General features: G+C 35.9%; 49 protein-coding genes, 1 tRNA gene, 1 pseudogene and 1 riboswitch (1 of these 52 running past the window's edge). Of the genes and pseudogenes, 25 read left to right on the top strand and 26 right to left on the bottom strand.

Going from position 1 to position 57,671, the window contains the following annotated elements; all coding sequences use genetic code 11:
• The 4 genes in view from GXW81_RS06285 to GXW81_RS06270 are tightly spaced (at most 48 nt apart) and all read right to left on the bottom strand, a layout consistent with a single transcriptional unit that may run on beyond the window.
• Nucleotides 1–341: the 5' end (the start) of a phosphatase PAP2 family protein gene (locus tag GXW81_RS06285; protein ID WP_185153015.1), read on the bottom strand. Its footprint begins 487 nt before the window's first position; the window shows 341 of its 828 coding nt (coding positions 1–341); the start codon lies at nt 339–341; the stop codon falls past the left edge of the window.
• 48 nt (nt 342–389) lie between these two features.
• A complete protein-coding gene (locus GXW81_RS06280; protein ID WP_161531637.1) occupies nt 390–1,010 on the bottom strand; it encodes a trimeric intracellular cation channel family protein in 621 nt (206 codons plus the stop codon).
• Between the two features lie 32 nt (nt 1,011–1,042).
• Nucleotides 1,043–1,501: a pantetheine-phosphate adenylyltransferase gene (coaD, locus tag GXW81_RS06275; protein ID WP_013447135.1), complete on the bottom strand. Its 459-nt coding sequence runs from the start codon at nt 1,499–1,501 to the stop codon at nt 1,043–1,045.
• A 6-nt stretch (nt 1,502–1,507) separates the two neighbouring features.
• Nucleotides 1,508–2,491 (bottom strand): D-alanine--D-alanine ligase, encoded by a 984-nt coding sequence (locus tag GXW81_RS06270; RefSeq protein ID WP_161531636.1) that lies wholly within the window; start codon nt 2,489–2,491, stop codon nt 1,508–1,510.
• A gap of 135 nt (nt 2,492–2,626) precedes the next feature.
• A riboswitch (SAM riboswitch) is annotated at nt 2,627–2,731 on the top strand.
• Nucleotides 2,732–2,792: 61 nt separating this feature from the next.
• Between GXW81_RS06270 and GXW81_RS10525 the strand changes: the two genes are divergently transcribed.
• The 5 genes from GXW81_RS10525 (at nt 2,793) to GXW81_RS06250 (ending at nt 9,714) form a co-directional block, all read left to right on the top strand.
• Nucleotides 2,793–3,731 carry an alpha/beta fold hydrolase gene (locus GXW81_RS10525; RefSeq protein ID WP_260393564.1) on the top strand — a complete coding sequence of 313 codons (939 nt, stop codon included), beginning with the start codon at nt 2,793–2,795 and terminating at the stop codon, nt 3,729–3,731.
• 21 nt (nt 3,732–3,752) lie between these two features.
• Nucleotides 3,753–5,291 (top strand): ACT domain-containing protein, encoded by a 1,539-nt coding sequence (locus GXW81_RS10520; RefSeq protein WP_260393563.1) that lies wholly within the window; start codon nt 3,753–3,755, stop codon nt 5,289–5,291.
• Between the two features lie 12 nt (nt 5,292–5,303).
• A complete protein-coding gene (locus GXW81_RS06260) occupies nt 5,304–6,461 on the top strand; it encodes a PLP-dependent aspartate aminotransferase family protein (protein WP_161531635.1) in 1,158 nt (385 codons plus the stop codon).
• Between the two features lie 601 nt (nt 6,462–7,062).
• Nucleotides 7,063–8,895, top strand: a complete 1,833-nt coding sequence (locus tag GXW81_RS06255; protein WP_161531634.1) for a hypothetical protein — start codon at nt 7,063–7,065, stop codon at nt 8,893–8,895.
• A 99-nt stretch (nt 8,896–8,994) separates the two neighbouring features.
• Entirely contained in the window at nt 8,995–9,714 is a 720-nt protein-coding gene (locus tag GXW81_RS06250) for a DNA-binding domain-containing protein (RefSeq protein WP_161531633.1), read from the top strand.
• Nucleotides 9,715–9,888: 174 nt separating this feature from the next.
• On the opposite strand, the gene GXW81_RS06245 is transcribed toward GXW81_RS06250, so the two are convergent.
• Nucleotides 9,889–10,650 (bottom strand): exodeoxyribonuclease III, encoded by a 762-nt coding sequence (locus GXW81_RS06245; protein ID WP_154137146.1) that lies wholly within the window; start codon nt 10,648–10,650, stop codon nt 9,889–9,891.
• A gap of 15 nt (nt 10,651–10,665) precedes the next feature.
• Nucleotides 10,666–11,643: a tRNA dihydrouridine synthase DusB gene (dusB, locus tag GXW81_RS06240; RefSeq protein ID WP_161531632.1), complete on the bottom strand. Its 978-nt coding sequence runs from the start codon at nt 11,641–11,643 to the stop codon at nt 10,666–10,668.
• A gap of 193 nt (nt 11,644–11,836) precedes the next feature.
• Here dusB and GXW81_RS06235 point away from each other — a divergent pair, with 193 nt between their 5' ends.
• Nucleotides 11,837–13,630 carry a hypothetical protein gene (locus GXW81_RS06235; protein WP_161531631.1) on the top strand — a complete coding sequence of 598 codons (1,794 nt, stop codon included), beginning with the start codon at nt 11,837–11,839 and terminating at the stop codon, nt 13,628–13,630.
• Nucleotides 13,631–13,704: 74 nt separating this feature from the next.
• Here the strand turns inward: GXW81_RS06235 and GXW81_RS06230 are convergent, their stop codons facing one another.
• Entirely contained in the window at nt 13,705–14,508 is an 804-nt protein-coding gene (locus tag GXW81_RS06230; protein WP_161531630.1) for a hypothetical protein, read from the bottom strand.
• Between the two features lie 332 nt (nt 14,509–14,840).
• On the opposite strand from GXW81_RS06230, the gene GXW81_RS06225 reads away from it, so the two are divergent.
• The 5 genes from GXW81_RS06225 to GXW81_RS06205 are packed head-to-tail and all read left to right on the top strand — an operon-like array spanning nt 14,841 to nt 17,188.
• Nucleotides 14,841–15,353: a hypothetical protein gene (locus GXW81_RS06225; protein WP_161531629.1), complete on the top strand. Its 513-nt coding sequence runs from the start codon at nt 14,841–14,843 to the stop codon at nt 15,351–15,353.
• Nucleotides 15,354–15,373: 20 nt separating this feature from the next.
• Complete coding sequence (locus GXW81_RS06220; RefSeq protein ID WP_161531628.1) at nt 15,374–15,886, top strand: hypothetical protein; 513 nt, start codon at nt 15,374–15,376, stop codon at nt 15,884–15,886.
• Between the two features lie 32 nt (nt 15,887–15,918).
• Nucleotides 15,919–16,386 (top strand): hypothetical protein, encoded by a 468-nt coding sequence (locus tag GXW81_RS06215; RefSeq protein WP_154137152.1) that lies wholly within the window; start codon nt 15,919–15,921, stop codon nt 16,384–16,386.
• A 4-nt stretch (nt 16,387–16,390) separates the two neighbouring features.
• Nucleotides 16,391–16,837, top strand: a complete 447-nt coding sequence (locus GXW81_RS06210) for a hypothetical protein (RefSeq protein WP_161531627.1) — start codon at nt 16,391–16,393, stop codon at nt 16,835–16,837.
• A 30-nt stretch (nt 16,838–16,867) separates the two neighbouring features.
• Complete coding sequence (locus GXW81_RS06205) at nt 16,868–17,188, top strand: DUF805 domain-containing protein (RefSeq protein WP_154137154.1); 321 nt, start codon at nt 16,868–16,870, stop codon at nt 17,186–17,188.
• Nucleotides 17,189–17,250: 62 nt separating this feature from the next.
• Here the strand turns inward: GXW81_RS06205 and GXW81_RS06200 are convergent, their stop codons facing one another.
• Nucleotides 17,251–20,436, bottom strand: a complete 3,186-nt coding sequence (locus tag GXW81_RS06200; protein ID WP_161531728.1) for a hypothetical protein — start codon at nt 20,434–20,436, stop codon at nt 17,251–17,253.
• A 187-nt stretch (nt 20,437–20,623) separates the two neighbouring features.
• Between GXW81_RS06200 and GXW81_RS06195 the strand changes: the two genes are divergently transcribed.
• The 3 genes from GXW81_RS06195 (at nt 20,624) to GXW81_RS06185 (ending at nt 24,850) form a co-directional block, all read left to right on the top strand.
• Entirely contained in the window at nt 20,624–21,388 is a 765-nt protein-coding gene (locus tag GXW81_RS06195) for a T9SS type A sorting domain-containing protein (protein WP_161531626.1), read from the top strand.
• Nucleotides 21,389–21,499: 111 nt separating this feature from the next.
• Nucleotides 21,500–22,294, top strand: a complete 795-nt coding sequence (locus GXW81_RS06190) for a thymidylate synthase (RefSeq protein ID WP_161531625.1) — start codon at nt 21,500–21,502, stop codon at nt 22,292–22,294.
• Nucleotides 22,295–22,339: 45 nt separating this feature from the next.
• A complete protein-coding gene (locus GXW81_RS06185) occupies nt 22,340–24,850 on the top strand; it encodes a M1 family metallopeptidase (RefSeq protein ID WP_161531624.1) in 2,511 nt (836 codons plus the stop codon).
• A 229-nt stretch (nt 24,851–25,079) separates the two neighbouring features.
• Here the strand turns inward: GXW81_RS06185 and GXW81_RS06180 are convergent, their stop codons facing one another.
• From GXW81_RS06180 to fbp, 12 genes are all read right to left on the bottom strand, one after another.
• Nucleotides 25,080–25,286 carry a hypothetical protein gene (locus tag GXW81_RS06180; protein ID WP_161531623.1) on the bottom strand — a complete coding sequence of 69 codons (207 nt, stop codon included), beginning with the start codon at nt 25,284–25,286 and terminating at the stop codon, nt 25,080–25,082.
• A gap of 92 nt (nt 25,287–25,378) precedes the next feature.
• On the bottom strand, nt 25,379–25,579 hold the full coding sequence (locus GXW81_RS06175; protein ID WP_221410758.1) for a hypothetical protein: 201 nt from the start codon (nt 25,577–25,579) through the stop codon (nt 25,379–25,381).
• A gap of 234 nt (nt 25,580–25,813) precedes the next feature.
• Nucleotides 25,814–26,482: a porin family protein gene (locus GXW81_RS06170; protein ID WP_161531621.1), complete on the bottom strand. Its 669-nt coding sequence runs from the start codon at nt 26,480–26,482 to the stop codon at nt 25,814–25,816.
• A 103-nt stretch (nt 26,483–26,585) separates the two neighbouring features.
• On the bottom strand, nt 26,586–27,458 hold the full coding sequence (gene sucD, locus GXW81_RS06165; protein WP_004918657.1) for a succinate--CoA ligase subunit alpha: 873 nt from the start codon (nt 27,456–27,458) through the stop codon (nt 26,586–26,588).
• Between the two features lie 103 nt (nt 27,459–27,561).
• Nucleotides 27,562–28,464, bottom strand: coding sequence for an LpxD N-terminal domain-containing protein (locus tag GXW81_RS06160; protein WP_161531620.1), 903 nt, complete (start codon nt 28,462–28,464; stop codon nt 27,562–27,564).
• Between the two features lie 63 nt (nt 28,465–28,527).
• Nucleotides 28,528–29,091 carry an elongation factor P gene (gene efp / locus GXW81_RS06155; protein WP_004918666.1) on the bottom strand — a complete coding sequence of 188 codons (564 nt, stop codon included), beginning with the start codon at nt 29,089–29,091 and terminating at the stop codon, nt 28,528–28,530.
• A gap of 27 nt (nt 29,092–29,118) precedes the next feature.
• Nucleotides 29,119–29,907, bottom strand: coding sequence for an acyl-ACP--UDP-N-acetylglucosamine O-acyltransferase (lpxA, locus tag GXW81_RS06150; RefSeq protein ID WP_161531619.1), 789 nt, complete (start codon nt 29,905–29,907; stop codon nt 29,119–29,121).
• Between the two features lie 7 nt (nt 29,908–29,914).
• On the bottom strand, nt 29,915–31,309 hold the full coding sequence (locus GXW81_RS06145; protein ID WP_161531618.1) for a bifunctional UDP-3-O-[3-hydroxymyristoyl] N-acetylglucosamine deacetylase/3-hydroxyacyl-ACP dehydratase: 1,395 nt from the start codon (nt 31,307–31,309) through the stop codon (nt 29,915–29,917).
• On the bottom strand, nt 31,302–32,336 hold the full coding sequence (gene lpxD, locus GXW81_RS06140; protein ID WP_161531617.1) for a UDP-3-O-(3-hydroxymyristoyl)glucosamine N-acyltransferase: 1,035 nt from the start codon (nt 32,334–32,336) through the stop codon (nt 31,302–31,304). Before lpxD ends, GXW81_RS06145 begins: the two co-directional genes overlap by 8 nt.
• 83 nt (nt 32,337–32,419) lie before the next feature.
• Nucleotides 32,420–33,631 carry an HD domain-containing protein gene (locus GXW81_RS06135; protein ID WP_161531616.1) on the bottom strand — a complete coding sequence of 404 codons (1,212 nt, stop codon included), beginning with the start codon at nt 33,629–33,631 and terminating at the stop codon, nt 32,420–32,422.
• A 53-nt stretch (nt 33,632–33,684) separates the two neighbouring features.
• Nucleotides 33,685–34,692 (bottom strand): o-succinylbenzoate synthase, encoded by a 1,008-nt coding sequence (locus GXW81_RS06130; RefSeq protein WP_161531615.1) that lies wholly within the window; start codon nt 34,690–34,692, stop codon nt 33,685–33,687.
• Nucleotides 34,692–35,708 carry a class 1 fructose-bisphosphatase gene (gene fbp / locus GXW81_RS06125; protein WP_064969495.1) on the bottom strand — a complete coding sequence of 339 codons (1,017 nt, stop codon included), beginning with the start codon at nt 35,706–35,708 and terminating at the stop codon, nt 34,692–34,694. Before fbp ends, GXW81_RS06130 begins: the two co-directional genes overlap by 1 nt.
• A gap of 189 nt (nt 35,709–35,897) precedes the next feature.
• Here fbp and GXW81_RS06120 point away from each other — a divergent pair, with 189 nt between their 5' ends.
• The 5 genes from GXW81_RS06120 (at nt 35,898) to GXW81_RS06100 (ending at nt 40,054) form a co-directional block, all read left to right on the top strand.
• A complete protein-coding gene (locus tag GXW81_RS06120; RefSeq protein ID WP_107046066.1) occupies nt 35,898–37,136 on the top strand; it encodes an aspartate kinase in 1,239 nt (412 codons plus the stop codon).
• Between the two features lie 24 nt (nt 37,137–37,160).
• Nucleotides 37,161–38,990 (top strand): lysophospholipid acyltransferase family protein, encoded by a 1,830-nt coding sequence (locus GXW81_RS06115; protein WP_161531614.1) that lies wholly within the window; start codon nt 37,161–37,163, stop codon nt 38,988–38,990.
• A 110-nt stretch (nt 38,991–39,100) separates the two neighbouring features.
• Nucleotides 39,101–39,176 (top strand) — tRNA-Phe (locus GXW81_RS06110).
• Nucleotides 39,177–39,234: 58 nt separating this feature from the next.
• A complete protein-coding gene (locus GXW81_RS06105; RefSeq protein ID WP_161531613.1) occupies nt 39,235–39,843 on the top strand; it encodes a DUF3575 domain-containing protein in 609 nt (202 codons plus the stop codon).
• 4 nt (nt 39,844–39,847) lie between these two features.
• Nucleotides 39,848–40,054, top strand: a complete 207-nt coding sequence (locus GXW81_RS06100; protein ID WP_161531612.1) for a hypothetical protein — start codon at nt 39,848–39,850, stop codon at nt 40,052–40,054.
• Between the two features lie 60 nt (nt 40,055–40,114).
• Here GXW81_RS06100 and dnaE read toward each other — a convergent pair whose 3' ends face one another.
• A complete protein-coding gene (dnaE, locus tag GXW81_RS06095) occupies nt 40,115–44,767 on the bottom strand; it encodes a DNA polymerase III subunit alpha (RefSeq protein WP_161531611.1) in 4,653 nt (1,550 codons plus the stop codon).
• 177 nt (nt 44,768–44,944) lie between these two features.
• Here dnaE and rpsO point away from each other — a divergent pair, with 177 nt between their 5' ends.
• The 6 genes from rpsO to fmt all read left to right on the top strand — a co-directional run bounded on the left by rpsO (nt 44,945) and on the right by fmt (nt 52,694).
• Nucleotides 44,945–45,214: a 30S ribosomal protein S15 gene (rpsO, locus tag GXW81_RS06090; RefSeq protein WP_004918697.1), complete on the top strand. Its 270-nt coding sequence runs from the start codon at nt 44,945–44,947 to the stop codon at nt 45,212–45,214.
• Between the two features lie 211 nt (nt 45,215–45,425).
• Nucleotides 45,426–47,561, top strand: a complete 2,136-nt coding sequence (locus tag GXW81_RS06085; RefSeq protein ID WP_161531610.1) for a polyribonucleotide nucleotidyltransferase — start codon at nt 45,426–45,428, stop codon at nt 47,559–47,561.
• A 134-nt stretch (nt 47,562–47,695) separates the two neighbouring features.
• Nucleotides 47,696–48,712 carry a nucleoid-associated protein gene (locus GXW81_RS06080; RefSeq protein ID WP_161531609.1) on the top strand — a complete coding sequence of 339 codons (1,017 nt, stop codon included), beginning with the start codon at nt 47,696–47,698 and terminating at the stop codon, nt 48,710–48,712.
• An 88-nt stretch (nt 48,713–48,800) separates the two neighbouring features.
• Nucleotides 48,801–49,727, top strand: a complete 927-nt coding sequence (locus tag GXW81_RS06075) for a malate dehydrogenase (RefSeq protein WP_064969596.1) — start codon at nt 48,801–48,803, stop codon at nt 49,725–49,727.
• 115 nt (nt 49,728–49,842) lie between these two features.
• On the top strand, nt 49,843–51,747 hold the full coding sequence (locus GXW81_RS06070) for an ATP-dependent DNA helicase RecQ (RefSeq protein WP_161531608.1): 1,905 nt from the start codon (nt 49,843–49,845) through the stop codon (nt 51,745–51,747).
• On the top strand, nt 51,744–52,694 hold the full coding sequence (gene fmt / locus GXW81_RS06065; RefSeq protein WP_161531607.1) for a methionyl-tRNA formyltransferase: 951 nt from the start codon (nt 51,744–51,746) through the stop codon (nt 52,692–52,694). The genes GXW81_RS06070 and fmt overlap by 4 nt, the downstream gene beginning before the upstream one ends.
• 58 nt (nt 52,695–52,752) lie before the next feature.
• Here fmt and fahA read toward each other — a convergent pair whose 3' ends face one another.
• The 5 genes and pseudogenes from fahA to GXW81_RS06040 form a co-directional block, all read right to left on the bottom strand.
• Nucleotides 52,753–54,003, bottom strand: a complete 1,251-nt coding sequence (gene fahA, locus GXW81_RS06060) for a fumarylacetoacetase (RefSeq protein ID WP_161531606.1) — start codon at nt 54,001–54,003, stop codon at nt 52,753–52,755.
• Nucleotides 54,004–54,006: 3 nt separating this feature from the next.
• Entirely contained in the window at nt 54,007–54,477 is a 471-nt protein-coding gene (locus tag GXW81_RS06055) for a hypothetical protein (protein ID WP_161531605.1), read from the bottom strand.
• Between the two features lie 61 nt (nt 54,478–54,538).
• On the bottom strand, nt 54,539–55,669 hold the full coding sequence (gene hppD / locus GXW81_RS06050) for a 4-hydroxyphenylpyruvate dioxygenase (RefSeq protein WP_161531604.1): 1,131 nt from the start codon (nt 55,667–55,669) through the stop codon (nt 54,539–54,541).
• 349 nt (nt 55,670–56,018) lie between these two features.
• Nucleotides 56,019–56,405 (bottom strand): HU family DNA-binding protein, encoded by a 387-nt coding sequence (locus tag GXW81_RS06045; RefSeq protein ID WP_153936827.1) that lies wholly within the window; start codon nt 56,403–56,405, stop codon nt 56,019–56,021.
• Nucleotides 56,406–56,455: 50 nt separating this feature from the next.
• Nucleotides 56,456–57,671: pseudogene (locus tag GXW81_RS06040) on the bottom strand (FISUMP domain-containing protein); the annotation flags it as partial.

Genomic DNA, 57,671 nt, shown 5'->3' with positions numbered 1-57,671 from the left:
ACCGAAAATAAGTTTTTAAGCGTACTTGAAAATAAAAGCGAAATAAGTGATGCCGAAATTATAGCCTCCCAAAATTTTGGAGCATAGATAATGAAAATACTTAAACACGACAAAAACACCAACGCATTTCCGAATTGTGTAAGATTTATCATCAAGCTAGGATATTGCCCCAACTGATGATTGATATAAAGAAATACTTCCTTCTGAATTCCTGTATAACCATTGATGGATAGTGCTTCTTTATTCCAAAGAAACAAGACTATCATCAATAACAACACTATTGGTGAATAAAGAAACGAAAAACCAACCCTAGATTGGTTTTTTATAACATTTGTATTCATTATCCCACTGTTAAACATACTTCTACAAAAATACAGATATATTTAATCTTACTTATCTTGAATATAAAATTTAGGCATCTGCCAATGGTATTTAACCGCTAAAGTTCTTATGGTTACAATAAGCAGAATAGTAAAAATCTGAACCACAGGATAAGACAAATGAGTGTAGGTTGCCAAAAGTATAAAGGTAGCACCGCCTAATATACATGCTGTTGCATAGATTTCTTTTCTAAATATCAACGGAATTCTATTCAGTAGAATATCTCTAATAATCCCTCCGAAGCACCCTGTAATAGTACCTAGAGTAATGCATATAATAGGATGAAGTTCAGCACTCATCCCCTTCTGTATACCTATAATTGTGAACAATCCCAATCCAAAACTATCAAATATAAAAAGTGTTACTCTAAAGTTCTGCTCAATAGATTTAAAAATCATTGAAATAACACAGGTAACAAAGATAACACCACATATCCACAAATCATGCATCCAAAATACAGGTTTAGCTAAAAGCAAATCCCTCACTGTACCACCTCCTACGGAAGTTACAAAAGCTATAATAAGAATCCCAAAAGGGTCTAATCGTCTTTGCATTGCGGCAAAACTACCAGACATAGCAAAAGATATGGTTCCTAGAAATTCTATTAAAAAATTGATATTTGCATGCATTAGTTTGTGCTAAAAATAATTTTAAATTCGTTTTATACTCTTACAGCATCAGGCACTAGCAATTCGTACTCACCACCGTGGCTTATAATTTCTCTCACAATACTACTACTAATAAACGACTTACCTGAAGAAGTCAAAAGGAAAACCGTTTCTAACTTTTTGTGTGCCAAAGTTCTATTTGTATGTGCGATGGCTTTTTCAAACTCAAAGTCGGCAGGGTTTCTCAATCCTCTTAGGATAAACTGAGCGTCTTTCTCCATGCAATAGTCCACCGTAAGCCCTTCAAATGAGTCCACCTCTACATTTCCAAAATGAGACACCGACTTCTCTATAAACTCTATCCTTTTTTCTAGTGGAAACATATAATGCTTTTGAGAGTTTTGCCCAATAGCAATAATAAGACGGTCAAAAAGTTTAGACGCTCGCTCTATAATATCATAATGCCCTAGAGTAATAGGGTCAAAAGACCCTGGAAATACAGCTACCTTCATATTTTATTATTTTGCTAGAGCTTTTTCTACCTCGTTTCCACACAAATCTTTAATGGAGATACCATAAATTCTCGCTTGTTGAGGAAGAATACTCGCAGGTGAAAACCCAGGGTTAGTATTCATTTCTAGCATATAAGGCACACCATCCATAATAATATATTCACTTCTAGAAAACCCTTTCATTCCTAAAGAGTTATAAGCTCTTTTTGCAATCTCCTCTACTCTTAATCTAGTAGCCTCATCTAGCCTTGCTGGTGTAATCTCTTGAGATGCTCCTTGATACTTTGCTTCATAATCAAAAAATTCTGTTTCTGGGATAATTTCTGTAATGCCTAAAACAATAGTCTCACCTTTGTAATCTAGCACGCCCACAGATACCTCCATACCGTCTAAGAAACTTTCTACTAAAATTTCATCATCTTCCAAAAATGCTTTTTCTAAAGCCGCTTCAAACTCCGAAACCTCTTTTACCTTAGAAATTCCTAAAGAAGAACCACTTTGGTTAGGCTTTACAAACAGTGGTAGCTTTAACTCGTTGATAATTTCATCTTTATCATAAGCCTCTCCTTTTTTTATGTAGAAACTTTTAGCAGACGGAATACCATACTTTGCTAATACAGCCAAAGTATCTTTTTTATTAAAGGTAAGTGCACTTTGGTAAAAATCACACCCTGTATATTTTTGACCTATGGCGTCCCAATATGCTTGTAACACGCCGTTTTCACCTGGTGTCCCATGAATGGTATTAAAGCAAACATCAAAACGCAGTACTTCTCCACTAGGTAGATTTACAGAGAAATCACCCTTTTGTATTGGTAGCTTAGCTTCATTTTCATCTAAATAAAACCAACCTTCTTTAAGAACTACCACTTTATAAACATTGTATAAATCACGGTCTAAAGAATCGTAAATTAGTTGTCCACTTTTTAGGGAAACTTTGTACTCATCAGAGTATCCACCCATGACTACGGCTATATTTTTTTTGCTCATCAGAATCTATAAATAAAAGTTGAATGCAAAGTTAGTTAATTTTAAACGCAAGGTTTTATTTTTTCGTTGAAAATATTGTTTAAAACAAAAAATAGTCTATCTTTGCTCTGTATTAGTTCATTGAAAAACTAGGAAATGTTATCAAGAAAGGTGGAGGGAATAGACCCTGCGAAACCTTGGCAACCCTTCCTCATGGAAGAAGGTGCTAAATTCTACCAAAGTTTTTTGGATAGATAACATCAAGAAAATACCTCTTATTTCTTGGCAACATTTCAGTTATTTAAAATTTATAATAAGAAGAATGTTGCATCACCTCAAAATTAAAGACTATTTAACAACTACTGGATATAGTACCGATATCTCGCTTAGCTATGAGCTATTTGGGCAGCCTTTACATACAGCTCCTATTGTACTCATCAATCATGCTCTAACGGGAAACTCTAATGTCGCAGGAACAAAAGGCTGGTGGCAAGATTTAGTAGGAGCAGGAAAAACCATTGATACCAACAAACTCACGGTCATCTGTTTTAATATTCCTGGTAATGGTTATAATGATTTCTTTATTGATAATCCACAAGACTTCACTACTCAAGATGTGGCTCAGCTATTCCTTTTAGGATTGGAACAACTTAAAATTAAACAGTTAGACTATCTTATAGGTGGCTCCATTGGTGGTGCTATAGGTTGGGAAATGCTCAATCTTAATAGAAACTTATCTAAAGTATTTGTGCCTGTGGCTTCGGATTTTAAAACAACCGATTGGCTGAATGCCCAATGTTTAGTCCAGAAATACCTCCTAGAAAATAGTGAAAAACCGCTACAAAAAGCGAGAACTCACGCCATGCTTTGTTATAGAACTCCATTTTCACTCAATAAAAGATTTAAAAGGCAAAAAGGAGACGATACTGACCTACTGCAATCTCACGAATGGCTCAATTTCCACGGAGAAAGCCTTAATGAAAGGTTTACTCTAAAGGCTTATTTACTAATGAACCATCTGCTAACCACCATTGCGGTTGATGAGTCTTCGTTAGACGAAATAAAAACAGAATTCCATTTGGTAGCAGTGGATAGTGATTTATTTTTCCCTGCTTTTGAGATTGAGGAAACCTATCAACTTTTAAAAACCAATAATGCTAATGCCCACTACCACGAAATAAAATCGGTACACGGACACGATGCCTTCCTTATGGAATATGAACAAATGAAACATATATTCAAATCAATTATTAAATATTAAATCAACTTTAAAAATTATATTATGCCTAATCAAGAAAACCTCAATATATATCCAAACAAAGCCATCATCAATTTTGAAGGCAAGGACTTTCTAGGTCAAATAGGGATAGACTCTCGTATATTTAACGCTCTTAATAGAGCCAACATTAGCGTTGGTGTTATCTCTCAACAAGCGATAGAAAATGGCATCTCTGTACTCGTGGACGAAAGTAATGCCGAAGATGCTGTACAATGCCTAAAAGAAGAGTTTAACAACGAAATTAGCCAAGGGATTGTAAGCCAAATTTACAGCGTAGATGGCATTACTGTGATTGGTTTGGTAACGCCTGATTTCAACAAAATACTTACCGAACTCCAGCGTAACAAAATTTTCCCGTTACTTCTTAACCAAGTGGCTTCAGCGGGGCGTGTAAACATTGTAGTAGCGACCAACCAAGCCGAAAAAACCAAAAACATTATAGAAACCGAACTTTATGGCAAACCTAAAGCCGTACATTTGGTATTGTTTGGGCACGGTAATGTGGGTGGTACTTTGATAGAGCAAATCTTAGATTCTGCTTACGATATTTTGCAACGAAAGAGAATAGACCTTAAAATTGTAGCGATAGCCAACTCTAAAAATATTGTGTTTAACAAAGGAGGCTTCGGAAGCGATTGGCGACAAAAGGTTAAGTTTGCCAATACCCAAAATACTTTGGAAGATTTATTTCAATTTGTGAAAGAGCATCAGTTTGAAAACCTAATTGCTGTGGACAATACCGCTAGCAAAGACTTTGTAAAAAACTATCTAGAGTTAGCTGAACAAGGCTTTGACTTGGTTTCTTCCAACAAAATCTACAACACTCTTCCGATTGGAGAATACAAAAAACTAAGGCGTATCCTAGAGAAAAACAAAAAGAAATACCTCTACGAAACCAATGTAGGGGCAGGGCTACCATTGATAGACACCATTAAGCTCCTCCATTTGTCTGGCGAAGACATTACACGCATTAAAGGCGTATTTTCGGGGTCGCTTAGCTATATATTTAATAATTTTTCGGTGAGAGGAGATGCCTTTTCTACTATTATTAAAGAAGCGATGGAGAAAGGCTTTACCGAACCTGACCCAAGGGAAGACCTTTCAGGAAATGATGTCGCGAGAAAACTACTAATCTTGGCGAGAGAACTAGATTTAGTCAATGAATTTGAGGACATCAATATCCAAAACCTCATTCCTGAAAACCTTTCTGATATTAGTAAAGAAGAATTTATTTCTAGACTTAATGAGCTAGATGCCTCCTATCAAAAGATTAAGGACAACCAAGAAACAGGCTATGTTCTGCGTTATGTAGGCGATTTGCACGGCAACCTAAGAGAAGACAAAGGTGTACTTGATGTAAAACTTGTTTCAGTACCTGCCCATTCGGCGTTAGGACAGCTTAAAGGCTCTGACTCTATCTTTGAAATCTATACCGAAAGCTACGGCGAAAACCCTATCGTTATTATGGGAGCTGGGGCTGGGGCTAAGGTAACTGCCAGAGGTGTCTTTGGTGATATTTTGAGACTAAGTGAAACTAAATAACAACTTTATAATATGAAAAACTTTGAAACCCAAGCCATCAGAAACCAAATCGCTAGAACTGATTTTCAGGAGCATTCGGTGCCGTTGTATCTTACCTCTAGCTTTGTTTTTGAAGATGCCGAACAGATGCGTGCCGCCTTTGCAGAAGAGGTAGAGCATAACATCTATAGCCGTTACGGTAACCCCAACACCAATGAGTTTACCGAAAAGATAGTACAAATGGAAGGTGCCGAAGCTGGATATGCCTTTGCTTCGGGTATGGCGGCTGTTTTTGCCTCGTTTAATGCTTTGCTTAAACCTAACGACCATATTTTGAGTTGCCAGTCGGTATTTGGTTCTACCCACTATTTATTTAAGACCCATTTCCCAAAATGGAATGTAGAAACCACTTACTTTAAAGCTGATGAAGTAGAGCTAGAAAAGTATCTAAAACCTAACACCCGCTTTCTCTATTTAGAAACACCTACTAACCCTGCTATTGAGATTTTAGACTTAGAGTTTTTTGGCAATTTTGCTAAAAAACACAATCTTATTTTTGTAGTAGATAACTGTTTTGCCACCCCATATTTACAGCAACCTATCACTTACGGAGCCGACCTAGTCATACACTCTGCTACCAAAATGATAGACGGACAAGGGCGTGTGTTAGGTGGTATTGTGGTTGGAAAAAAAGAACTCATTAGAGAAATCTATCTCTTCTCTAGAAATACAGGACCGTCTTTATCTCCGTTTAATGCGTGGGTGCTTAGTAAAAGTTTAGAAACTTTGGCTGTGCGTCTAGAGAAACATTGCGAAAACGCTCTAGCAGTAGCAGAATTCCTAGAACAACACCCTAAAGTTTCCTTAGTAAAATATCCCTTTCTACCCTCACACCCAAGCTACGAAATCGCTAAAAAACAAATGAAACACGGCGGCAATATTGTGGCATTTGAAGTTAAAGGGGGCATTGAAGGTGGCAGAAACTTCCTCAACAAGATAAAGTTATGCTCACTATCGCCTAACTTGGGAGATACTAGAACTATTGTAACCCACCCTGCCTCTACCACTCACTCTAAACTCACCGAAGAAGACCGTTTAGAAGTAGGCATTACCCCAGGATTGGTGCGTTGTAGTGTAGGTTTAGAAAATGTAGAAGACATTATTTCTGATTTAAAACAAGCCTTAGATTAAGCCCATATTTAACCTAAAAGCCTAAGAGTTTTTTTTAGGCTTTTTTGCACTAAATAGTGCTTATCTAAAAAATATAAGACTAAAAACTTGCATACTTCTACAAAAGGTTATAAGTTTGCTTCAGTTTTATGACACGCAATATCAGTAACATACAAATAAGTGTAAAAAAGTACTCCAATTATTTGGTACTTCCAAATAATTTCGTAAACACACACACACACAGATAGTTTCGTGGGTATGCGTCGTATTATCTAGAAAATTACTTCAACTTTTATCGTTAAAACAAAATATCGTTCCGCCAACTTTCGTTGGAGGCTTTTGGTGTTTATACTATTCTAATTTTAGCTTTCATCAATATTTACTAAAAGCACCATTGTTTTGTCTTAAAACATGGTCGTTCTTGTTGGGTGTTTTTAGCGTTCAGAGAGGGAGTTTTTACTTTCTTTCTGCTTTAGCCTTTCCTCTCGTTTTGTGTGTGTTTAGAGGGGGAAGGCGTTTTTTTATATCAGAGCTTAGAGGTGAGATATTAGAACCTAGTATCACCTCAACCCTTAAGTCTAAAATCTATAATCTAAATATTAACAATTTTAAATTAAATGTTATGAAAACAAAGACTACAAAATTAAGTGTGTTAGCCTTTTTAGGTTTAGGGCTAGTGGTTTATGGACAAAGTGGTAAAGTAGGGGTTAATGTTTCCTCGCCTAGAGCTACTTTAGACATTCAACCCAATGCAACTAATAGCCAAGGTGATGCCAAAACTAATGAGGGAATCTTAGCTCCTCAACTAAGTAAAACCCGTGTAGCAAGCATTGAGGCTCCCGTAGAGGGAACTTTAGTCTATGTAATAGATGATGCTACTAAAACCAATGGAGCTATAAGTAATTATACAGGTAATGATACCAAAGTAGCCAAAATAACAGAGAAAGGTTACTATTACTACAATGGCATAGAGTGGGTAAAATCTAGTGCGGAAACATCAGGGCAACTATGGAATAAAACAACAAGTTCTGCTGATACTTATACATATCTAATACCTGCTAACGAAACAAATGTGGATTTTGGATATAAAAAAACGAACCCAAATGTGAGGGCTTTACTTTTAAATATGAAAAACAATAATGGTACCGCAGTGGGAGGAGGTCTATGGTTGCCTAATCCTAATGGAGTAACACCTGAGTATGGTTTTAAAAAGAATTTTTCATCAGATATTCTTCCGCTCTCTTTACCTGCGTCTAATACTTTTTGGGCTCCAGGGTATACCTTTGAAGAAACAGGAATAATGATTAACGGGAGTCATACCAATACTATAGCTTCAAATATCAGAAATTATAGAGGGGTTAACTCATCAATTACAACAAACCCTGATGTTGTTGATTTAGGAGATGTTATGGGAGTGAGGGCAAGTGTGGATTTAGGTATGGAAACGAGTTCTCAGTCAAACAGCTCTAATGTTTCAACCGTTACAACTACAACAGCTAAGAGTATAATGGGAGGTGCCTTTGGAGCAACCTCATTTTCTGTAGGAAAAGTAAATACCATAAGAGGATCTGCTATTTATTCGAATAGCTACCAAGGTGGGGAAGTAGGAAGAATGAACGCTTTAAACACAACCACTAAAATGAAGCGAGGAGGAAAAGCTGATGTTATGGAAGGAATAACTAATGAGGTGTACACTCAGCTAGCTGATAACGGAAGTTATGCATCGTCATCAGTAAGAGCAGTAGCTGGATTAAGAAATATGGTATTTATTAATGATAATACAACCGTAACAGACGGAGGAGCTTCTGCTAGGTTTGATGTTACTTTTGGCAATAATACAACTGCCCCCTCTTTTGCAGGACTTTTTTATATGCTAAAGATGGATGGTAACGCAGAGGTTGGTAGATTGTATGGAAGCAGATTAAATACTGAGATTGCTACAACAGCTAAAGTAACAGATATGTACGGTATCTATTTGGATAATGTAAAGGCAGGAGCCGATAAGAATTATGCTATTTATACCAATGCAGGAAAAGTTCGTTTTGGGGATAATGTAGGTATAGGGGTAGATACTCCAGCAGAAAAACTAGAAGTTGCGGGTAATGTTAAGGCAACAGGCTTTATTGGCTCTAATGCCGCTATCTTCCCAGATTATGTTTTCCAAAAGTATTATACAGGTACTTCTAGTATTAAATCAGATTACAGCTTTAAAACCCTTAGTCAAGTAGAAGATTTTGTAAAAGCCAACGGACATTTGCCAGGGTATCAGTCTGCAGCAGAAATCAAAAAACAAGGTTATATAGACCTTATGGCAACTCAACTGACCAATGTGGAGAAGATAGAAGAACTTTATCTACACAGCATAGAGCAAGATAAGGCTCTAAAAGCTAAAGATGCCAAAATAGCAGAATTAGAAGCTCGTTTACAGAAGCTAGAAGCCTTATTAGTAAAATAGTTTAACTTTTCCCCATTGTGACGGTATCACAATGGGGCTTTTTATATTTCAAATCAGAACAAAGTAATACCAAATTTAACCTTAAAAAAATGATACATTATGAATACTTTAAAAGCATGGTTGCGCCCCAACCTATTAACGAAAGATGACCCTAACGATTTTGTAGCCGTGCCACTTTTAGGTGGTAGCCTTGGTATTACAGAAATTATAGAAGCCCTCAAAAAAGAGGGTATGGAGATACAAACTGAAACGGCGGTAGATATTATCACCCGCTTTAATCGCAAAGCCTCGGAGTTGGTACTCAACGGGTATGGTGTAAATACAGGGCTGGTGTATATGCGTCCTGCCATTAAGGGTGTATTTTACGATAAGACTTGGGATAAAGAGAAACACTCCGTTTATGTGAATGTGAACCAAGGCACTGACCTAAGAAAAGCCGCCAACGATACCAAAGTGGAAATCCTTGGTGAGCAATCCAGCCCAATGAGCGTGTTCAGCATCACTGATAAAGTTACTGGCAAAGCAGACGGCACCCTTACCAAAGGCAAAAACGCAGAAATCAAAGGTACTTACATTAAAATAGATGGCGATAATCCTAAAAATGGTATCGTCTTTAAAAACTTAGACAATCAAAATGAGGTCAAGTTGGCTAAAGATAATATCGTAATCAATGAGCCGTCAAGGGTGCTTATTCTTGTGCCTGCAGATTTGGAGGCAGGGAACTATGAACTCAGCATTACAACACAAAGCAGCACGGGTTCTGTCTTACTAAAAGAACCAAGAACGGAGAAACTACCTAATCCAGTGGTTATTGTCTAATAAGGTATTTTAATTTTAAAACTAAGGCTACTCATTTAACGAGTAGCCTATTTTATTACCTTTTACCGAATGCTACGGAACAGAGTCTCCGCACTTACCGTAACGGGGTGTCTGTCCTTAGGCTAACAGAGGGTCTGTTACGGTAAGGACAGCCTCTCTGTTGAGAAACACGCCCTATTTTAATTCCACTAAAACGGGACAATGATCCGAGTGGTAAGCCTCACTAAGAATAAGCCCTCTAGACAAACGACTTTCTAACGAGTCTGACACAAAATGATAGTCTAACCTCCAACCCTTATTATTAGCTCGTGCATTTTGTCTATAACTCCACCATGAGTATTGGTTGGGTTCGGTATTAAAATAACGGAAGCTATCTATTAACCCACATTCTTTTATAAACTCTGTCATCCATTCTCGCTCTATAGGAAGGAAGCCAGAGACATTTTTTAATCTTACAGGGTCGTGAATATCTATTGCTTGATGACAGATATTAAAATCTCCCGAAATAATTAAATTAGGAATGGTTTTTCTTAGCTCTTTTATATAAGCTAAAAAATCGTAACAAAACTGCATTTTGAAATCCAGTCTATCTATATTGGTAGCGGAAGGCACATATACAGATATTACCGAAAAATCTTCAAAATCAGCTCTTATTACTCGTCCTTCTTTATCGTATGGCTCCATATCACAACCATATTCTACATGCTTAGGCTGAATTTTAGTAGCGATACCTACCCCGCTATACCCTTTCTTTTCCGCAGAAAACCAATAGGTATGGTAGCCCTCTTTCTCAAAACTTGCTATATCTATTTGATCTTTTTGAGCCTTACTTTCTTGAAAACAAATAACATCGGGAGCAGCGTGTCCTAACCAACCAATTAAATCCTTATTAAAAGCTGCCCGAATACCATTGACATTGTAAGATATTATCTTCATTATTTTGTTTTAGCTTTAATTATTTGCCTCTATGATTTGACTGATGAGGCTATCCATTTCCTCCAAAGTAAGTATTTCTAAAAACCTTTTTCTATACTCCTTAAAATGTGGCACCCCACGGAAATAATTACTGTAATGTTGTCTCATTTCTATCAATCCAAGGCGTTCACCTTTCCATTCAGCACTCCATTCGGCGTGTTGTCTTACTGCGGTTAAACGGTCTTGTAAAGTAGGTTCTGAAAGTAGCTCTCCTGTTCGGAAAAAATGTTTCACTTCATTAAAAATCCAAGGATAACCAATAGCAGCTCTACCAATCATAACTCCATCACAAGCATATTTGCTTTTATAATCTAAGGCTTTTTGAGGCGAATCTATATCTCCGTTCCCAAAAATAGGAATCTCAATATTAGGGTTTTGTTTAATGCGAGAAATATGTTCCCAATCGGCTTCTCCTTTATACATTTGAGCCCTCGTTCTTGCGTGTATGGTAAGGGCTTTAATGCCTGCCTCTTGCAGTCGTTCCGCTACTTCATCTATATTGATGCTACTAGTATCCCAGCCCAACCTTGTCTTAACCGTTACAGGTAAATGGGTGGAATTTACTACGGCTTTGGTAAGCCTTACCATTAGGTCTATATCTTTTAAAACCCCTGCTCCTGCCCCTTTGCAAACCACTTTCTTCACAGGACATCCAAAGTTAATATCTACCAAATCAGGTTGTACCGTTTCCACTATTTTGGCAGACATTGCCATAGCTTCCTCATCTCCCCCAAAAATCTGAATACCAACAGGTCTTTCGTAATCAAAAATATCCAGCTTCTTTTTAGATTTTATAGCATCTCTAATAAGCCCTTCCGAAGAGATAAACTCCGAATACATTAAATCTGCACCGTGCATTTTACAAAGCCTACGAAACGGAGGGTCGCTCACATCTTCCATAGGAGCCAGCAATAAAGGAAAATCTGGCAATTCTATATTCCCTATTTTTACCATTCTGCAAAAGTAAGTGTTTTTAATTTAAGGCAAATCCTATGCGAACAATTTTTTAAACACTCTCTTACCTAGCTATAAGATCAAGATAGTTACTACAGATTGTAGATACTATGTAGACGAAAATAATTTATTTTAAAATATGGTTTTATTACCTTGCGCCATCCAAAATAATTAGTAAAAAAGATATAATAAGATGTTGAGAAGAGAAAAGTTAATTCTATTTTTTTGTTTATTTCCACTATTCTTATACACTCAGTCTGTAGATATTACACAGACACTTATTTTATTAGATAATCAAGACCAGCAAGGTAAACATCAAGAGGTACAAAAAAAATTAAAACAACTTATCACTGAAAATAAAGGTAACCCTAAAAATTTAACGCAACTCTATGCCCTACAAAGCAAAAGAATGACAAGGCTAGAGAACTATAAAGAAGCACAAAAATTTCTTACCCTCACAGAAAAGACAGCACAACAATCCAAGGATAAGTATGCCCAAGCCATCTCTTATTACGCTCAAGCCTTTTATTACAGATATTTAGGCATCAACGACCTCGCCATAGAATATGCCCACAAAACACTAGACACTTTACCACAAGACTCAGATTACTATTTGGAATCCTTAATCTATTATTATCTCTATGGTTTACATTCTGACTGGGACAATATAGACCAATGCAGAGAGTATATAAAAAGAAGCCTAGACGCTGCACAAAAAGCCCAAGAAGGTAAGTATGACCTTATGACGAATGCTTACTCTGCAAAGTCTACACTAATGAAGTTTCTTTTTAATAAAACTCAAAACCCAAAATATCAAGACAGTATTAGATACTATCTTAATCAATCGGAACAAGTCTGCAACCAACATCCTAATAAAGTTAATCCTAGAGCTTACGCCATTACCACAATCAATACCGCCAATTACTTTTTTGAAAAATGGAATAAAGCTCCATCACGTCAACTAAAAGACAGTATTCTAGTTCAGCTCAATAAAACAGAAAAAGCTTTATCTAAGGTCTATGATAAAGATGAAATTCTGGCAAATGCTATGGGTATACGCTCCCAAATAGCTCTAAAAGAAGGCAACCCCAACGAAGCCGAACGCCTATTAATCGAAGCCTACAATATTCTAAGCAAAAGAAATCCTATACAATACTATACCATTCAGAACATTTGCAATGCTCTAGTAGCCTTTTACACTTCACAAAACAAGTACGATAAAGCTCTCTTTTATAAGGATAAACAAATGGTATTTCAAGACTCTATCTATAAAAAAGAACAAATAGAGAACGCCTACAAAGCGGAAGCCATACACCAAAATAAAGAGATGAAAAAGGAGCTAGATGAAACCAAAGAAAATTCCAAAAATCAAAGACTAAAAAACTATTTTCTCATCGCATTTATTATTGTTTTAATAGGAATGCTTTATTTTATATATCAATTTTTACAACAAAAAGTAAAGTTACAGCAAGAGAAGACTCTTCGTCTAAAACAAGAAAAAACCGAAGCTGAAACAAAAATAAAACTCACCCAAGAGGAATATAAAAGACTAGAAACAGAAAAAGAGTTACTTGCACTCAAAAACCAACAAATAGAAAAAGAAAATCTTGCTAAATCTCTTAACATAGAAAGAAAAAATGAGTTATTAGAAAAACTTAATACCGAAAACATCAAAAAGTTAGAAACTATCCTCAAACAAGAAAAAAGGATTGACAAAAGTCTTGATAACTCTCTCAATGAGTTTAAAAACATCAATCCTCTATTTTTTGAAAAACTGCAAAGCCAAGCCAACGGGAAACTTACCCAACTAGACCAACGCTATTGTGGTTATATCTACCTTAATTTATCTACTAAAGAAATAGCCACCATATTTAATGTAGAAGCCAAAAGTGTAAGAATGACAAAATATCGCATCAAACAAAAACTCAACTTAACCGACCTCTCTTTAGAAGAGTTCTTACACACACTAGGGAAAACTTACAAATAATAATACAAAGTTTACAATACAAAAAATCGGAGAGCTTCCCCTCCGATTTTTTTGTATGATACTGTGCTAAAACACTACTTAGTAACGGTTTTGTATTCTATCTTAGAGGTCTTGTATTTCTTATCATCCAAACTATTCTCAAACTCTGTAGGAAAGTTTTTATCATTATAAGTATACTTATAGGCTTCTGTATGCGTGTAAACACTCATATTATCTACCTCTTTACTACTTGTAGTCAGTACATTATTGAAACTGCCCAATGAGGCACCTAACACAAATTGAGAATACCCCAACTTACCAAAACCGCTAATATTCTTAAAAATTGAATTTTTATCGTCGTAAGTATAACTTTCTTCCTTAGTCGTTTCATAAACATACGGCGAGGAGCCATAATAATTTGTTGAGGTTTTCTTTCCTACAACCTTCATTACCTGTTTATTAGGCGTAAGTGTGTAGGTATAAGTTCCCACATCCTCTAACCTTAGTTCACCCCCATTTACATTTTTCCTATTGTAGGTTACATTTACACTGCTCCCACTAAGTTCATAAGTATAGATATCTGTAGTAGTAGTACCACCATAACTTGACACTAGAGTTTCTTTAACTAAATTCCCCTTACTATCATATTCAAACAACCTTTCCTCTTCATCACTTTTTACCTTAACAAGAAGATTATCTTGGTAAGAAAAAGCAGTATTCCCCTCTCCATCACGACTAACCATTTCAGTAAGTTTAGTCCCATTATAAGTAAAATCATAAACTGATGTTCTCTGCGTGTTATCGTAATTGTTGTAATAGGTTTCTTCTACCTTAGAAGGCAATAGCAACTCCTCTTTAGGAGTAGTAGGTTCATCAATTTCGGTTACAAGACACCGCAAAAAATGCAGGCAAAACTGTCATAGATAATAAATAAAATACCTTTTTCATAGAAATAAACTTTAAATTATACGAAATTTTGATACTACAAAGATAACTATTTGTCACTTTTTAATATGCCATTATATCCCATAATTTTAAATATTTAGATGAAAACTTTAACCTTAATACATCAATCCACACAATCGAACCTTCTAAAAACTACTGTTTGTAGTTCTTTGTATTTACACTTTAAAACCAACCATTTAATAAACTTATAGACACTTTGTAGACGTTTATTTTCTCTTCATTTTCGCTTTAACACATAATTTTGCTCTATCGGAAATCAACTAAAATGAAACAATACCAAGATGTAAAACTATCGGGACTCTACGCTGTACTAATGTTTTGGGCAGGTGTCTTGTTTATATTTCCTATGCTTGGACTTTTGTTTTATGCTGTCTTTTCAAGAGAACCTATAACTATGAACGAAATTGGTTTTGGGGTACTTTTTACTATTATCACACTTATTTTCTTATGGGTTTGGGTGATTATGTCCAAGGCAGAAATCAAGAATAATAAACTGCATTTAACCAAGTTCTTCCGTCCAACTAAAGTGTATGATTTGTCCGAGGTTGTAGGGCTTAAGACTTTTGGGATTGGAAAAACAGATACCATTAAATTTGGAAAAAATGGTGTGCAAGCAGGGAAAGAAAGTTATAATTGGCTAACCGTCGAAAAACATGGTGTGAAAGAGCACTTTGTTATCATTGCTCAAAATATCCATATAGACAAAGAGCCAGTGGACACACAGCAAATGTTAAAAGATATTTTCGCAGAGAGTAAAAAGTTAAAAAATCAAGTATAAACTTTAAAAGAAAAATAACTATGAAACAATACCAAGATGTAAAACTATCAGGAAAATACACTGATTTAAGTTTTTGGGCAGGGCTTATCTTTATGCCACCTATCTTTGCCCTATTCTTTTATATTCTAATGGGAGGAGAACATGGTACACTCAAAACCATTATTTTCGGTTTAATTTTCGGGGGCATAGCTATACTTTTCCTATGGATATGGGCTATAATCTGCAAGGCAACCATCAAGAATAACCAGCTACATCTAAAAAAATATTTCCGTCCAACTAAAGTTTATGAACTTTCAGAAATAGTAGATGTAAAAACCATGAATTTCACTAATGCTAAACATATCCAAGTATCAGGAGAAGGCATAAAATTGAGAAAGGACACCTATAATCTAGTAACCATGGAAAAGAACGGTATCAAAGAAAAATTTATGATTGTAGGATACAACTTCTTTCTAGGTAGCGAACCTGTAGATAGTGAACAAATCCTTAAAGAGATTCTTACAGAAAATAAAAAAGCAAAAGGTCAGATATAAAAACTTTTAAACATTAACAAATATAAGCATTTATGAAAAATCTATTTTTAGGACTGTGTTTTGCAGTTATGGGGTTATTTTCTAACCAAGTACAAGCGGCTAAAGTTATTCCGATAGGAACAACAGAAAAACTAGAAATGGTAGCAGACCTACCCAATACGGAAGATTACCAAGACCGTCCTGGGGAATATGTAGATTTAGGGATAAAGTATAGGTATTTCCATATAGCGTGGATGCCTGTTTGGATAACAGAAGAGCCAACATTGGTAGGACTTAGCTCTATTAACAAAGAAATTTATTACGAATTAACCGACCAACAGATTAAAGACATCATCAAAGAAAACAAATTAGCTAGTGCAGAAGAGTTAGCAAAGTTAAGTTTTCTTGATAGACATTGGGGGAAACTAGTTATACTAGGAATTATTGTCTTGTATTTAGGATACAGTATGTTCTTTGGTTCTAATGAAGAAGAAGAGGAAGAGAAGAAAGAAGAAAATTAACTGAATGAAGCAATTATTTTTAGGATTGTGTTTGCTGATAACAGGTTATACACAAACATACGCTGCTAGAAAATCTGGCAATGTAGAAAGAATAAAAGTAGTAGCAGAACTTCCAAAAACTAATGATTATGCTATCGACGGAACAGATGATTACATCAATCTCGGCATACTGTATGGAGAGTTTGTAATAAAAGGCTCATCTTTTTGGATTACCAAAGAACCTGTTTTGGTTGGCGTAAGCTCCAAGTATAATGATGTTTACTACAACCTTTCTCCTCAGGACATCAACTGGATAATCAAAGAAAACCAATTACCGCCTGCTGAAGAGTTGAAAAAACTGAGTTTTTACGATAGATATTCAGGGCTTGTAATATTCATTTTGGTCATCATAGGGACTGTCATTTATGCTATCATCTATTATTCAAGAAACCCTAAAAATAAACAAGAGTAAAAAACAACAACAAATAAAAATATTCAAAAAATGGGCGAGAATTTAAACAATTATTTCATAGGCGTGATTAAAAATCATTACGCTGATTTTAAAGGGAGAAGTAGCAGAAAAGCTTATTGGACTTTTGTAGGAATCAATTTTTTATTTTCCTTTGCATCAAGTTTTGTAGAGATTTTAGGTATTTTATATTCATTGGCTTTACTACTACCTAGTTTAGCTATCGCTGTAAGAAGAATGCACGATGTAGGTAAAAGCGGTTGGTTTCTATTAATTCCTTTTTATAATATCTATTTACTCATTATAAAAGGGGAGGAAAGAGAAAACCAATATGGACCAGTTCCTATTGACTAATCAACAAAAAAGACTGCTAAAATTAGCAGTCTTTTTTTATAGGTTACATTTTATAAAGCACTCTAAAACCCTGCCCTCACTTGCACACTTCCTATGTGTATGGTTCTGTCTCCAGAGTTTCGTCCCTCATAGTTGAGGTTAAGTTTTATAAATGAATTTATAGACTGTTGCAAAAACACTGTCCATACCTGATTTTTACCCACTTTAAGTCCTTCCAGCATTTGGTTGCCCACCAAACTAAAACTATTGCCTTTAAAATCATTATTGATGAACGAAAAACTTCCCCTAACCGAAGTCTTAGAACGTTCCCATTGTAAACTTCCTGTAAGGTCAAAGGTTTTTAAATGCTCTTCTCCGTCCAGCCTTTGTTTTTGTTTTAGTGCAGAAGATAGCTCTGCTTGTATAGCCTCTGTAAGTTTATAGGTTAATTTTGGGCGTGTTTCTAGATGAATTAAATGATAATCTCTAGATTTAAACATCTCCGAAGCATTAGTTAAACTCTGATACTGATTTTCCCAATCCGCTCTAAGATTTTTATTGAACCAATAGCCAATATTCACAAAGTGAGAAGACTGCTTTTTAGACTCTAAACTGAAATTAGCATTTATTAAGTTATCGTTTAATATCAATCGGTAAGTGCCATTCCACCCCGAAACCTCATTAGGTAAAAATTGTGCCATTGCCAAGAAGTTTTGATTTTTTAGAATTTGATTTTGTTGTTTTTCAAACGGATTCCAAACCAAAACACGGTCTTTTTTATAAAAAGAATTTTGAGATAAAAGCGAAAGATTAAAGTTCCACCTTTTCACAAAACGATTTTGAGAGTTAAATATCTGTGCTGGACTGATGAATAACGACAGCTGAAGTTTGTTTTTATTAGAAGGTAAATATTTTATTGTATTGGTATAAACCCTTATATATCGAGCTAAATCAGCATATTCCGCTACTTCAAACTCGTCTAACTGTTGCACCCCATCGCCGTTGTAGTCTGTCCATTTGTAAATCCCCTGTCCATCGGTTACTTTTAGATACTGAAACTCCCTTTGTGCCTCTTGCCCATTGCCCAATTCATAAAAGGCTTGAAGCCTAGCTCCATTATTAAACAACTGCTGATGATATAAAATATTCCCCACTACAAAATCCTGATTTTGATTCTGAACCAACGATTCCGAAGTATGATAAAACTTACGATAATGAGCCAATGCCGTAAGAGTTGTTTTTTCATTTTTAATAATTTGGCTCTCCACCATTGCCCCCAAAATATGATTTACCTTTTCTAAACCTGCATTTCTCACAGAGTCATTCTCTCGTAGATAAAGTTTCGTTAGGAATAAAGTTCTGTTTTCATTACCTATTTTTTTCTGTATAAATAGCTCTCGCCACGCAAAACTCGTGGCATCTGTTTTTTGGATATTATTGAAGTTTTTAAGGTTATGTTCCATTTGCCCTCCCAATGTCCAACTTCCTTTTTCGCCTAAGTATGAAGTAGAAGCAAGACCTCTTACAAAACGAGTATCCTGAAAATCCGAATTGGTATTAAGGTAAGATACATTACCTTCTGTAAGCCATTTATTTTGTATCCATTTAAAATTCAAATCGTTTTTAATCCCTTGATAAGTACCAGCTTCGTTGAGGAAATTAAGCGTATAGTTGAGTGCAGAGCCTTGCTTCCATTCATTTAAAAAACCAAATGTAAGTCTGTTTTGTGTTCTGTGATTAAACTCTTGAGAAAGATTAAAATCTCTAGCGAACTCCACATTATTGAGACGGTCCAAGATATGAAACTGCTTATTGATATGCTGAAACTCAAAACTTGGCGTACCCTTCCATTGACCTTTAGTAAAGGTTTTTGCCCCTACTATTCGTGCAGCGTAGCCTTTATTTTCATCATTATTTTTGGAAGAAAATAAATTAACATCGTAATGACTTAACGAAACATCAGCTCCCACATAGCCTTGATTCAACAAATAAGAAACATTAGCCGAAAGCACCTGTATTTTTTGGGGTGCTGGTAACTTTCGCAACGCAGAATAGTCGCCTCTACCCTGTCCCACATACTCAAAAACCCGACCGTTATTCGTAGTTTGTTTCAGTGTATAATCGCCCACATTTTGCCCTGTGTAAGAAAAGGAAACTTGATAAAGTTTTTCATTAGCATCGGTAGAAAACTCATAGTAATCTCCATTAGCATCGCTTACTTTTCGGTAAAGAATTTTATTAACATCGTAAGCCGTTTCAACCCCAGATGGAGATACCATCAAAACAGAATTACTCCCTGCCTGTGCCAATATCTTTTGGTCTTCTTCACTTAAATTAAGTGATAGAGGTGCATTTTTGTTATCACTTTCAAGAAACCAATTAAGCCCAAGTTTCAATTTCTCTCGCTGATGTTCCACTCCTCCAGTAACTAGAAAACGCGTGTAGTTTCGGTTGGTATAGTTGTATGAAATGGTAATGAAATTTTGACTGTAAATAGGTCTAAAACTCGTAAAGGTAACCTCTCCCGTATTGTAGTTAATGATATAATCTAAGTTCTCTCCTCTCTTCATTAAAACGCCATCAATAAACACCTGTTCGGAGCCAGATATAATAGTGATGAAGGTTTCTCCATTCTTGCCTGACAGCCTATAAGGACCTTGATTGCCTTCCACTCCTTGAAACCTAATTCTATGAAATTCGCTACGAGCCACCCCAGCCGATAAATGTATAGAAGTTGGATTTTTCTTTCCCATTTTGGTTTGAAACTCTAGCCCTAGACTACGCCTTTGATACCTTCCGAAGTAAGTCGTTTCATCATTCAAATCCAAATGTCCCGCTCGAAGGATTGATTTTTTTTTGATATTAAGTTGGACAAAAATTTTATCAAACTCGTCTAATGTTTGTGTATAACCATCTGCCTGTATCGGAAGATTATGGTCCGAGATACTGGCTAAAATAGATACCTCTTGGCTTAGTTTACCCGAAATCTGTAAATCCATTGAGCTTTGCACCGATGAGCCTTGGGCATTACCAAAAGAAATCCCTCTGATAATAGCCCCTTGAGTATTAAGGTCACCTAAATCTAGTTGAGATTTACTGGCAGACGGAAGCTCTAGCTTCTCTACAATACTTCTCTGTTGTAACTTTATAAAATCCAAAGTATCTCTTGTAAAAACCTCCTTGTTGATATTAGCTATGATAAGGCTATCTTTCTTTGTAGAGTCTTTAAGATGAGGGTTATGCCAAGAAAATACTTGCCCATATACCATATATGAGTTAAACCAAACCATGAGCAAAGCGACTATATACTTCAAGATATAACCAAACAAGAAGTTGCAAATTTACATAACGAAATATTAACAAAACTTAATATAAATCATATTGGCTTTTTCTTCTTTTCCGAAATAAAGTTTTTAAATTTGGGGCAAATAATAATTTCAACAAAAAAATAATATTATGAGAAAGTTTTATTCTTTAATGGCTACGGTAGCTTTAGTAGCAACAGTTTCGGCACAAAATTTAGTACAAAATCCTTCATTTGAAAATGATTTTTCAGATTGGAAGGCTGGTTTTAATACTAGCTATACTGCTCCTGAAGTAATTACTGGTGGTGCTCAAGATGGAGATAAATATGTAAACTACAAACCTACTGCTACAACTGGTTTCTATCAAACTATCCCTGTAACAGAGGGAAAAACTTACATCGCTTCTTTCTACTACAAGGCCGCTAGATCAAGAGATGCAAGAATTTGGAGTAATTTTAAAGATACTAATGGTAATGTTATTTATCTAAACAACACTAACACTAGTGACCCACTAAGAAATAACAATGGCTATCTTAGTATTGCAACTGAATGGACTAAATATGAAGTAGAGTTTGTAGCTCCTGCAACTGTAGTATCTATGGATTTTGCAGTAAGAGCATATAACGGTGCAGATGCAAGCTTTGACAACTTCTCTTTAGTAGAAAAGTCAACTATGTCTGTATCTGATGTTAATGCTAAAAAAATCGACTTAGTTAAAAACACTGTAGTAGATACACAATTACTATTTGGAACAGATGCTGACATTAAAATTTATAATGTTAATGGGCAATTAGTAAAATCTGCTAAAGTAAATAATGGTGAGGCTCTTAACCTGTCTTCTCTACCTAAAGGAGTTTACATTGTTTCTGGAGAAGTAAACGGTGAGAAAGTTTCTCAAAAAATTATCAAGAAATAAATCAAATTTATTTTTAATTTATCATTAAAGTCTCGGATAATCCGAGACTTTTTTGTTACATAGTTTTTATACTTCCCAAAAAACATTAAATTTGGGATTTAAAAGATTATAATGCAAAACTATCTAGACTTACTTCAACATATACTAGACCACGGGACAGATAAAACCGACAGAACAGGCACAGGTACAAGGAGTGTCTTTGGTTATCAACTTAGGTACGATCTTTCTAAGGGCTTCCCTCTAGTTACGACAAAAAAGGTACACCTTAAATCTATTATTTACGAGCTCCTTTGGTTTCTAAAAGGAGATACCAATATTAAATATCTTAACGAGAATGGCGTAAGCATTTGGGACGAATGGGCAGACGAGAATGGCGACTTAGGTCCTGTCTATGGTGCTCAATGGCGAAGCTGGAAGGGTGCAGATGGTAAGGTTATAGACCAAATCTCGGAGGTTATACACCAAATTAAAACTAATCCTGATAGTAGAAGACTCATCGTATCTGCGTGGAATGCTGCCGAAATCCCTAATATGGCACTAGCACCTTGCCACGCTTTGTTTCAGTTTTATGTTGCCGATGGTAAGTTATCTCTACAACTTTATCAAAGGAGTGCTGATGTTTTTCTAGGTGTTCCTTTCAATATCGCTAGCTATGCATTGCTAACGATGATGGTAGCTCAAGTGTGTGGCTTAGAAGTAGGTGAGTATATTCACTCGTTTGGAGATGTGCATATCTATAATAATCATTTTGAGCAAGTACAAAAACAACTCTCCAGAGAGCCTAGACCGCTTCCTACTATGAAACTAAACCCTAGCGTAAAAGACCTTTTTGATTTTAAGTTTGAGGATTTCACACTAGAAAATTATCACCCACATTCGGGTATTAAAGCACCTGTTGCTGTATAACCAACAATCAATTAGTTAAATTTTTTAAATCTAAATTAAGTATATATGAAAAAAATTATCATCACCGCTTTGGCTTTAGGCTGTATTATTTCTACCCAATACAGTTTCGCCCAAACTGAAACTTCTGGGAGAGAAACCGTCTATCGTGCCACTCACACTAAAACTACCGAACTTAAACACACCAAACTAAAAGTAAGTTTTGACTTTGAAAAAGAGCAACTTCACGGAGAAGAATGGCTTACTGCTTCGCCTTATTTCTATCCATCGGACTCTTTAGTTCTTAATGCTAAAGCAATGCTTATACACGAAGTGGCTTTAGATAAAAATGGAAGCAAAGCTCCTCTAAAATACAGCTACAAAGACGATATTCTACACATTTCTTTAGATAAAACTTATCAGAAAAATCAAGATTATACAGTTTATATTAAATATACCTCCAGACCTAACGAGGTAAAACAAAAAGGAAGTAAAGCTATAAATGATGCTAAGGGACTTTACTTCATCAATGCTCAAGGCAAAGACCCTGACAAACCTACTCAAGTGTGGACTCAAGGAGAAACCGAGTCTAATTCGGCTTGGTTCCCTACCATTGATAAACCTAACCAAAAAACCACTCAGGAAATTTATATGACCGTTCCTGATAAATTTGTTACTCTTTCTAACGGGCTTCTAAAATCTTCCACCAAAGAGGCTAATAATCTAAGAACCGACCATTGGGTAATGGATAAAAAACACGCTCCGTACCTCTTCTTTATGGGGGTTGGAGAATATGCCGTAATTAAAGATAAATGGAGAAATATTCCTGTAGACTACTATGTAGAGAAAGAATATGCAGATTACGCCAAACAAATCTTTGGAAATACCCCTGAAATGATGGAGTTTTTCTCCAAAAAGCTAGGCTACGATTATCCTTGGGCAAAATACGCTCAGCTAGTCGGGAGAGATTTTGTAAGCGGTGCAATGGAGAACACAACTGCCGTTATCCACGCCGAACACGCCCACCAAAAACCAGGAGATTTGATAGACGACAACCGTTGGGAAAGCACTATCGCACACGAACTATTCCACCATTGGTTTGGAGACTTGGTAACCACAGAAAGCTGGAGCAATCTTACTGTAAATGAAAGTTTTGCCAACTATTCCGAATATCTTTGGGAAGAATACAAGTACGGAAAAGATGCCGCAGATTATCACCTCAATAATAATAGTAGCAGATATATACACAACCCTTCTGACTTCAACAAAGACCTTGTAAGATTCGATTATGAGAATAGAGAAGACATGTTTGATTTGGTATCCTACAACAAAGGAGGAGCTATCCTACATATGTTAAGAAATTATTTAGGAGACGATGCCTTCTTTGCAGGTGTAACAGACTACCTCAAAACTCACGAGTATGGTACTGGAGAAGCTCACCAGCTAAGACTTTCGTTTGAAAAAGTTTCTGGCAAAGACCTAAATTGGTTCTTCAACCAATGGTACTTTAATAGTGGAAATCCAAAATTAAATATACAATACAGCTACGAGCCTGTAAAAAAAGAAGTAACGGTATCTGTTTTACAAAGTCAAGAAAAGCCGTTTCAATTCCCACTTACTATAGATTTACACGAAGGAAACTCTGTAAAACGCCAAGATGTATGGGTAAATGCCAAAGCTAAAAATGATTTTACTTTTAGTGTGAGCAAAAATCCTGATTTAATAAATGTAGATCCTGCTGGAGTTCTTTTAGCTGAAATAAACAACAGCAAAACTCCCGAACAGCTCTACTTACAATATACTAAGTCTAAAGAATATAAAAGCAGATATTTAGCACTAAAAGATGCTTCTGAAGCTACAACTTACCCTGAATCAGTAAAAACAATAGTAGCTGCACTAAAAGATGATTTCTTCAGATTGAGAATTCAAGCACTTAATGCTTTAGATTTATCTAACCCTGCACACGCAAAGGTAGCATTAGCTGAAGTTGAAAAAATCGCTAACAACGATCCTAAAACTTTAGTAAGAGCAGCCGCAATATTAGCTTTATCTAAAACAAAAAACAAAAAATATCTACCTCTATATGAGAAGAATATTGATGCGGTATCTAACGCCATTAAAGGAAGTGCATTGGCTGCCATTGCACAGACCGAGCCTGAACGCGTTAAAAGTTTAGCAGACAAAATAGACCTTTCTGGTGCTTCAGAAGAATTAATTACCACATTACTACCTACCATCGTTAAAAATAAGATAGAATCTCAGATGCCACATATCGGTGGATTAGTCGCTTTTTATCCTTTCTTAAAATTTCAAAATCCTGAGTTAGGTAATGTAGCAGAAGAAGGTTTCAACTGGATTATGACTTCTGATAATTTAAAAACTACGGAATCTATCACCAAAATTTTAGGTCAAGCTAAATCCGAAATTCCAAACAATACTCAAGTTAAAATGATGATTATACAAATGCTCCAAGATGGAGTTGCAAAAAAAATGGAATTACTAAAAGCTCAACCCAATAATGAAAGTCTTCATAAACAGATAGACAAAATAAATAAAATCATTGAGCTTTATAAAAACTAAAACAACAAAAAAGAGAGATGAGAAAATACATCTCTCGGGAAAAGTATTTGCGAAGGGCGGGCTAAATTGGATTGAAAGTTCAATTTCGACCAACCATAGAAGATGCTTTTTCAATGAAACTAAGTTAATCAAAATAGTTGAATTGAAAAGCATATGCGGATAAATATTCCTGCTTTTCAATTCAACAACTTCACCCCGCCTTTTGCAAATACTATGTTATCCGCTGTCTCTATTTTTTACCAGAGCCCCCTTTTTTTGCTGCTAAAACAGATAAGACAAAGGTTCCAACAGATACAACAACACCTCCGATTTTTGAAACTGTTTCAATTATTTCTCTTCTTGTTTCCCTGCGTCCTAATTTCTTCTTTAATTCTGTGTTCATATATATCAAGGCATCTTTTTCGGTAATTCCATCCTCATTCGCTATTTTTAGCAATTCCTGTCTTTCATTTTCACTTAAATTATAATCAGAAATATATTTCTTTGGTCGATTTTTTAAATCTATCAGTTAATTCCATAATTTTTATATTATAAATAAGCGTATGTTCCATCTTCTTTTACAAATGCAAGTGCCACATTATTTGCACTTGTAGGATCGCCTAAAGAAATTAAGGCATTGTAGGTTGCTTTAATCAGAGCGTAAGTTCCTTGCGTTCCCTGGTATTTTGTACCATAGTCTGTTGTATGACCGTTTCTGTTAAGATGTTCTGCAAGCTCAGGACCTGACATAACTGTTTTTGTATTAGCTAGGTGGTTAGCTAAATCACGAATAAATTTTTTTTTAGGACTCATAATTTTTAAATATTTTTTGTAATTTAATTATTTTGAAGCTAAAGACGAAAAGAAAAAATTTTATTTAAAGTAATTTAAAGCTCGGAAAACGAAATCTTTCTCAAAATCAGTTTTTTTACAAAATTATTGATAGATAGCAGATAACTTTTTTATTTTAAACTATTTTTTGGATTATTCAAAAATATAATTAAGTGTTACACTTAGTACTTGTTCTGATTTTTTCTTCTCTGTGTTCAAGTCTCCTGTGTATGATTCCACCATATGACGATAGGTATTAGATAATCCCAAATCATACTTTAGTGCTACTTCTAATTGTCTTTTATAACTAAATCCTAGTCCCACTCCTAAACCAAAATTAAAACTACTTGCCTTTCCATTAAGGTTTGGGTATCTTGAGTCATTCCCCTCTATTGTATAAACTTGTCTTGATGGATTTTCTACAGTTTGATTGATTAAGAAATTAAATCTGGGACCAAACATTCCAAAAAATTCAGACTCTGCCTCTGAAAAGTAACCTTTTACATAAATAGGTACACTAATATAATCGTTATAATATTTAGTATTCTTATCACCTTCTCTTTTATTATAACCTGTTTCCCCAGCTTGGTAGTACTGTATTTCTGGCTGCAAATATAATTGGTCATCATTATCTGCTGGAATTAAAGCTAAAGCTCCCACTTGAAAACCTAACCTTTTACCTGATGGATTATGTGCATTTTTAACTCCAGAATAGTTAACACCACCGCTCACCCCAAAACGAGTATTTTCAAACTGAATATTGATTTGTGCAGAAGACAACCCAAAGATTAAACCTAACCCTGCTAAAATTACTTTTTTCATATCTATTTCTATTTAAGAATAAAACTCCAATGATACACAATTCATCATCAGAGTTTTACCCATTATAATAATTAAATTTTAATATTTATTTTTTCAAAAAATACTATCCTAAAACCTTTGCAATAGTAACTCCTATATCTGCTGGAGAATCTACCACATTAATTCCGTTTTCTCTCATGATAGCCATTTTTGCCTGAGCGGTATCTTCAGCACCACCTACAATAGCACCAGCGTGTCCCATAGTTCTTCCTTTAGGTGCTGTTTGCCCTGCAATAAAACCAACTACTGGCTTCTTAGAACCACTAGCTTTATACCATTTAGCAGCTTCCGCTTCAAGGTTACCACCAATTTCACCAATCATTACTACAGCTTCAGTTTCTGGGTCGTTAATAAACATTTCCAAAGCCTCTTTAGTAGTAGTTCCAATGATAGGATCTCCACCAATACCTATTGCCGTAGAAATACCGTAACCAGCTCTTACCACTTGGTCTGCAGCTTCATAAGTAAGTGTTCCTGATTTAGACACAATACCTACTTTACCTTTCTTGAATACAAATCCTGGCATAATACCAATCTTAGCTTCATCAGAAGTGATGATACCTGGACAGTTAGGTCCAATTAGACGGCAATCTTTATCTGCAATATAATTTTTCACTTTAGTCATATCAGCTACTGGGATTCCTTCTGTGATACAAACAATCACTTTAATCCCTGCATCTGCAGCTTCCATAATAGCATCTGCGGCAAATGCTGGTGGTACAAAAATGATACTTACATTAGCACCTGCTTTTTCCACAGCGTCTGCTACGGTATTAAATACAGGCTTACCTAAATGCTCTGTACCTCCTTTTCCTGGAGTTACACCCCCTACTACGTTTGTTCCGTAGTCTATCATTTGACCTGCATGGAAAGTTCCTTCGTTTCCTGTAAACCCTTGTACTATTACTCTAGAATCTTTGTTAACTAATACTGACATATTATATTTATTTATTTTTCTTTTTGATTATAATTACCCTTTTCTAAAAGGATTTTTATTTTTCGGTAAATTTAAGAATTTTTAAATTGATGAAAAAATTATTTTATTTCAAATTTTTCAACCTAACTTCCTTCCTTAAATAATCGCGGAATTCTTCTGCTATAGAGCCAAAGTAAGTACCTTTCTTTAAATCTCTATTTACACCGCATTTAGCTAGTAGCACTGTGCCTTTTTCTACCCTAACTCCAGAAGCCATACCTACTTGCCCCCAAATAGTAACCTCATCTTCAATCACACAACACCCTGCAATACCTGTTTGAGAAGCGATAAGACACTTTTTACCAATAATGGTATCATGCCCTATCTGTATTTGATTATCCAATACAGAGCCTTCGCCTATCACCGTAGAAGCAGTAACTCCTCTATCTATAGTACACCCATTGCCTATTTCTACATTATTTTCTATCACTACATTACCTACCGAAATCAATCTATCAAAATTACCATCTATTTTTCTATAATAGAATGCATCTCCTCCTAAAACGGTATTAGACTGAATGATAACATTGTCTCCTATTTCGGTTCTATCACCAATAACCACATTAGGGAAAATGTGGCAATTCTTACCGATTTTAACTTGATTTCCTAACACTACAGAAGGGTGAATAAAAGTCCCCTCCCCTATCTGAGCATCATTTAAATCTTTTTTAAAATTATAAACCTGTGTAAAGTGAGTATTTATTTTATTAAAATCTCTGAAAGGGTCATCAGAAATAAGTAAAGCCTTCCCCTCTGGACAAGCCACTTCTTTATCTATTAAAATAATAGTAGCAGCCGAGTTTAATGCTTTGTCGTAGTATTTTGGGTGATTTACAAATACAATATCACCTGAACGTACCATATGAATCTCGTTAGTTCCCAAAACAGGAAAACTCTCATCTCCAACAAATTGAGCTCTTATAATATCGGCAATTGCTTTAAGCGTTTGAGGCTCTGAAAATGTCATAATTGAATAGAATTAAAAAATGAAATTCGGAGAGAACAATTCCCTCCGAATTTATTAGACTAATTATTTAACTCTCTCTAAGTAAGAGCCGTCTTCTGTATTTACTTTTATTTTATCCCCTGGTTCTATAAATAAAGGCACCATTACTCTAGCTCCTGTTTCCACGATAGCGTTTTTAAGAGCATTAGTTGCAGTGTTACCCTTTACACCTGGGTCAGCCTCTACCACCTCTAGATAAACTGTAGGTGGAATTTCTGCTGAAAGAGGCGTTTCATCTTCCTCCTTCATAATGATAGTAACTTCTTCTCCTGCCTTCATAAACTGAGCATTCTCAATCATTTCTTTACCAATATAGATTTGAGAAAAGTCATCATTATTCATAAAGTGGAACCCATTATCATCATCATAAAGGTACTGAAATTTACGAGTAATTACCTTTACTTCGTCTATCTTATGCCCTGCTGAGAAAGTGTTATCAATCACTTTACCATTAGTTACAGACTTAAGTTTAGTTCTCACGAAAGCAGGTCCTTTACCTGGTTTTACATGTAAAAACTCGATTACCTTGTAAATGTCGTTGCTGTAATTGATGCAAAGACCTTTTTTAATATCAGCTGTTGTTGCCATCTATATAATATGTTATTTATTATTTATTTAATCTTTAGCTGTACCGTAACCTTTTACAATACCTCTAGGTGAGTTTTGTATAAATTGTAGGATTTCATCTCGTTCTGCCGTAGGAAGCATTTCTTTCTCTATATAAGAAACAGCTTGAGAAACATTCATTTTCATTTGGAAGATGATACGATAGATTTTTTGTATCTCAAATATTTTTTCATTAGAAAAACCTCTTCTTCTCAACCCTACAGAATTGATACCAGCATAGCTCATCGGCTCTCTAGCCACTTTAACATACGGTGGAATATCCTTTCTTACTAATGTCCCTCCAGATATCATTACATGTTTACCTATTTTACCAAACTGATGAACTGCAGAAAGCCCGCCCATAACGGTAAAATCTCCTATCTCTACATGTCCTGCAATGCCACATCCATTCACAATAATTACATGGTCGCCTAAAACACAATCGTGAGCAATGTGTGAGGTTGCCATTATCAGACAGTTACTACCTATCTTGGTATATCCTAGTGCTTTAGTACCTCTATTGATGGTAACCGATTCTCTGATTGTAGTATTATCACCTATAATCACTTGAGTATCTTCACCTTCAAATTTTAAATCTTGTGGTATTGCTGAAATTACTGTCCCTGGGAAAATTCTGCAATTTTTACCAATCCTAGCCCCATTCATAATCGTTACATTAGGACCTATCCAAGTACCTTCCCCAATTTCCACATCTGCAGCTATGGTGGTAAATGGCTCTACTACCACATTTTTATCTATTTTAGCCCGTCTATCTACGGCTGCTAACTGATGAATCATCTTTAATTTAGATTTTAGTTTTTGCTACTTGAGCCATAAGCTCTGCCTCCACCACTACGCTATCTCCTACATAACCATACCCTTGCATATGCACAATACCTCTTCTAATAGGTTCTATAAGGTCTATTTTGAAGATAAGTGTATCTCCAGGAACTACCTTTTTCTTAAACTTAACCTTGTCTATTTTAACAAAGTAAGTAGAATAGTTTTCTGGGTCAGGCACATTAGCTAATACCAAAATACCTCCTGTCTGTGCCATTGCTTCAATCTGTAAAACCCCTGGCATTACAGGTTCTTTTGGGAAGTGTCCTGTAAAGAATGGCTCATTCATTGATACATTTTTAAGACCTACCACATGAGTATCAGATAGTTCTAAAATTTTATCTACCAATAAAAATGGTGGACGATGCGGAAGCAATCCCATAATCCCATTGATATCATAAACAGGCTCTTTAGTTAAATCAAAATCAGGCACATTTTTTTTCTTTTGTAATTTCCATTGGCGGTTCAGTTTTTTAGCAAACTGAGTATTAACGAAATGCCCCGGTTTATTAGCGATAACTTTACCTTTTATTTTAACTCCTACCAATGCCAAATCTCCAATGACATCTAGTAACTTGTGTCTAGCCGCTTCATTAGGATAGTTTAAAGTTAAATTATCCAAAACTCCATTAGGACGGATAGATATTTCTTCTCTGCCAAATGCCTTTTTGAGTTTTTCTGTGGTTTCTGGTGTAAGTTCTTTATCTACATAAACAATGGCATTGCTAATATCTCCACCCTTGATAAGTCCGTGGTCTAAAAGCATTTCCAATTCGTGTAAGAAACTAAAAGTTCTGGCACTAGCAAATTCCTCTTTAAACTCAGAAATATGCTTCATAGTTGCATTTTGAGTACCTAATACCTTAGTACCAAAATCCACCATAGTTGTAATTTCATAAGTATCGGAAGGGATAATCGTAATATCAGACCCTGAATTTGGGTCAGTATAACTCATTACTTCCTTTATCACTAGGTATTCTCTCGCTTTCTCTTGCTCTACGATGCCTGCTTTCTCTATTGCTTCTACAAAAAACTTAGAAGACCCATCTAAAATTGGAGGTTCTGCACTATCTAACTCTAGTATTGCATTATCCAAATCCATACCTACTAGAGCCGCTAAAAGATGCTCACAAGTATGTATTTTGACCCCTAACTTTTCTAATGTAGTTCCCCTTTCGGTGGTGGTAACATAGTTTACATCTGCTTCCACTTGAGGGTTTCCTTCCAAATCTATTCTTACAAATACAAAACCTGTGTTTTCTTTAGCTGGTTTTATCGTAAGATTAACTTGTTTACCTGTATGAAGACCTATCCCTGAAAGAGAAACTTCTTCTTTTAAAGTTTTTTGCTTATCACTCATTAGTATTATCTTTTGAGTTTTTTTCTAGTTGATTTAACTTTTGAACAATCTTATTAAAGTTTCGGAAGTGAACATAATTTCTTCTAAAATCACTTGCCGAAATTGCTGGAGAACCATATAGAATTTCTCCATCAGACACACTATTATTTACGCCACTTTGGGCTTGTATTTTAACTTGATTACCGATGTTAATATGCCCTACAATACCTACTTGTCCGCCCACTTGGTTCCAATCGCCTATAGTAGTGGACCCCGCAATACCTGCTTGAGCCGCAATTACATTATGTTTGCCTATCTTAACATTATGAGCAATCTGGATTAGATTATCTATCTTGGTTCCTTCCCCTATAATGGTAGAGCCTATCGTTGCTCTATCTATACTACAATTAGAACCAATCTCTACATTATTCTCTATAATTACATTTCCTAATTGCGGAATTTTTTTGAAACCTTCTGCTGTTGGTTGGAAACCAAAACCATCTCCTCCTATTACTGTATTAGAGTGTACGATGCAATTATCTCCTATCACACAACCGTCATAAATCCTAGCACCACTATCTATTTTACAGTTCTTACCAATCTTGACCCTCTTACCTATATATACTTGAGGCGCAATCTGAGAGCCTTCTCCCACCTTAGTTTTCTCTGAAATATAGGTAAATGCTCCTACAAAAACATTCTCTCCTAAAACAGCCGTCTGATGAATAAATGCTCCTTCTTCTACACCTGATTTTCTATCTTGAACCATCTCGTTGTAAAGGTTCATTAGCACTTGAAAAGATAGATAAGCATCTTCTACGGCTATAATGGTAGCCTTATAATCTTTTTTATCTAAAAGCTTTTTGGATACTATAATAACCGAACATTTAGTGTCCTCTATGAAATGAGAAAATTTTTCCTGAGCGACAAAAGACAAATGCCCTTCTTCACCGCTTTCTATAGGAGAAACCCCTGTAATTAAAGTATTTTCGTTACCTATGATTTCCCCTTCAATAAAACCTGCAATCTGAGAAGCTGTAAATTCCATAATGTGCAAAGATAGTAATTTATAATATTTCTCTTGCAATTTATACTACAAAACATCATCAAACCTAGTCATCATAGCCATATTTACCTAGGAAATGCTAAAATATATTTCTGTGTAGGACGCTTAAGACTCGTGGATAAAACTGATAGTTCTGATTCATCTAAAGGTACTTTACCGCCATTTTTCTCTAACAAATAGATAGGCTGTTTTTCGCTATCATAGGGTAACAAATATCGGGAAATTTCATCAACAAAATCTACTCCGAAATCTATATTCATTCGCTTATTAACAGTCTCTACTTTATCATCTATAAAATCTTGAGAAAACCCTTCTGAAGACCAAATAGTTTGAGGAAACTGTCGCGTTATAATTGCCTTACAATAATAAGAAAGAACCAAATCTCCCTCATTTTGCCAAAGCTTTATTGCCTGTAATACATCAGTATCATCTAGATTTATAAATCTGCTCAAGTCTTCCTCCGACATAGAACTAAAATCTTTCTTATAAAGGAAATATTTTAGGTTTTCTGAGGCCTCCAAATTAACTCCTTGAGAAATTAAAAATTTGGCTCTTTTCAATATTTTAACCAACATAAATTCTGCCAAAGACGCTGTTTTATGGTAATACACCTGCCAATACATCAGCATCCTTGCTGTGAGATAGTTTTCTACGGAATAAATTCCTTTAGCATCTATTACCAACTCATCATCTGCCACATTCATCATTGAAATCAGGCGTTGAGCATTGATATTACCTTCTGAAACCCCTGTAAAAAAGCTATCCCTTTTCAAGTAATCTAACCTATCTACATCTAATTGAGACGAAACCAACTGATTAAAAAACTTACGATGATAATTCCCCTGAAACATCTCTATCGCTACCGATAAAGCTCCTAAAAATTCATCATTCAATCGGCTCATAATCAGCAATGACAGTTTTTCATGATGCCAATCCTCCATAAGAACCGATTCTAACGCGTGGGAGAACGGTCCGTGCCCAACATCGTGTAACAAAATAGCCAACATTGCCGACTGTTCCTCTTCTTTACTTATCTTCACACCTTTAAGCTTAAGCGTTTCCAAGGCTAAAAACATCAAATGCATCGCTCCCAATGCATGATGAAATCTCGTGTGTGTCGCTCCCGGAAAAACAAGATTAAGAAGTCCAGTTTGCGAAATCCTCCTCAAACGCTGAAAATAAGGATGTTCTATAACATCAAATAGTATTTCGTAAGGTATTTTGATAAACCCATGCACTGGGTCGTTTATGATTTTGAGTTTATTGATTTTACTCATTCTCTTTTAAAAATTTCAGCAAATTTAGAGCTAATTTCTTAATTGACAATAAACTAAAACTTAGCAAACCCTAACCTATCTCCATTAAGAATAATAGGGGGTTCTAGATTATTGGTAAATAACCCTCCAGTCCCTAAACCTTGAGGCATTTTACTTTGTTTAGTATAAGTGTATTGGGCAATAGCATTAAGACCGATATTACTCTCTAAAGCAGAAGTTATCCACCAGCCTATACCTAAAGTTTCCGCTAAATTTATCCATTCATCAGTCCCAGAGAAACCGCCTACTAGAGAAGGTTTCAAAATAATGTATTGAGGTTTTATTTTTTCTAATAATTTTTGTTTCTCTTCTACCTGCACCACACCTATCAACTCTTCGTCTAGAGCTATGGGCGTAGGTGTATCCTGACACAGCTTTGCCATTTCTTCTAACTGCCCTGCCTTTATAGGTTGTTCAATGGAATGAATTTCCAAATCAGCAAGTTGGTGTAATACCGTTTTCGCTTCTTCCATTGTAAAAGCACCATTGGCATCTACTCTTATTTCTAATTGATTTTTAGGATAAATCTGTCTTAATTCGGAAATAATTTGCCTCTCGGAAGCCCAATCAACTCCTATTTTTAATTTAATACAATCAAAACCTTGAGAGAGTTTATCTTCTATCTGTTTTTGCATGAACTCTACCGAGCCCATCCATATCAATCCATTGATTTTAATAAAATCTTTACCTTCTATAAAGTCGGTTGGAAAGTAAATATCTTTGTCCTGAGACAAATTTAGCATTGCTTGCTCATAACCTATCCATATAGACGGATAATGACGAAGATGCTCTCTCAAAACATCAGGAGCTAAATGTATATTTTCACACAACCAACTCAGTTTTTCCTCATAATCAGGAACATCATCATAACTCAACCCTCTAAACAAACCACACTCTCCTAACCCTTTATTTACACCATCTGTAATCTCTAGAAAATAGGTCTCTTTAGTAGTCAAAACACCCCGCGAAGTACCACTGGGTGTTTTGAAATTGAGTATATATTTATTATAACTAGCTGTCATTAAGCATCTTTAGCTTGAGACATAAACTCTTCTGCTTTTTTTACCATTTCTTCGCTTCCACAGAAAAATGGCACTCTTTGATGCAGTTCTGTAGGCTCTATCTCCAAAATTCTTTGAAAACCATTAGACGCTCTACCTCCTGCTTGTTCTGCTAAAAATGCCATAGGATTACATTCATATAGAAGTCTTAATTTTCCGTTAGGAGCCTGTGAGTAAGACGGATAAATGTAAATTCCACCTTTAATCATATTTCTATGAAAATCCGAAACCAAAGAGCCTATATAACGAGAAGTATAAGGGCGGTCTCCTTCTTCCATTTGGCAGTATTTTAAATAGTCTTTAACCCCTTGCGGAAATTTAATATAATTACCCTCATTTATGGAGTATATTTTTCCTTTTTTAGGAAACTGCATATTAGGGTGAGAGAGATAATAAGTACCTAAACTTGGGTCTAATGTAAAGCCATTCACTCCGTTTCCTGTGGTGTAAACAATCATTGTAGAAGAACCATACACCACATAACCTGCTGCCACTTGATTAACCCCTTTTTGCAAGAAATCCTCTAGCTGTACAGGAGTACCTGGCTCTGTAACTCTTCTATAAATAGAGAAAATCGTCCCTACCGATACATTAACATCTATGTTAGACGACCCATCTAAAGGGTCTATCAACACCACATATTTACTCAAATGCCCATTCTCACCTGATTTTATTTCTATAAAATCATCACTTTCTTCCGAAGCGATACCACACACCACTTCTCTCTGAGAAAGTGCATTGATGAAAATATCATTAGCCAAGACATCTAATTTCTGCTGGTCTTCTCCTTGTATATTGGTATTCCCTGCCTTACCGATGATATCCGCAATCCCAGCTTTATTCACTTCTCTGTTCACTACTTTAGAGGCCAACCTTATAGCACTTAAAAGCCTAGAAAGCTCCCCCGTAGAATACTGAAAATCATCTTGTTTATCAATTATAAACTCGCCTAATGTTTGTAATGGTTGTTGTGACATCTTTAGATCTATTAGTTAGAGCCACAAATTTCGGAATTTTACTCGAATTTTCACAACTAAGAAAACTTTTTTATCCAAATTAAATTTTTGTATTTCTTTTTTCAACTGATTTTAATACTTTTGAAAATTGTTTTGGTCTGTCGGAAGACCTTAACTCTAAAAATCATTTAGCTTTTAATAACACATTGTATGAAAATATTTAAGTTTGGGGGAGCCTCAGTAAAAGACTCCGAGAGTGTTAAAAATGTAGCATTTGTACTAGAGAGCCAAGGCTTTAAAGAGTGCCTACTCGTAGTTTCTGCTATGGGTAAAACCACTAATGCTTTGGAGAAAGTTGTAGAAGTTTACTTCCAGAAAGGAAATTATAATGAAGAAATTCAGAAAATAAAAACATCACATATAGAAATAGCCTCTGGACTTTTTGATAAAAACCACCCTGTTTTTGATGAAATTTCACTATTTTTTGATGATGTACAAGCTTTTTTAAGAAGAAACAAATCGCCTAACTACAATTTTGTGTATGACCAAGTGGTGAGCTGCGGGGAAATGATTTCTTCTAAAATCCTTAGCGAATACCTCAATTCTAGAAACTTTAGTAATGAATGGATTGACGCTAGAGATTTCATTAAAACTAACGATACTTACCGCGAAGGTGTAGTAGATTGGACAGAAACCGAAGCCAACATCTCTCAACTTAATAAAGAGAAATGCTATGTAACACAAGGGTTCATTGGTTCTGATGCCAACAATTTCACTGTAACGCTAGGGCGTGAAGGCTCCGATTATTCCGCTGCGATTTTCGCTTATTGCCTTAATGCTAACGCAATGACCATTTGGAAAGATGTACCAGGTGTTATGACGGGAGACCCTAGAAAGTTTAAAGATGTTAAATTGCTTTCTAACATTTCCTATGAAGAAGCCATAGAAATGGCATATTATGGAGCATCTGTAATCCACCCAAAAACTTTGCAACCTTTAAAGCAAAAGAACATTCCGTTCTTTGTAAAATCTTTTGTAGAACCACAAAAAGCAGGTACTAAAGTAGGCATTTCAGAAGAAAATCAAAGAGAAGAAAGTTTTATCCTTAAGGAAAATCAAAACTTAATTAAAATATCTACACGAGATTTTTCTTTCATCGCAGAAGACCATATTAGTTTTATTTTCAACCTTTTATCTCAATTAAAAATAAAAGTGTCATTGATGCAAAATTCTGCTATATCATTAGCTCTTTGTTTAGAGGATAAATTTGGAAAACTAGACGAACTTAATGAAGCTCTACAAGCTAATTTTAAAACAGAAGTTTCTAAAAATGTATCCTTATTTACTATAAGAAATGCTGATATGGATAAACTTGACCGACTTTACGAAGGTAAAAATATTTTACTGGAACAGATTTCTAAAAATACCGTTCAAATTGTGATTCTTTAGAATTCAGAAAAAAAACAATAACTAATGAGTCTCATTTCTAAAAAGGATTTAATAAAAGCTGCTGGTTTAGATAAAGTAGGATTTTTAAAATCTCCTATCGCTTCTATAATTATGCGTTTGACGAGGATTAATCAAGTTAATGCTCTCTATGACAAAATAAAACATACTGAGGGCAAAGACTTCTTTAAAGCTTTTGTTAAGGAAAGAAATTTAAAGTACATCGTCTTTGAGGAAGATTTACAAAAAATACCTAAAACAGGACCTTTCATATTAGTTGCTAATCACCCTCTAGGGGCAATAGACGGCATACTAATGTGCAAAATCTTGACCGAAATTCGTCCTGATTTTAAAATTATGGGCAATTTTCTCTTAGAGAAAATTGAACCTATGAAACCTTTTGTAATCCCTGTAAACCCTTTTGAAGGCAGAAAAGAAGTCCGTAGTAGTTTACAAGGAATGAAAGCTACCTTAAAACATCTAGAAGAAGGTGGTTGTGTAGGTATATTCCCTGCGGGAGAGGTATCTAACAAAAATAACTCTTTTGCTCAAATCATGGATAAAGAATGGGAAAAACCAGCTCTTAAGCTTATGAAAAAGGCTAAAGTCCCAATAGTCCCAATGTATTTTCATGCTAAAAATAGTAAGCTTTTTTACGCAATGTCTAAAATACACCCTGATTTGCAAACTCTAATGCTTCCATCTGAAATGATGAACAAAAGAGAAAAGCCTATTAGAGTAAGAATTGGGAAACCTGTTTCTGTAAAAACCATAGAAGACTGTGACTCTGTGGAGGAAATGGAACATCTGTTACAAAAGAAAATTTGCCTTATGAAAACTTATTATGACAAAAGGCAATCGCTGGCAGATTTAATGAAGCTCCCAAATCTCAATTTAAAAATCCCGAACAAGTCGGAAAATATCGTTCAAAATATCATAGACGAAACGCCTCAGGAAGATCTAATTAAGGAGATAGAAACGCTAAAAAGTGAAGGAAAAATGCTCTTTGATAGCGGAAACTATGAAGTCTTTTTCAGTTCTTATCAAGAGATACCTTCCATTATGAGAGAAATAGGTAGACAAAGAGAACTTACCTTCCGTGCAGTAGGAGAAGGCAGCAACCTTCCTTTCGATTTAGATGAATACGATAAGCATTATCATCATCTTTTCTTATGGGATAAAGAAGCACAAAAACTCGCAGGTGCTTACAGGATGGCTCTAGGAAAAGAGGTGATGAAAAAACACGGCATTAAAGGTTTTTATACCAGCTCTCTTTTCGAGTTTGACCAAGAGCTACAACCATTCTTCCGAAAAGTAATAGAAATGGGAAGAGCTTATATCTCTATGGAATATCAGCAGAAACCTTTCCCTCTATTTCTTCTTTGGAAAGGCATCGTACATGTTTGTTTAAGAAACCCTGATCACAAATTTCTAATGGGTGGCGTAAGTATCAGCAACAAATTTTCGGAGTTTTCTAAATCGCTTATGATAGACTTTATGCGCTCTCATTACTATGATTCCGCTGTTGCCCAATACATACACCCAAGAAATGAGTTTAAAATTAAACTAAAAGAAAGAGATAAAAATCTATTTTTTGATGGCATAGACTCAGATTTAGGAAAGCTAGACAAACTCATTGATGATTTGGAGCCAGAAATGAGATTACCTGTATTGATAAAGAAATACATTAAGCAAAATGCTAAGGTTATCTCCTTTAATGTAGACCCAAACTTTAATGATGCTATTGATGGATTGATGTATATTCGCATCAGCGACCTTCCTGAAAGCACCATTAAACCTGTATTGGAAGAAATGAGCGAACAACTAAGCTCCGAAGAGCAAAAAAAACAAAACTGATTATCAAAATATTAACCACAAAACTTATAAAAACTTTAAAATAGACTTGTTTTGTATTGATAATATATATATCTTTGCACCACTAAAAAACAACTGATAAAAGCAGTTATGGTGCCTTAGCTCAGTTGGTAGAGCAAAGGACTGAAAATCCTTGTGTCCCTGGTTCGATTCCTGGAGGCACCACCATAAAAACCACTCCGTTTGAGAGTGGTTTTTGTTTTATTATTTATTATATATTTGCATTATGAAAAATATAGCCATTATACTTTTTTTAGGTTTAACAACTCTAACATCAGCACAGTCTACCCAAGAAGAGACAAACACAACAAAGCCTAAATCTTTATATATTAAAGGAAATGTTCTCACTCTACCGCTATCCATCATCAATGGAGGACTAGAGTATCAATTAGCCCCAAAGTACACCATACAAGGAGATATCCTTATTTCACCTTGGAAATCTGCATTTGGCAATCATATGCAAATTTACATGGGACATTTGGAGGGTAGATATTATTTTAAGGAAGCATTTAATGGCTGGTATGTTGGAGCAAATGTTGGAGGCGGAGTTTTTGATATGACCAAATGGAATTACCTTGACACAAAAAAATACCAAAGAGGATTTAATTATATGATAGGTGCTGTAGTTGGATATCAGTATCAATGGAAAGACAAATGGAATATAGACTTTTTCTTAGGTGGAGGAACTTCACAAGGTTTTTATCACGGCTACGAACCAACAGAGGAACCACCACATTTCTTTAAAAGATACGAAAGCCATCCAGACTATTGGAATAAAAGTGGAGAGTGGATTCCTTATAGAGGTGGTATTATGATTTCATACAAATTAAGATAAAAATATGGATTTTAAAAACCCTAAATTTTACCTCATCGTTATTATTACATTTATTGTTGTATTTTTAATGAACTACATAGGCAACTCTGATGCTCCAGACCAACTAGAAAGAGCTTTAATGAACGGAGTAGCTGGAGCAATAGGCATTACCATAGGTCTTTGGATTTGGAACAAAAATAAAAACGACGACACTCACCACAATTTTGATTAGAATTTGATATAAAAAATAGGGAAGCATTAGCTTCCCTATTACTATTTTAATTCCAATCTTCTAGTTAAGAAATATCTGATACTTATTATACTGCTGAATCTTATACAAAAGCTCTGCATTTATATTGATTTTCTTCTGTATTGATGATAACTCTAGCTCCGTTTCATCGTTAGGATTTTTAAGATAAAAACTTAACTTATGCTCTCCCTGATGAGAGAGTAAATCGTTTTGGAAGAATTCAATATCCGCTCTTCTAATATCAGTAATATCCGCCACAATGGATAGTGATTTTGCATATTTTTCAAAGGCATCTTTAAGGTCTATCACTTCATTTATATTCACAAAAACCCTACCGTCTTTGGAAATTACCATTTTTATCTTAATAATTACAAACCTTTGTAAAGCTAATTTTTCTCTAAGACGCATATAATCTCTATCGCCTAAACGGAAACCATACGACCCACTGTAATCTTCCAGAGTTAAAAATGCAATTTTTTCGCCACTATTTTTACCATCTCTTATGGTATATTCGGTAATTAGCCCTGCTACAGTATATTCTTTAGCCGCATCATTAATTTTCCTTAACTCTTTCCACGCCTCTTTTTCAGAGAATAAATTAGGATTGATGCTACTCGCTATACTATCTTTAAAGGCTTCTACTTCATCTAAATTTAAAAAATTAAAACTGCCTTTAGGTTCTACATTCTTAACTTCCTCCTCCATTATTTCACCATCTTCACCCTCTACTAAATCTAAGTCTACCGCTAAATCTGGTTCATCCTCCGTATCTTCTATTAAAACCGATTCTTTCGGGATAGATTGCAATTTTTCTAAGATTTCATCTTTTTGAGATAAAACCTCTTTTTTACTCAACTCACCTTGTATAAAGCGAAACTGATATTTATACTCATCTAAAGGGTGAGCTGATAAGTAGAACCCAATAATTTCTTTCTCTTTATTAAGTTTATGCATATTCTGCCACTCCATAGCAGGTGCTATTTTAGGCTGTTCTATTTGTATTTCCTCTGCGAAATCCGCAAAAAGAGAGTTTTCTACCTCATTTTTACTTTCTTGGAAACTTTGTCCGTATCTAATGAGCTTTTCTATATTAGTCTTGCCTGAGTTATCAATATCAAAATATTGTGCTCTATGATAGATATCTACCTCATCAAACGCTCCTGCCATTACTAAACTCTCTACCACTCTTTTATTCACTTGTGATGGTGTTACTCTTTCAAAGAAGTCATAAATATTTTTAAATTTCCCTTTTGCCCTTTCTTGGCTAATCGCTTCACTAGGACCTTCACCAATACCCTTTATTGCTCCTAAACCAAACCTTATCTGTCCTTTATCATTCACCGAAAATTTATACTGACTTTCATTAACATCTGGCCCTAAAACATCTACACCCATAGCTCTACAATCTTCCATAAACATCGTGATTTGTGCCGTGTTGTTAATGTTATTACTCATTACGCTAGCCATATACTCGGCTGGATAATTTGCTTTTAGAAACGCCGTTTGATAAGCAATAAGTGCATAACAAGTAGAATGAGATTTGTTAAATGCATATTCAGCAAATGCCTTCCAGTCGTTCCAAATTTTATTGAGTTTTTCTTCGTCTAGATTATTCTTTTTACCACCTTCTATAAATTTAGGATACATCTTATTAAGAACATCTATCTGCTTTTTCCCCATAGCCTTTCTCAAAGTATCTGCTTCACCTTTAGTAAAGTTTGCCAATTTTTGAGACAAAAGCATTACCTGCTCCTGATAAACGGTAATCCCATAAGTTTCTTTAAGGTATTCTTCGGTCTCTGGAAGGTCATAAATAATTTCTTCAACACCGTGTTTACGATTGATGAAATTAGGAATATACTTAATAGGACCTGGACGATACAAAGCATTCATCGCAATTAAATCCGCAAAAACGGTAGGCTTTAATTCCCTCATATATTTCTGCATACCAGGACTTTCATATTGAAAAATCCCTATGGTTCTTCCCTCTTTAAAAAGTTGATAAGTCTTAGCATCATCTAAAGAAATTTCATCTGGATTGATGTCTATACCATGCCTTTCTTTTACGAGTTTAAGAGCATCTTTAATGATAGTTAAAGTTCTCAGCCCTAAAAAGTCCATTTTTAAAAGCCCCGCACTTTCTGCCACCGAGTTATCAAACTGAGAGACCAAAATATCAGCATCTTTAGCCGCTATCGAGATAGGTACCAAATTAGAAATATCTTCAGGTGTAATAATCACCCCACAGGCGTGGATTCCCGTATTTCTAATACAACCTTCCATTTTTTTCGCCGAATCCAACACAGGGAAACGCTGGTCGTTAGGATTGTCTAAAACCGCCTTCATCTCATCAACCAAAACTTTATCTTCATCTTTAAGTTTATCGTATTTAGATAAAGCCTTAGCAATGTTCATTCCTGGTACAGAAGGCACAAGTTTCGCAATATTATTAGTTTCTGGAATAGGAACATCTAGCACCCTACCCGCATCTTTAATCGCCGACTTTCCACCCAAAACAGAGTAGGTAATAATCTGTGCTACATTAGATTTACCGTATTTATCAATAACCCATTTAATGATTCTATCCCTTCCTTCATCATCAAAATCAATATCAATATCGGGCATTGAAATTCTTTCAGGGTTTAGAAAACGCTCAAAAAGGAGGTCGTATTTTATAGGGTCTACATTGGTAATCCCAATACAATAAGCCACCGCCGAACCTGCCGCCGAACCTCTACCAGGACCTACCCATACCCCCATCTTTCTCGCTTCGTTACAAAAATCTTGAACAATCAAGAAATACCCAGGGTAGCCTGTATTAGCAATAATTTCTAGCTCAAAATCTAACCTTTCTCTTATGTCATCAGTAATTTCTTCATAACGCTTCTTAGCACCTTCATAGGTAAGATGTCGCAGATAGGCATTTTCTCCCCTTTTACCACCGTCTTTCAAATCTTCCTCAGATTGAAACTCCTTTGGAATATCAAACTTAGGCAATAAGACATCTCTCTTTAGAGTATAAGGTTCAAATTTTGATAACAATTCTGTATAAGCCTCAAAAGCGTCTGGATACTGCCTAAAGCACTGCTTGAGTTCCTCCGCATCTTTGATATAAAACTCTTGCGACCTTAATCCTTTCCTCTTACCAAAGCCTTTTCCTATTGGCGTAGATAGCTTTTCGCCATCTTTGATACAACTTACAATATCTTGAATATTAGCATCAGATTTATCAGTATAAAAAGTTTCATTTTGGGCTAAAATTTTCACATCGTATCTATCTGCAAAATCTAGCAAAACCTCATTCAAATGCTCCTCTTCTTGCAAACCGTGATTTTGAAGCTGGACATAAAAATCAGCACCAAAAGTTTCTTTCCACCACTTAAATCGCTCTTCTCCTTTTTGCTCACCAAAATTCAAAATAGCATCTGGAATATCTCCATAAATACCCGATGTTACCGCAATAACATCTTCTTTGTACTGTGCCACCATCTCCCTAGACACCCTAGGCACACCAAAATAAAAACCATTAACATATCCTAAACTGGACAACTTCGCTAAGTTTTTATAACCATTGAAGTTTTTAGCGAGAAGCACAACATTAGTTCTTCTATCGGGGTCGTCTTTGGTAAACTGTTTTTGCTCTGGGCGGTCAGAAATATAGAATTCGCAGCCCAATACAGCCATAAGCTCTTTAGAATCTGGAGCATTTTCATTGAAATCTGCACCCTCTTCTTCCGCTTTTTGTTTATTAGTTAAATATTCTTGACGGGCTTTTTTAACGCCAGAATTGTATTTTTCTACATCAGAAACAAATTTGAAAGCACCCATCATATTGCCTAAATCTACCATACCAACAGCAGGGAACTGATTACTTTTAGCCTTAGCAATCAAATCTCCTATAGAAGTGGTAGATTGCAAAGATGAAAAGATACTATGATTATGGAAATTGAAATAATCACCGAGTTCAATCTCACTAATATCGCCAAAATCGGTTCTTTTTTTCTTTTTATTAAAGTCCTCTACTTGCCTCCTGATAACAATCGCAAACGGACGAATAGGACTCGGGTGGTTTTCTTGATAAACCTTAAGTTGCTCTTCCGAAATTTTAAGCGTTTCCGCAGGAATAATCCCAACACGCATCATTTCAAAAAAGACTTGTGCCGTAGCATTTACATCGGCAGCAGCATTGTGAGCTTCATCAAATTTTTCACCATAGAGTTTTTCGTAAAGCTCTTCCAATTTAGGCGGTTTATACTTCCCGTTCCTACCTCCTCCAAGCTGACAGTAGTCTGTCCCAAGTGCCATAGTATCGGCAGATGGAATTTTTTCTAACACATTCTCTATGGACTTTCTATAAAATTCCGCCCCCACAATATTATAATCAAACTCAATATTGTGTCCAGCGACTATCTTTGTTTTTTTAAGAACCTCTTTAAATTCTTCTAAAACTTCCACCAAATCTCGCCCCTGCTCGTGAGCCATTTTAGTAGAAATCCCGTGTATCCTAGTGGCATTGAACGGAATATCATACCCTTCGGGTTTGATGATATAATCTTGATTTTCCACTAAATTACCCTCTTCATCGTGCAACTGCCAAGCAATCTGCACCATTCTCGGCCAGTTATCCGAATCTGATAATGGAGCATTAAAATTCTTTGGTAATCCCGTAGTTTCCGTGTCAAAAATAAGATACATACACCTTTGATTTTAGAGCGTAAAAATAGAGAAAATAAAATAAAAATAGAGTACAGAAATAGGTCTAAAAGGTATTTTAAAAACTAAAAAGACACTACTGCAAATACTTGTTGTGGGATACAAAAAAAAATACTAAATTTGCAATCTCATACATAATAATCATTAAATAATATTGGAATGTATTTAACTAAAGAAAAAAAGGCAGAAATCTTCGCAAAGCACGGAAAATCTGCACAGGACACAGGTAGTGCAGAAGGGCAAATCGCTCTTTTCACTTACAGAATTAACCACCTATCTCAGCACTTAAAGTCTAATCACAAAGACTTCGCTACTGAAAAATCACTTGTTAAGATGGTAGGTAAAAGAAAGAGATTATTAGATTATCTTAAAAACAAAGATATCGAAAGATATAGAGCAATTATTGCTGAACTAGGATTAAGAAAATAATCAGTCCAAAAAGACATCAGAAGCAACTCTTATTTGAGTTGCTTTTGTTTTTAGTATAACTAAAGTTCTAAGAACTTGTAATATTAGTCTGTAAAAAAAGTATTAACTTTGCAAACAAGACAGTTAAAAGAATATTAACCATATCTGCCTAAAGAAGTAACGCAGATAAACATTGGAGATAACGCTCCAATACATTAACATTTTAATTTTTATGAATGCACCACAAGCAATCACCGAAACCATTCTGCTGAAAGACGGCAGAGAAATCACTATTGAAACAGGTAAATTAGCTAAACAAGCTGATGGAGCTGTAGTTGTAAAAATGGGAGGCACTATGCTACTAGCAACAGTAGTAGCCGCTAAGGAAGCTAATCCTGGCATAGATTTCTTGCCTCTTACTGTAGATTATAGAGAAAAATTTGGAGCTGCAGGAAGAATCCCTGGTAACTTTTTCAGAAGAGAAGCAAAACCTTCTGATGATGAAGTCCTCACAATGCGTCTAGTGGACAGAGTTATCAGACCATTATTCCCTAGCGATTTCCATGCGGAAGTTCAAGTAATGATTTCGCTTATCTCTTACGACGAAAAAGTAATGCCAGACTCATTAGCTGGTCTTGCTGCATCAGCCGCTATTGCGATTACAGATATTCCTTTCAACGGACCATTTTCAGAAGTTAGAGTCATCAAAAAAGACGGTATTCTTAGCATCAATCCTAGCTGGGAAACCCTACAAAGTGGCGTAGAACTAGATATTATGGTAGGAGCTACTAAAGACTCTATCGTAATGGTAGAAGGTGAGATGGACGAAATTACCGAGCAGGAAATGCTAGAAGCTATTACTTTTGCTCATCAAGAAATTAAAACACAAGTAGAAGCTCAAGAAAGATTGGCTCAAAAAGTGGGTAAAGCATTCCCAAAAAGAGAATATTGCCACGAAACCCACGATGAAGAATTAAAAAAACAAATCTGGGATTATGCTTATCAAAAGTATTACGACATCGCTAAAAACCCTAGTGCAAAAGAAGAGAGAGGAGACAAATTTTCAGCAGTAGTAGAGGAATTTTTAGCACAATATACAGAAGAAGAATTAGAAGAAAAAGGTGCTTTAGCTAAAGTTTACTTCCACGATGTACAAAAAGAAGCCGTACGCCAACTTATCTTGAACGAAAACATCCGTTTAGACGGAAGAAATAATCAACAAATTCGTCCTATTTGGAGTGAAGTAGATTACCTTCCTGCCGCACACGGTTCTTCCGTATTTACTAGAGGCGAAACTCAATCGCTTACTACGGTTACTTTAGGTTCTCTTATGGACGCTAACAGAATTGACAGCGTTATCACTCAACACGACGAAAGATTTTATCTACACTATAACTTCCCTCCATTCTCAACAGGGGAAGCTAGACCACTTAGAGGTACTTCTAGAAGAGAAGTTGGACACGGTAACTTAGCTCAAAGAGCTTTAAAAGTGATGATTCCAGAAGAAACACCATATACTATTCGTATTGTTTCGGACATTTTAGAATCTAATGGTTCATCTTCTATGGCTACAGTATGTGCTGGTACACTGGCTCTTATGGACGCAGGTATCCCGATGAGAAAACCTGTTTCTGGTATCGCTATGGGGCTTATTACCGATAAAGAGTCTGGAAAATGGACGGTACTATCTGACATCTTGGGCGACGAAGACCATCTAGGAGATATGGACTTTAAAGTAACTGGTACAGAAAACGGTATCACAGCTTGTCAAATGGACATTAAAATCCAAGGGCTTACAATGGATATTATGGAACAGGCTCTAATGCAGGCTAAAAACGGAAGACTTCACATTCTTGGGGAAATGCTTAAAACAATTTCTGAACCTAGAGCAGATGTTAAGCCTCACGCACCTAAGATGGTAATGATGGAAATCCCTAAAGACTTCATTGGTGCTGTAATAGGACCTGGTGGTAAGGTAATCCAGCAAATGCAAAAAGAAACAGGCACTGTAATTACCATAGAGGAAAAGGGTGAAATAGGCTACATAGAAATATCTGGAACTGATAGAGAAAAGATAAATGCAGCTATCGCTCAAATCAACGAAATCACTTTCATTCCAATAGTTGGAGAAGTTTACCAGGGTAAAGTAGTAAAAGTGATGGACTTTGGTGCTTTCGTTCAGCTAGCTAAAGGTACAGAGGGACTTTTACACATTTCGGAGATTGATTGGAAGAGAACCGACAAAGTACCTTACAAAGAAGGAGATGTGGTAGAAGTGAAATTTATGGGATACGATGACCGTAAGAAAATGAAACTTTCTAGAAAAGTACTTCTTCCTAAACCTCCAAGAGAAGAGAAATCTAAATAAAAATACATCTAAATAAACGGTTGCCTTAGGCAGCCGTTTTTCGTTTTAAAAAGGCTAATCTACGAGTATTTTAGTAGCATAAATTAAGAAACTCTAATTCTATAAGTGTATATTTGCATTAAAAATTAGAGCGAATGTTTTCAAAAATTATTGTTCATAAAGTAGGAAATAAAATCAATCAGGAAAATCTGTTTTTATCTTCGCAGTGTTTGGAGCTAGAAGATGATATGAAAGAACAATTAGAAGAGTTTTTTTTAAAGGCTTTTAAATCCGAAGAGCAATTTCAGTTTTATAGTGATACTTATCTTTCTAACAACCCTATATACAGTTCTATTTCGGAAATTTTTGAAGACCCTGCAAAATTTCAGTGGGAATCCGAAAATATAGCAAAACACCTCTACGAAATTACTGAAAACCCTCGTGTGCAAAATGGTGAACTCTTTATTGTTTATTTTGAAGGCGAAGAAACAGATGCAGGAAAAATAGATTCCATAGGGATTTTTAAAACAGAAAGAAAAGAGCCTTTCCTTAAAATAAATGCTAACGAAGACGATGACTACCTCATTGAAAAAGACTACGGTATCGGACTTTCTAAACTAGACAAAGGAGCCATTATCTACAACAATAATAAAGAATTAGGCTATGTAGTTTCTGTAGTGGATAACAACAAAAATGGAGATTTGTACTATTGGTTTGAAGATTTTTTAAAGGTAAGACAAAGAGAAGACGACTATTTTCACACGCAAGAAACGCTTTCCGTCTACAAAGATTACATTACCAAACAACTGCCTCAAGAGTTTGAAGTAACTAAAGCAGACCAAGCCGATTTCCTTAACAAATCCATCAATTTCTTTAAAGAAAAGGAGCAATTTGATTTTGAAGAATTTAGTCAAGAAGTGTTGCAAGACGAAAACATTGTGGAGAGTTTCATCAACTTTAAAACCGACTATGAGCAAGACACCCAAATGTCTATTTCCGAAGCTTTCCCTATCAATCCTACTGCTGTAAAGAAACAGCAAAGACACTTTAAAAGTGTGATAAAGCTGGATAAAAACTTCCATATCTATGTACACGGCGACCGTAAAATGATAGAAACAGGGCAAGATGAAAAAGGAAAATTCTACCGCCTTTACTTTGAGGAAGAACAATAAGCCTCTTTATTTTTTGGCTATAAAAACTAATAGTTGTAAATTTGGAAACATCAAAAAGAACAATTTATAAATCAAAAATAAAAATATTATGAAAGTTACCGTAGTAGGAGCAGGAGCTGTAGGAGCTAGCTGTGCTGAGTATATCGCAATGAAAAACTTCTGTTCAGAAGTTGTATTAGTGGACATCAAAGAAGGTTTTGCAGAGGGTAAAGCAATGGATTTGATGCAGACCGCATCACTTAATGGTTTTGATACTAAAATTACAGGCTCTACTTCTGATTATTCTAAAACAGCAGGGTCTCAAGTGGCTGTAATCACTTCTGGTATTCCTAGAAAACCAGGTATGACGAGAGAGGAGCTTATCGGCATCAATGCTGGTATTGTTAAAGAAGTTACAGAAAACTTAATTAAGCACTCTCCTAATGTAATTATTATCGTAGTATCTAACCCTATGGATACTATGGCTTACCTTGTTCACAAAACTTCTGGTCTTCCTAAAGAGAGAATCATCGGTATGGGTGGTGCTTTAGATAGTGCTAGATTCAAATACAGATTAGCAGAAGCCCTAGAATGCCCTATCTCTGATGTAGACGGTATGGTTATCGCAGCTCACTCTGACACAGGTATGCTTCCTCTAATAAGTAAAGCGACAAGAAACGGAGTATCTGTTTCTGAATTCTTAAACGAAGAAAAACAAAACTATGTAGTAGAAGAAACTAAAGTAGGTGGGGCTACCCTTACTAAATTATTAGGAACTTCTGCTTGGTATGCACCAGGAGCGGCAGTATCTACTATTGTTCAAGCTATCGCTTGCGACCAGAAAAAAATGATTCCGTGTTCTGTAATGCTTAACGGAGAATACGGACAAAATGACATCTGCCTAGGTGTACCTGTAATTATTGGTAAAAATGGGGTTGAAAAAATCGTAGAAATATCTTTAACAGACGCTGAAAAAGAAAAATTCGCTACTGCGGCTAATGCAGTAAGAGAAATCAATGGTGATTTAAAATTCTAAATTCCATAATATAAATTTTCTTGATATAAGGATTGAAGTTCTAGTAATTTCAATCCTTATATTTTTTGTATGAGTAGGTATTTTAGCGTAATTTTGAGGCAGAATAGATTACACAATGCCTCTCCTACCCGAACATATCACTAAACTACTCTATGATACACTTGCCCATTTTTGGGGCTATCAAGAGTTTAGAGAACCACAGGAAGAAATTATCAGCTCTATCATTATGGGGCAGGATACTTTTGCTCTCTTGCCTACAGGAGGCGGAAAATCTTTGTGTTATCAGCTCCCTGCATTAGTTTTAGAAGGTACTTGCATTGTGGTTTCTCCACTTTTGGCTCTAATGAAAGACCAAGTATATCAACTAAAAAATAAAGGGATAGAAGCCGAATATTTGAGTTCAGAGTTAGACGAAGTTCAAGCAGAGCAAATCTATTCACTTTGTATTGAAGGAACTACCAAAATACTATTTGTATCTCCCGAAAGGCTTACCAACAGTCTTTTTCTTCAAAAAATAGAAGAAATTAAAGTGTCTTTTTTAGCGGTGGACGAAGCCCATTGTATCTCCGAGTGGGGACAAGACTTTCGCCCAAGCTACCAAAACATCTATAAATTTAGAAAAGACCGACTGAAAGATTTGCCCGTTTTAGCTCTTACGGCTACGGCTACTCCGAAGGTATTGGAGGATATTAAATCTAAACTCAATCTGAAAACACCACAAATTTTCCAAAAGAGTTTTGAACGGACGAATATTAAAATACACACAGAAGAATGTTCCGATAAGTATTCTAGAATTTTAAACTTGGTGAAAAACCACCCTTATTCGGGAATTATATACGCCTCTACGAGAAAGGAAACCCAACAACTTACCGAGTTCCTGCAACATAATGGAATTCCTAATATTGATTTTTACCACGCTGGACTGCCTCTTAAAGAAAAACACCAAAAACAGAATCAGTGGTTACATTCTAACAATGGAGTTCTAGTGGCTACCAACGCTTTTGGTATGGGCATAGACAAAGATGATGTACGATATGTGATACACCTCTCTCCGCCTAGTTCGGTAGAAAACTATTACCAAGAAATTGGGAGAGGAGGTAGAGATGGCGAGCCTGCCTTCGCTTATTTGTTATGGAACAAGTATGAACTTTCTAATTCTGACGAAACCCTTAAACAACAAATCCCCAACAAAGAGAGTTTTAAAAAGGCTATATCTTACCTCTATTCTTTATTTCAGATAGCTGATTTTGAACTTCCTGAACAGGCTTTTCAATTTGACATTAGACAATGGCAACGGGTTACCAAAACACCTTTAGCCTCTCTTAAAAATATTTTGAGTTTTCTGCATAATCAGGAAATTATCTATTATAACAACCTCAAATCTAAATCTAGCATAGAGTTAAATATAGAAGTAGAGGACTTTGAAAGCCTAGCTCCACAAGACGCCTATTTTATAGAAGTACTGTTAAGACATCTATCTGGATTTTCGCATCATAAAGTTAGCTTTAGAGAAGAGCATTTAGCTCATAAAATCAACACCAACCCTACCGAGCTAAAACAACGCCTCCTAGAACTTGCCAATAAAGGCTACATTAACTATATAGATGGAGCTTTAGCTAGTATTAAATTTCTTATTCCTAGAGATAATGCAAGTTTTGGTGGTAAATGGTGGCACCTTTTTCTGGAAATACAAAAAAACAAAGTTCAGAAATGGGAAGAAATGAAGTTTTTCATTCAATCCGAAAAGTATTGCAAAATGAAAATGATATTGTCTTATTTCGGAGAGAAAAAGGCTCAAAATTGTGGACAATGTTCAGTTTGTTTGTCCCGTAAAACCTCGCTGTCTTCCGCCCATAACCCTATACTTAAAGTTTTAGCAGTAAAACCTTGTACTTTAGAAGATCTCTCGGCACAGATACCTCATCTATCGAGAGAAAAGCTATTAGAACAAGTGATTCTTCTGCTAGACACCGATAAAATTAAAATGCTTAACTATAAAACTTATACAATAAACTCATGACAAAACCTTTAAAAGTAGTATTCTTCGGAACGCCAGATTTTGCTAAACACAGCTTAGAAGCCATACATCACTCTCAACATCAAGTAGTAGGTGTAGTTACAGTAGCCGATAAAGCCAGCGGAAGAGGTCAAAAAATAACAGCTTCGCCTGTTAAAGAATATGCACTAGAGCAAGGTCTGCCCATCTATCAGCCAGAAAAACTTAGAAATCCTGATTTTCTAGAAGCAATGAAGCAACTAGAAGCCGATGTTTTCGTAGTGGTGGCGTTCCGTATGATGCCGAAAGTTTTGTTTGAAATTCCTCGTTTGGGTACTTTTAACCTTCACGCTTCATTATTGCCTGATTACAGAGGTGCAGCTCCTATCAATTTCGCTATTATCAATGGAGAAACCACCACAGGTGTTACTACTTTTTTCATCAACGAAAAAATAGATGAGGGTAACATTCTCCTGCAAAAAGAACTAAGTATTGCTCCTGATGAAGACGCAGGAAGCCTACACGACAGACTTATGACCATAGGTGGCGAACTCATTGTAGAAACCCTAGACGGCTTATCTGCTAATAGTATTACAGAGCAACCTCAACCCATTGTAGCCGAACCTAAAAATGCTTTCAAAATCTTTAAAGAAGACACCAGAATCAATTGGAACGACACAGGAGTGAATCTGCATAACTTTGTACGAGGTCTATCTCCCTACCCTACTGCTTTTACCAACATCAAAATTGGAGAAGAAGAAAAATCGCTTAAAATTTACAAAGGTTACTTTCAACCATCTGAACATTCTCACCAAGCCGGAGAGATTGAAATAACCAAAAATAGTTTTAAAATCTATACTAAAGACGGTATCTATTTCCCTGAAGAACTACAACTACAAGGTAAAAAGAGAATGCCGGTAAAAGATTTCCTCAACGGTTTTAGAGATTTTGATAACATTCGACTTGTTTAACAAACCTATACAAAGCATAAAAAACTGCCCTAAAATTTTCTTTTAGGGCACTTTAGTTTTATATTTTAGCTGGTAACACTTTGGTTTTTACTTCACCAAAACCTACTCTAATATGTTCTTTTTGGGCGAAACCTCTCATCGTGATGGTATCGCCGTCCTCTATAAATTTCCTTTCGCTACCGTCTGAAAGTATTAAAGGATTTTGCCCTCTCCAAGTAAGTTCTAGCATAGAGCCAAAACTACTCGGTTCTTTACCCGAAATAGTTCCCGAAGCATACATATCTCCCACCTCTACATTACAACCATTAACGGTATGATGTGCCAACTGCTGAGCCATATTCCAATACATATACTTGAAATTAGACTGGCAAATAAGGTTCTCCGCTCCATTTTCAGGAGATAGGTAAACTTCTAAAGCAATATCAAAATTTTTATCGCCTTCAAACTTTAGGTAAGGTAACACCTCTGGTTCTTGCTTAGGAGAGGTAGTTCTAAACGGTTCTAAAGCCTCTAACGTAACCACCCAAGGCGATATGGACGAACAGAAGTTTTTCCCTAAAAACGGACCTAGCGGCACATACTCCCAACTCTGAATATCCCTAGCCGACCAGTCATTAAACAGTACCATTCCGAAAATGGAGTCCTCCGCATCTTTGGTAGAAATACTTTCGCCCATCTCTGTATTCTTATTAACTATAAAAGCCATCTCTAGCTCAAAATCTAACTGTTTAGATGCTCCAAATATTGGTTGGTTGGCGTCCGCAGGTTTCATTTGCCCTTTTGGTCTATGAAAATCCACTCCCGAAGTTACAATAGATGAAGCCCTGCCGTGATACCCTACTGGAATATGTTTCCAATTAGGTAAAAGGGCATTTTCTGGGTCACGGAACATCTTTCCGACATTAGTAGCGTGTTCTATACTACTGTAAAAATCAGTATAGTTAGGGATATGCACTGGCATTAGCATTTCCACCTCGTCTAAATCATAAAAGCATTCTTCTATCACTTTTTCGTCTTTAGAAAGTTTAGAACCTTCTAAAAGTAATGCTTGTATTCTTTCTCTAACAACGGTAGTTACAGGTTTGCCTAGCTCTATAAAATCGTTTAGAGTATAGCCTTCAAAAACATTTTCGGTTAAGCCTTCTATATCGTCAAAGTAGCCATAATCGTAAAGTGAGGCTAGGTCTATTACCAAATCGCCTATTCTAGTAGCACAAGCAATATACTCGTGATTGAAAACCGCCACCCCAAACGGAATGTTATAAATGGAAAAATCGGACTGTTCGTTATAATTTACAAATGATTTCATAGTTTATTTTTTTACAGGTTGTTTTGTTATAGACTGTTCATCTATCCAGCGTTGTTTTGTGTTGATGTCTATTAGGTAGAGAATTTCTTTCTCTCTATTTAGCATCAGGGTTTTAGTAACCGCAATAGGTATCTTTTTTCCTTCTAATTTATCGGCTCTTATAGAAACAATGTTTTTCTTTCTAATAAAATCACCATCATACACTTTGGAAGAGGTTTTATTATCAGACTTGGCATCTAATAGTTCTATATAATTCACTTTATCATTGGTAAACACAATAAATTCTCGCTCTGTTCTGTCTTCAAAATCTTTTATGGAAACAAACTTTTTACCGTCTAGGTTTACTCCACTTAAATCTTGGTTAAAGCCTCTTCTTTCTTCTAAACGGTCTAAAATAGCGTTGAGTGTACCGAAATTCTGTGCTTTAATACCGAAAGAGGCAATAACAAAGCCTAATGCAATTATTTTTTTCATTATTTATATCATTTTAAAAAACACAGTACACAGATTAGTGTGTACTGTATTGATGTCTATTTTAGAGATTACCTCTTCTCGCTTGTTCTTTTTCTAAGGCTTCAAAAAGAGCTTTGAAATTACCTGCTCCAAAGCTCTGTGCTCCGTGTCTTTCAATAATCTCAAAGAAGAGTGTTGGGCGGTCTTCCACAGGTTTAGTAAATATTTGGAGAAGGTAGCCTTCCTCATCATGGTCTATTAAAATGCCTAGTTCTTGTAGTTTTTTAAGGTCTTCGTCTATATGCCCCACACGCTCTGGCACCATTTCGTAATAGGCATTTGGTGGTGCTGATAGAAACTCTACCCCTCTAGCTTTAAGTTCGGAAACGGTTTTTATAATATCTTTGGTAGCGACTGCAATATGTTGTACCCCTTCGCCTTCGTAGAAGTCTAGATATTCTTCCACTTGAGATTTCTTTTTACCCTCGGCTGGTTCGTTAATTGGGAATTTAGCATAGCCATTACCATTTGCCATTACTTTAGACATCAACGCCGAATACTCCGTATTGATTTGCGTGTCATCAAAGCTAAGAATATTAACAAAGCCTAGCACCTCTTCGTACCACTTAACTACTGGGAGCATTCTGTTCCAACCTACATTTCCCACACAGTGGTCTACATAAAGTAAACCTACATCTGAAGGGTTATAATCGCTTTCCCATTTTTCGTATCCTGGCATAAATGGACCTGTGTAGTTTTTTCTTTCCACGAACATATGCACCGTTTCCCCATAAGTGTAGATGCCCGACATTCTTACTTCTCCGAACTCATCGGTAAGTGTAACGGGTTCCAGATAAGGTTTACCGCCTCTTTTGGTGGTTTCTTCAAATGCAGCGTAGGCATCATCTACCCAAAGTGCCAATACTTTAACCCCATCGCCGTGTTTTTTTTGATGTTCACAGATAGGCGAGTTAGAGTTTAATCCAGAAGTTAAAACCAACCTGATTTTTCCTTGTTGTAAGACATAAGAAGCTCTATCTCTTACGCCCGTTTCTGGTCCAGCATAAGCTACGGACTGAAACCCAAACGCTGTTTTATAGAAGTGAGCCGCTTGTTTGGCATTACCTACATAAAGTTCTATGTAGTCTGTCCCATTGATGGGTAAAAAATTTTGTGCTTTCGCTATTTTTTCAGCAAATGTTAGTTCCGACATATTTTTTTACTTTTTAGATTTTTAATTTCAATGAGCCAAGATACAATTTTTTGGTTATTTGGGATAAATTTTACCTGCCGTTATTTATCCCAAATGCATCAAAGTATTTTTTTCCTTGCAGACCTTCTGAAAAAACCTCGCACAAGATTGCCAAAAACCTCGCACGATTTTACTAAAAACGGTGCGAGGTTTTTATAAACTTCTCGCACCGTTTTTAGCAAGACCTCACTAGGTTTTGCATAACGCCCCTCCAAAGACCGCTTAAAGCCATACTAAGCTAGCATCTCTATAAAAATAGCGTCTGCCAACCTTTGGTTGGCAGACGCTCCATCTAAAAACAGGGGCGTTCCTATTTGCTATACTTCTCGTATTTTGCTGTTAAGAGCATACCGCGTAAATCTTCCCCTGGGCGAAACTGAATTTTAGCACTCTTAATACTAGCGGCGGTAACTTTATTGGCTTCGTCTTCGCCGTTAGACGAAATACCAACTTGAAAAGAACCAAAATCCCCCAACCTTACTATTTTGCCATCGGACAAGTGTTTGGATAGTAGCTTGGTGAGGTCATTAAGCACCGCCAGCACATCGGTATCGCTTACAGTGGTGGAGCCTTGGGCGATTTCTTTGCTTAAAGCTTTGAAGGTAATTTCGCCATCTGCTTTGGCATTGGCATACCACTTTTTCTCATCTCTTTTAGAGGGGTTTACCCTTTCTATTACATTGTATTTAATAGGCATAATAACTATTTTTAAAAGTTAAACATTTTTTATGCATGAATTTTAGTTGGCTAATCTTTGATGCAACGCACACTAAAGCCATTTGCAGTGTGACCATATTGACCGCCCGCAATGCTAGATGCGCTATCCCAACTCATGGTGTTTGCTAACATATCAACAGATCCAGTGCTACCATAATAATCTTGCCCTGTTTTGCCAGTAAGATCACTTGACCACAGCCAACCGCGTTGCGCCACGTATCCAACTCCTCCATCACCTAGCCCTCGGAATCCTCCTACGGGTAAGCGCAGTTGGGATTCTTCCCACATCTTCGAACCAGAGTAGCTTGCCTCTCTTACTTTTTTATTCACAATGGCATCGTGCAGATCCATTTGTTCTTGATGTGTTGGCACATGGAATCCAGAAGGACAAGGATTAGTGGTATATATTCCCGTTGATAGCCACAAATCATTTGGAATATAGCTGCCTCTTCTCATACTCTTTGTCCATGATTTATCTTGATTTGTTCCAAGAATGAATTTATTATGCCCTGGATTTGTCCAAGAATAACCTAACGAACCCTGAATAGCTGGGTATTTAGGTATGCCATAATTAACACTAACCCAATTAATAAGTTCATGCCCATCAGGGTTACGCTGCCACTGGAATAAGGAACCGTACGCTCTCCAGTCTCTCTTTATTTGGTCAGCCGTAGGATTAGATAATTCTTGCCCTGTATTGTAATCCAATGCTCCCGCTTGACGCAACGGATTAAAATACGGAGAACCTATCCTCGCGTATTCTGCTCCAAGGTTGTTATTCAGCCAAGTTCTGCCGTCTGGACCTTGGATAGGAATGTAGATAAACTGGTGTTCTAATACCTTCTCTCCGTAGCCTACACAATCAAATGTTGTTTTACCAAAACAACGGTCTGGGATACCCCCAATACCTTTAAGCACTACACTATACTGCTGTCCGTTTAGTGTGTAAGGTATGGTGGCAATTTCGTACTCTTCCCCTGGAGGTAACATTTTTACGAGATACTCCCCATCGCCACCTACACTTATAGTGGCATCTAAAGTTCCATTCACGCCAAAATTTCCTGCTGGGATATTAAGTGTAAGCGTATTGGTATCATTACCTTGTCCTGCAGTGGTAGCTACCGCTTGAGAGGTTACCTCGTTATAAGACCCACTACCGTTAGTATAAGGTATTTTTACCACCAATTTATTCGTTCCATTATTTATCTTGCCTTGGATTTCCGTTTTTGGTGTGGTTCCGTCATAA

The sequence above is a fragment of the Riemerella anatipestifer genome (assembly GCF_009932355.1).
GTDB lineage: Bacteria > Bacteroidota > Bacteroidia > Flavobacteriales > Weeksellaceae > Riemerella > Riemerella anatipestifer_E.
The sequence above is the reverse complement of the archived record's forward strand: the minus strand, read 5'-3'. Positions and strand labels throughout refer to the sequence as shown.

Bases quoted from the DNA above. Each gene is read 5' to 3' on its own strand.
- rpsO (WP_004918697.1), top strand. From the start codon at position 44,945: ATGTATTTAACTAAAGAAAAAAAGGCAGAAATCTTCGCAAAGCACGGA.
- GXW81_RS06255 (WP_161531634.1), top strand. From the start codon at position 7,063: ATGAAAACAAAGACTACAAAATTAAGTGTGTTAGCCTTTTTAGGTTTA.
- GXW81_RS06115 (WP_161531614.1), top strand. From the start codon at position 37,161: ATGAGTCTCATTTCTAAAAAGGATTTAATAAAAGCTGCTGGTTTAGAT.
- GXW81_RS06245 (WP_154137146.1), bottom strand. From the start codon at position 10,650: ATGAAGATAATATCTTACAATGTCAATGGTATTCGGGCAGCTTTTAAT.
- GXW81_RS06215 (WP_154137152.1), top strand. From the start codon at position 15,919: ATGAAAAATCTATTTTTAGGACTGTGTTTTGCAGTTATGGGGTTATTT.
- GXW81_RS06225 (WP_161531629.1), top strand. From the start codon at position 14,841: ATGAAACAATACCAAGATGTAAAACTATCGGGACTCTACGCTGTACTA.
- GXW81_RS06085 (WP_161531610.1), top strand. From the start codon at position 45,426: ATGAATGCACCACAAGCAATCACCGAAACCATTCTGCTGAAAGACGGC.
- fbp (WP_064969495.1), bottom strand. From the start codon at position 35,708: ATGTCACAACAACCATTACAAACATTAGGCGAGTTTATAATTGATAAA.
- GXW81_RS06080 (WP_161531609.1), top strand. From the start codon at position 47,696: ATGTTTTCAAAAATTATTGTTCATAAAGTAGGAAATAAAATCAATCAG.
- GXW81_RS06170 (WP_161531621.1), bottom strand. From the start codon at position 26,482: ATGAAAAAAGTAATTTTAGCAGGGTTAGGTTTAATCTTTGGGTTGTCT.
- GXW81_RS10520 (WP_260393563.1), top strand. From the start codon at position 3,753: ATGCCTAATCAAGAAAACCTCAATATATATCCAAACAAAGCCATCATC.
- hppD (WP_161531604.1), bottom strand. From the start codon at position 55,669: ATGTCGGAACTAACATTTGCTGAAAAAATAGCGAAAGCACAAAATTTT.
- GXW81_RS10525 (WP_260393564.1), top strand. From the start codon at position 2,793: ATGTTGCATCACCTCAAAATTAAAGACTATTTAACAACTACTGGATAT.
- GXW81_RS06235 (WP_161531631.1), top strand. From the start codon at position 11,837: ATGTTGAGAAGAGAAAAGTTAATTCTATTTTTTTGTTTATTTCCACTA.
- GXW81_RS06175 (WP_221410758.1), bottom strand. From the start codon at position 25,579: ATGTCAGGTCCTGAGCTTGCAGAACATCTTAACAGAAACGGTCATACA.
- GXW81_RS06105 (WP_161531613.1), top strand. From the start codon at position 39,235: ATGAAAAATATAGCCATTATACTTTTTTTAGGTTTAACAACTCTAACA.
- GXW81_RS06160 (WP_161531620.1), bottom strand. From the start codon at position 28,464: ATGACATTTTCAGAGCCTCAAACGCTTAAAGCAATTGCCGATATTATA.
- GXW81_RS06130 (WP_161531615.1), bottom strand. From the start codon at position 34,692: ATGACAGCTAGTTATAATAAATATATACTCAATTTCAAAACACCCAGT.
- GXW81_RS06135 (WP_161531616.1), bottom strand. From the start codon at position 33,631: ATGAGTAAAATCAATAAACTCAAAATCATAAACGACCCAGTGCATGGG.
- fmt (WP_161531607.1), top strand. From the start codon at position 51,744: ATGACAAAACCTTTAAAAGTAGTATTCTTCGGAACGCCAGATTTTGCT.
- lpxD (WP_161531617.1), bottom strand. From the start codon at position 32,336: ATGGAATTTACAGCTTCTCAGATTGCAGGTTTTATTGAAGGGGAAATC.
- GXW81_RS06270 (WP_161531636.1), bottom strand. From the start codon at position 2,491: ATGAGCAAAAAAAATATAGCCGTAGTCATGGGTGGATACTCTGATGAG.
- sucD (WP_004918657.1), bottom strand. From the start codon at position 27,458: ATGTCAGTATTAGTTAACAAAGATTCTAGAGTAATAGTACAAGGGTTT.
- GXW81_RS06250 (WP_161531633.1), top strand. From the start codon at position 8,995: ATGAATACTTTAAAAGCATGGTTGCGCCCCAACCTATTAACGAAAGAT.
- GXW81_RS06055 (WP_161531605.1), bottom strand. From the start codon at position 54,477: ATGAAAAAAATAATTGCATTAGGCTTTGTTATTGCCTCTTTCGGTATT.
- coaD (WP_013447135.1), bottom strand. From the start codon at position 1,501: ATGAAGGTAGCTGTATTTCCAGGGTCTTTTGACCCTATTACTCTAGGG.
- GXW81_RS06045 (WP_153936827.1), bottom strand. From the start codon at position 56,405: ATGCCTATTAAATACAATGTAATAGAAAGGGTAAACCCCTCTAAAAGA.
- GXW81_RS06205 (WP_154137154.1), top strand. From the start codon at position 16,868: ATGGGCGAGAATTTAAACAATTATTTCATAGGCGTGATTAAAAATCAT.
- GXW81_RS06145 (WP_161531618.1), bottom strand. From the start codon at position 31,309: ATGAGTGATAAGCAAAAAACTTTAAAAGAAGAAGTTTCTCTTTCAGGG.
- GXW81_RS06100 (WP_161531612.1), top strand. From the start codon at position 39,848: ATGGATTTTAAAAACCCTAAATTTTACCTCATCGTTATTATTACATTT.
- dnaE (WP_161531611.1), bottom strand. From the start codon at position 44,767: ATGTATCTTATTTTTGACACGGAAACTACGGGATTACCAAAGAATTTT.
- fahA (WP_161531606.1), bottom strand. From the start codon at position 54,003: ATGAAATCATTTGTAAATTATAACGAACAGTCCGATTTTTCCATTTAT.
- GXW81_RS06220 (WP_161531628.1), top strand. From the start codon at position 15,374: ATGAAACAATACCAAGATGTAAAACTATCAGGAAAATACACTGATTTA.
- GXW81_RS06070 (WP_161531608.1), top strand. From the start codon at position 49,843: ATGCCTCTCCTACCCGAACATATCACTAAACTACTCTATGATACACTT.
- GXW81_RS06185 (WP_161531624.1), top strand. From the start codon at position 22,340: ATGAAAAAAATTATCATCACCGCTTTGGCTTTAGGCTGTATTATTTCT.
- GXW81_RS06120 (WP_107046066.1), top strand. From the start codon at position 35,898: ATGAAAATATTTAAGTTTGGGGGAGCCTCAGTAAAAGACTCCGAGAGT.
- GXW81_RS06200 (WP_161531728.1), bottom strand. From the start codon at position 20,436: ATGGTATATGGGCAAGTATTTTCTTGGCATAACCCTCATCTTAAAGAC.
- dusB (WP_161531632.1), bottom strand. From the start codon at position 11,643: ATGGTAAAAATAGGGAATATAGAATTGCCAGATTTTCCTTTATTGCTG.
- GXW81_RS06195 (WP_161531626.1), top strand. From the start codon at position 20,624: ATGAGAAAGTTTTATTCTTTAATGGCTACGGTAGCTTTAGTAGCAACA.
- GXW81_RS06260 (WP_161531635.1), top strand. From the start codon at position 5,304: ATGAAAAACTTTGAAACCCAAGCCATCAGAAACCAAATCGCTAGAACT.
- GXW81_RS06075 (WP_064969596.1), top strand. From the start codon at position 48,801: ATGAAAGTTACCGTAGTAGGAGCAGGAGCTGTAGGAGCTAGCTGTGCT.
- GXW81_RS06280 (WP_161531637.1), bottom strand. From the start codon at position 1,010: ATGCATGCAAATATCAATTTTTTAATAGAATTTCTAGGAACCATATCT.
- efp (WP_004918666.1), bottom strand. From the start codon at position 29,091: ATGGCAACAACAGCTGATATTAAAAAAGGTCTTTGCATCAATTACAGC.
- lpxA (WP_161531619.1), bottom strand. From the start codon at position 29,907: ATGATTCATCAGTTAGCAGCCGTAGATAGACGGGCTAAAATAGATAAA.
- GXW81_RS06190 (WP_161531625.1), top strand. From the start codon at position 21,500: ATGCAAAACTATCTAGACTTACTTCAACATATACTAGACCACGGGACA.
- GXW81_RS06210 (WP_161531627.1), top strand. From the start codon at position 16,391: ATGAAGCAATTATTTTTAGGATTGTGTTTGCTGATAACAGGTTATACA.